General features: G+C 65.9%; 50 protein-coding genes and 1 riboswitch (1 of these 51 running past the window's edge). Of the genes, 22 read left to right on the top strand and 28 right to left on the bottom strand.

The window, feature by feature from the left end; all coding sequences use genetic code 11:
- The 8 genes from PO605_RS28975 to PO605_RS28940 all read left to right on the top strand — a co-directional run.
- Nucleotides 1-711, top strand: partial view of a 2OG-Fe(II) oxygenase gene (locus PO605_RS28975; protein WP_016453410.1) — the 3' portion only. 21 nt of this gene lie to the left of the window's left edge; only the last 711 of its 732 coding nucleotides appear in the window; its start codon lies beyond the left edge, outside the window; it ends in the stop codon at nucleotides 709-711.
- 27 nt (nucleotides 712-738) lie between these two features.
- A complete protein-coding gene (alkB, locus tag PO605_RS28970) occupies nucleotides 739-1,389 on the top strand; it encodes a DNA oxidative demethylase AlkB (RefSeq protein ID WP_047474791.1) in 651 nt (216 codons plus the stop codon).
- 14 nt (nucleotides 1,390-1,403) lie between these two features.
- Nucleotides 1,404-2,078 (top strand): 2OG-Fe(II) oxygenase, encoded by a 675-nt coding sequence (locus PO605_RS28965; protein WP_047474792.1) that lies wholly within the window; start codon nucleotides 1,404-1,406, stop codon nucleotides 2,076-2,078.
- A gap of 12 nt (nucleotides 2,079-2,090) precedes the next feature.
- A riboswitch (cobalamin riboswitch) is annotated at nucleotides 2,091-2,409 on the top strand.
- Nucleotides 2,410-2,530: 121 nt separating this feature from the next.
- Entirely contained in the window at nucleotides 2,531-4,657 is a 2,127-nt protein-coding gene (locus PO605_RS28960; RefSeq protein WP_047474794.1) for a TonB-dependent receptor, read from the top strand.
- Nucleotides 4,657-5,700 carry an ABC transporter substrate-binding protein gene (locus tag PO605_RS28955; protein ID WP_047474796.1) on the top strand — a complete coding sequence of 348 codons (1,044 nt, stop codon included), beginning with the start codon at nucleotides 4,657-4,659 and terminating at the stop codon, nucleotides 5,698-5,700. The genes PO605_RS28960 and PO605_RS28955 overlap by 1 nt, the downstream gene beginning before the upstream one ends.
- A complete protein-coding gene (locus PO605_RS28950) occupies nucleotides 5,687-6,772 on the top strand; it encodes a FecCD family ABC transporter permease (RefSeq protein ID WP_047474798.1) in 1,086 nt (361 codons plus the stop codon). Before PO605_RS28955 ends, PO605_RS28950 begins: the two co-directional genes overlap by 14 nt.
- Nucleotides 6,769-7,557: an ABC transporter ATP-binding protein gene (locus PO605_RS28945; RefSeq protein WP_047474801.1), complete on the top strand. Its 789-nt coding sequence runs from the start codon at nucleotides 6,769-6,771 to the stop codon at nucleotides 7,555-7,557. The genes PO605_RS28950 and PO605_RS28945 overlap by 4 nt, the downstream gene beginning before the upstream one ends.
- Nucleotides 7,544-8,326, top strand: a complete 783-nt coding sequence (locus PO605_RS28940; RefSeq protein ID WP_231574559.1) for a (2Fe-2S) ferredoxin domain-containing protein — start codon at nucleotides 7,544-7,546, stop codon at nucleotides 8,324-8,326. The genes PO605_RS28945 and PO605_RS28940 overlap by 14 nt, the downstream gene beginning before the upstream one ends.
- 4 nt (nucleotides 8,327-8,330) lie before the next feature.
- Here PO605_RS28940 and PO605_RS28935 read toward each other — a convergent pair whose 3' ends face one another.
- Nucleotides 8,331-9,257, bottom strand: coding sequence for a LysR family transcriptional regulator (locus PO605_RS28935; protein ID WP_013802414.1), 927 nt, complete (start codon nucleotides 9,255-9,257; stop codon nucleotides 8,331-8,333).
- A 166-nt stretch (nucleotides 9,258-9,423) separates the two neighbouring features.
- Here PO605_RS28935 and PO605_RS28930 point away from each other — a divergent pair, with 166 nt between their 5' ends.
- Both PO605_RS28930 and PO605_RS28925 read left to right on the top strand, forming a co-directional pair.
- Nucleotides 9,424-10,749, top strand: a complete 1,326-nt coding sequence (locus PO605_RS28930; RefSeq protein ID WP_197065200.1) for a serine hydrolase domain-containing protein — start codon at nucleotides 9,424-9,426, stop codon at nucleotides 10,747-10,749.
- A 126-nt stretch (nucleotides 10,750-10,875) separates the two neighbouring features.
- A complete protein-coding gene (locus tag PO605_RS28925) occupies nucleotides 10,876-12,708 on the top strand; it encodes a methyl-accepting chemotaxis protein (RefSeq protein ID WP_047474808.1) in 1,833 nt (610 codons plus the stop codon).
- A 68-nt stretch (nucleotides 12,709-12,776) separates the two neighbouring features.
- On the opposite strand, the gene PO605_RS28920 is transcribed toward PO605_RS28925, so the two are convergent.
- On the bottom strand, nucleotides 12,777-13,769 hold the full coding sequence (locus PO605_RS28920) for a Bug family tripartite tricarboxylate transporter substrate binding protein (RefSeq protein ID WP_043783529.1): 993 nt from the start codon (nucleotides 13,767-13,769) through the stop codon (nucleotides 12,777-12,779).
- Nucleotides 13,770-14,036: 267 nt separating this feature from the next.
- Here PO605_RS28920 and PO605_RS28915 point away from each other — a divergent pair, with 267 nt between their 5' ends.
- Complete coding sequence (locus PO605_RS28915; protein WP_012205610.1) at nucleotides 14,037-14,705, top strand: GntR family transcriptional regulator; 669 nt, start codon at nucleotides 14,037-14,039, stop codon at nucleotides 14,703-14,705.
- A gap of 73 nt (nucleotides 14,706-14,778) precedes the next feature.
- Here PO605_RS28915 and PO605_RS28910 read toward each other — a convergent pair whose 3' ends face one another.
- Nucleotides 14,779-16,380 carry a gamma-glutamyltransferase family protein gene (locus PO605_RS28910; protein ID WP_047474810.1) on the bottom strand — a complete coding sequence of 534 codons (1,602 nt, stop codon included), beginning with the start codon at nucleotides 16,378-16,380 and terminating at the stop codon, nucleotides 14,779-14,781.
- Between the two features lie 283 nt (nucleotides 16,381-16,663).
- On the opposite strand from PO605_RS28910, the gene PO605_RS28905 reads away from it, so the two are divergent.
- Nucleotides 16,664-17,365, top strand: a complete 702-nt coding sequence (locus PO605_RS28905; RefSeq protein WP_272207242.1) for a GntR family transcriptional regulator — start codon at nucleotides 16,664-16,666, stop codon at nucleotides 17,363-17,365.
- A gap of 21 nt (nucleotides 17,366-17,386) precedes the next feature.
- Here PO605_RS28905 and PO605_RS28900 read toward each other — a convergent pair whose 3' ends face one another.
- Nucleotides 17,387-18,370 carry a DNA-binding protein gene (locus PO605_RS28900; protein ID WP_047474815.1) on the bottom strand — a complete coding sequence of 328 codons (984 nt, stop codon included), beginning with the start codon at nucleotides 18,368-18,370 and terminating at the stop codon, nucleotides 17,387-17,389.
- Between the two features lie 253 nt (nucleotides 18,371-18,623).
- Between PO605_RS28900 and PO605_RS28895 the strand changes: the two genes are divergently transcribed.
- On the top strand, nucleotides 18,624-19,775 hold the full coding sequence (locus PO605_RS28895; RefSeq protein ID WP_052195883.1) for a site-specific integrase: 1,152 nt from the start codon (nucleotides 18,624-18,626) through the stop codon (nucleotides 19,773-19,775).
- A 45-nt stretch (nucleotides 19,776-19,820) separates the two neighbouring features.
- On the opposite strand, the gene bioB is transcribed toward PO605_RS28895, so the two are convergent.
- The gene (gene bioB, locus PO605_RS28890) at nucleotides 19,821-20,882 is read right to left on the bottom strand and encodes a biotin synthase BioB (protein WP_047474819.1); all 1,062 of its coding nucleotides are present in this window, start codon (nucleotides 20,880-20,882) and stop codon (nucleotides 19,821-19,823) included.
- A gap of 414 nt (nucleotides 20,883-21,296) precedes the next feature.
- Here bioB and PO605_RS28885 point away from each other — a divergent pair, with 414 nt between their 5' ends.
- Nucleotides 21,297-23,276, top strand: coding sequence for a UvrD-helicase domain-containing protein (locus PO605_RS28885; protein ID WP_272207241.1), 1,980 nt, complete (start codon nucleotides 21,297-21,299; stop codon nucleotides 23,274-23,276).
- Nucleotides 23,277-23,282: 6 nt separating this feature from the next.
- Here the strand turns inward: PO605_RS28885 and PO605_RS28880 are convergent, their stop codons facing one another.
- The 3 genes from PO605_RS28880 to PO605_RS28870 form a co-directional block, all read right to left on the bottom strand.
- Complete coding sequence (locus PO605_RS28880; protein WP_047474823.1) at nucleotides 23,283-23,753, bottom strand: VOC family protein; 471 nt, start codon at nucleotides 23,751-23,753, stop codon at nucleotides 23,283-23,285.
- A 76-nt stretch (nucleotides 23,754-23,829) separates the two neighbouring features.
- A complete protein-coding gene (locus tag PO605_RS28875) occupies nucleotides 23,830-24,672 on the bottom strand; it encodes a YdcF family protein (protein ID WP_047474825.1) in 843 nt (280 codons plus the stop codon).
- A 9-nt stretch (nucleotides 24,673-24,681) separates the two neighbouring features.
- The gene (locus PO605_RS28870; RefSeq protein WP_047474826.1) at nucleotides 24,682-25,518 is read right to left on the bottom strand and encodes a lectin; all 837 of its coding nucleotides are present in this window, start codon (nucleotides 25,516-25,518) and stop codon (nucleotides 24,682-24,684) included.
- A 286-nt stretch (nucleotides 25,519-25,804) separates the two neighbouring features.
- Here PO605_RS28870 and PO605_RS28865 point away from each other — a divergent pair, with 286 nt between their 5' ends.
- Nucleotides 25,805-27,523, top strand: coding sequence for an Hsp70 family protein (locus tag PO605_RS28865; protein WP_047474827.1), 1,719 nt, complete (start codon nucleotides 25,805-25,807; stop codon nucleotides 27,521-27,523).
- Entirely contained in the window at nucleotides 27,510-28,970 is a 1,461-nt protein-coding gene (locus PO605_RS28860) for an energy transducer TonB (protein ID WP_272207240.1), read from the top strand. The genes PO605_RS28865 and PO605_RS28860 overlap by 14 nt, the downstream gene beginning before the upstream one ends.
- A gap of 42 nt (nucleotides 28,971-29,012) precedes the next feature.
- Here the strand turns inward: PO605_RS28860 and PO605_RS28855 are convergent, their stop codons facing one another.
- The 10 genes from PO605_RS28855 to PO605_RS28810 form a co-directional block, all read right to left on the bottom strand.
- Nucleotides 29,013-29,777, bottom strand: coding sequence for an enoyl-CoA hydratase (locus tag PO605_RS28855; protein WP_047474830.1), 765 nt, complete (start codon nucleotides 29,775-29,777; stop codon nucleotides 29,013-29,015).
- Nucleotides 29,774-30,961: a CaiB/BaiF CoA transferase family protein gene (locus tag PO605_RS28850; protein WP_047474833.1), complete on the bottom strand. Its 1,188-nt coding sequence runs from the start codon at nucleotides 30,959-30,961 to the stop codon at nucleotides 29,774-29,776. The genes PO605_RS28855 and PO605_RS28850 overlap by 4 nt, the downstream gene beginning before the upstream one ends.
- A gap of 9 nt (nucleotides 30,962-30,970) precedes the next feature.
- Entirely contained in the window at nucleotides 30,971-31,954 is a 984-nt protein-coding gene (locus PO605_RS28845) for a Bug family tripartite tricarboxylate transporter substrate binding protein (RefSeq protein WP_272207239.1), read from the bottom strand.
- A 110-nt stretch (nucleotides 31,955-32,064) separates the two neighbouring features.
- On the bottom strand, nucleotides 32,065-32,967 hold the full coding sequence (locus PO605_RS28840; protein ID WP_272207238.1) for a LysR family transcriptional regulator: 903 nt from the start codon (nucleotides 32,965-32,967) through the stop codon (nucleotides 32,065-32,067).
- 87 nt (nucleotides 32,968-33,054) lie between these two features.
- Nucleotides 33,055-33,693: a bifunctional 4-hydroxy-2-oxoglutarate aldolase/2-dehydro-3-deoxy-phosphogluconate aldolase gene (locus PO605_RS28835; protein WP_016446061.1), complete on the bottom strand. Its 639-nt coding sequence runs from the start codon at nucleotides 33,691-33,693 to the stop codon at nucleotides 33,055-33,057.
- Complete coding sequence (edd, locus tag PO605_RS28830) at nucleotides 33,678-35,504, bottom strand: phosphogluconate dehydratase (protein WP_016453429.1); 1,827 nt, start codon at nucleotides 35,502-35,504, stop codon at nucleotides 33,678-33,680. The genes PO605_RS28835 and edd overlap by 16 nt, the downstream gene beginning before the upstream one ends.
- 109 nt (nucleotides 35,505-35,613) lie before the next feature.
- Complete coding sequence (locus PO605_RS28825; protein ID WP_016453430.1) at nucleotides 35,614-36,633, bottom strand: TRAP transporter substrate-binding protein; 1,020 nt, start codon at nucleotides 36,631-36,633, stop codon at nucleotides 35,614-35,616.
- Nucleotides 36,634-36,661: 28 nt separating this feature from the next.
- Nucleotides 36,662-37,942: a TRAP transporter large permease gene (locus PO605_RS28820; protein ID WP_016446058.1), complete on the bottom strand. Its 1,281-nt coding sequence runs from the start codon at nucleotides 37,940-37,942 to the stop codon at nucleotides 36,662-36,664.
- Between the two features lie 12 nt (nucleotides 37,943-37,954).
- Entirely contained in the window at nucleotides 37,955-38,461 is a 507-nt protein-coding gene (locus PO605_RS28815; RefSeq protein WP_016446057.1) for a TRAP transporter small permease, read from the bottom strand.
- 18 nt (nucleotides 38,462-38,479) lie between these two features.
- The gene (locus PO605_RS28810) at nucleotides 38,480-39,067 is read right to left on the bottom strand and encodes a gluconokinase (RefSeq protein ID WP_370690597.1); all 588 of its coding nucleotides are present in this window, start codon (nucleotides 39,065-39,067) and stop codon (nucleotides 38,480-38,482) included.
- Between the two features lie 156 nt (nucleotides 39,068-39,223).
- On the opposite strand from PO605_RS28810, the gene PO605_RS28805 reads away from it, so the two are divergent.
- Entirely contained in the window at nucleotides 39,224-40,318 is a 1,095-nt protein-coding gene (locus PO605_RS28805) for a LacI family DNA-binding transcriptional regulator (protein ID WP_052151712.1), read from the top strand.
- A gap of 83 nt (nucleotides 40,319-40,401) precedes the next feature.
- Here the strand turns inward: PO605_RS28805 and PO605_RS28800 are convergent, their stop codons facing one another.
- The 4 genes from PO605_RS28800 to scpA are packed head-to-tail and all read right to left on the bottom strand — an operon-like array spanning nucleotide 40,402 to nucleotide 47,302.
- The gene (locus PO605_RS28800; protein WP_016446054.1) at nucleotides 40,402-42,450 is read right to left on the bottom strand and encodes an acetyl-CoA carboxylase biotin carboxylase subunit; all 2,049 of its coding nucleotides are present in this window, start codon (nucleotides 42,448-42,450) and stop codon (nucleotides 40,402-40,404) included.
- Between the two features lie 48 nt (nucleotides 42,451-42,498).
- Entirely contained in the window at nucleotides 42,499-44,031 is a 1,533-nt protein-coding gene (locus PO605_RS28795) for an acyl-CoA carboxylase subunit beta (protein WP_016446053.1), read from the bottom strand.
- A gap of 57 nt (nucleotides 44,032-44,088) precedes the next feature.
- On the bottom strand, nucleotides 44,089-45,099 hold the full coding sequence (meaB, locus tag PO605_RS28790; protein ID WP_016446052.1) for a methylmalonyl Co-A mutase-associated GTPase MeaB: 1,011 nt from the start codon (nucleotides 45,097-45,099) through the stop codon (nucleotides 44,089-44,091).
- A gap of 25 nt (nucleotides 45,100-45,124) precedes the next feature.
- Nucleotides 45,125-47,302 carry a methylmalonyl-CoA mutase gene (gene scpA / locus PO605_RS28785; protein WP_047475081.1) on the bottom strand — a complete coding sequence of 726 codons (2,178 nt, stop codon included), beginning with the start codon at nucleotides 47,300-47,302 and terminating at the stop codon, nucleotides 45,125-45,127.
- A 114-nt stretch (nucleotides 47,303-47,416) separates the two neighbouring features.
- Here scpA and PO605_RS28780 point away from each other — a divergent pair, with 114 nt between their 5' ends.
- Entirely contained in the window at nucleotides 47,417-48,052 is a 636-nt protein-coding gene (locus PO605_RS28780; protein ID WP_272207237.1) for a GntR family transcriptional regulator, read from the top strand.
- A gap of 215 nt (nucleotides 48,053-48,267) precedes the next feature.
- On the top strand, nucleotides 48,268-50,211 hold the full coding sequence (locus PO605_RS28775) for an AMP-dependent synthetase/ligase (protein WP_272207236.1): 1,944 nt from the start codon (nucleotides 48,268-48,270) through the stop codon (nucleotides 50,209-50,211).
- A 138-nt stretch (nucleotides 50,212-50,349) separates the two neighbouring features.
- On the opposite strand, the gene PO605_RS28770 is transcribed toward PO605_RS28775, so the two are convergent.
- From PO605_RS28770 to PO605_RS28755, 4 genes are all read right to left on the bottom strand, one after another.
- Nucleotides 50,350-51,951, bottom strand: coding sequence for a methyl-accepting chemotaxis protein (locus PO605_RS28770; RefSeq protein ID WP_272207235.1), 1,602 nt, complete (start codon nucleotides 51,949-51,951; stop codon nucleotides 50,350-50,352).
- A 284-nt stretch (nucleotides 51,952-52,235) separates the two neighbouring features.
- Nucleotides 52,236-52,580: a FlxA-like family protein gene (locus tag PO605_RS28765; RefSeq protein WP_272207234.1), complete on the bottom strand. Its 345-nt coding sequence runs from the start codon at nucleotides 52,578-52,580 to the stop codon at nucleotides 52,236-52,238.
- A gap of 62 nt (nucleotides 52,581-52,642) precedes the next feature.
- Entirely contained in the window at nucleotides 52,643-52,939 is a 297-nt protein-coding gene (locus PO605_RS28760; RefSeq protein WP_272207233.1) for an AzlD family protein, read from the bottom strand.
- Between the two features lie 3 nt (nucleotides 52,940-52,942).
- Nucleotides 52,943-53,680, bottom strand: a complete 738-nt coding sequence (locus PO605_RS28755) for an AzlC family ABC transporter permease (protein WP_016446045.1) — start codon at nucleotides 53,678-53,680, stop codon at nucleotides 52,943-52,945.
- Here PO605_RS28755 and PO605_RS28750 point away from each other — a divergent pair.
- From PO605_RS28750 to PO605_RS28740, 3 genes are all read left to right on the top strand, one after another.
- Nucleotides 53,671-53,979, top strand: coding sequence for a hypothetical protein (locus tag PO605_RS28750; RefSeq protein ID WP_272207232.1), 309 nt, complete (start codon nucleotides 53,671-53,673; stop codon nucleotides 53,977-53,979). The two genes, PO605_RS28755 and PO605_RS28750, sit on opposite strands and share 10 nt — an antisense overlap.
- A gap of 10 nt (nucleotides 53,980-53,989) precedes the next feature.
- Nucleotides 53,990-54,304, top strand: coding sequence for a DUF4148 domain-containing protein (locus PO605_RS28745; RefSeq protein WP_272207231.1), 315 nt, complete (start codon nucleotides 53,990-53,992; stop codon nucleotides 54,302-54,304).
- A gap of 68 nt (nucleotides 54,305-54,372) precedes the next feature.
- Nucleotides 54,373-54,843, top strand: coding sequence for a macro domain-containing protein (locus tag PO605_RS28740; protein ID WP_047469978.1), 471 nt, complete (start codon nucleotides 54,373-54,375; stop codon nucleotides 54,841-54,843).
- A gap of 201 nt (nucleotides 54,844-55,044) precedes the next feature.
- On the opposite strand, the gene PO605_RS28735 is transcribed toward PO605_RS28740, so the two are convergent.
- A complete protein-coding gene (locus PO605_RS28735; protein WP_074932063.1) occupies nucleotides 55,045-55,449 on the bottom strand; it encodes a hypothetical protein in 405 nt (134 codons plus the stop codon).
- Between the two features lie 2 nt (nucleotides 55,450-55,451).
- On the bottom strand, nucleotides 55,452-56,141 hold a 690-nt coding region (locus PO605_RS28730), incomplete at its 5' end, for an RHS repeat-associated core and ParB domain-containing protein (RefSeq protein ID WP_272207230.1).

Below are 56,141 nucleotides of genomic sequence, written 5' to 3'. Positions count from 1 at the left end.
GACAACGAAGCTTGCGAATCCGCCCCGCCCTGCCAATGGACGCAGATGGAGCACCAGCTCGACGAGCACGGCTGTGCCCGGCTGCCCGGCCTGCTGGACGCGCAGCAATGCCGTGACCTGGCGGCCCTCTACACCAGGGAAGACGGTTTTCGCTCCCGCATCGTCATGGCCCGTCACGGTTTCGGGCGTGGCGAATACCGGTATTTCGACTACCCCTTGCCACCTCTGCTGCAGCGGCTGCGCGAACAGCTGTATTCCCGCCTGGTGCCGGTGGCCAACCGCTGGAACCAGCGCATGGGGCTGGATGTGCGCTATCCGGACCGGCTGCAGGACTTCCTGGCGCGCTGCCACGCGCACGGCCAGTTGCGGCCCACGCCGCTGATCCTCCAATACGGCGAGGGCGACTACAACTGCCTGCACCAGGATGTCTATGGAGAGCATGTGTTTCCGCTGCAGGTGGTGTTGCTGCTGTCGCGGCCGGGGCAGGACTTTGCGGGCGGCGAATTCGTCATTACCCAGGCCGATGGCGACCGGCAACGGGCCGATGTGATGGCGCTGGACCAGGGCGATGCGCTGGTCCTGGCCGTGCGCCACCGGCCCGTGCCGGGGCGGCGCTCAGGCTACCGCCGCGCGGCCATGCGCCATGGCGTCAGCCGCGTCCGAAGCGGCCATCGCCATACCGTGGGGCTGATCTTTCATGACGCACTCTGATATGACGCACTTTGATGGACGGCCGGTATGAGCACGCTGGATCTTTTTGCCGATGAATCTCCCATGGGCATCGAACCCATTGGTCCCCGGTCCGTGGTGCTGCGCGGCCACGCCCTGCCTCATGCGGCGCCACTGCTGGCTGCGGTGGACGGCGTCATGGCCCAGGCGCCGCTGCGCCATCTGGTCACGCCGGGCGGCTTCACCATGTCGGTGGCCATGACCAACTGCGGCGCGCTGGGCTGGACCAGCGACCGGCGCGGCTACCGCTACAGCGCCATCGACCCGGTCAGCGGCCAGCTCTGGCCCGCCATGCCGGCCGTGTTTGCGCAGCTGGCGGGCGAAGCGGCCGCCGCTGCGGGCTTCGAGGGCTTCGCGCCCGACGCCTGCCTGATCAACCAGTACCTGCCCGGCAGCCGCCTGTCTCTGCACCAGGACCGCGACGAGCGTGACCTGGACGCGCCCATCGTCTCGGTGTCACTGGGCATGCCGGCCACATTTCTGTTTGGAGGGCTTGCGCGCGCGGACAAGACGGCCAGGGTGTTGTTGCAGCATGGCGACGTGGTGGTCTGGGGCGGCGTGGATCGGCTGCGCCACCACGGCGTGTTGCCGCTCAAGGACCAGCCCCACCCGCTGCTGGGCGGGCGGCGCATCAATCTCACGTTTCGCAAGGCGGGTTGAATGGCGGGGTCGACATGGATGGGCTGAACAGCAGTGATCGCTTCGCCGGCCTGGACTGGGGCCGCATTGCCACCCAGCTCGATGCAGAGGGCCATTGCCTGCTGCCACGGCTGCTGAATGCGGATGAAAGCCGCGCCCTGGCTAGCGAGGCGGCCATGCGCAATGGCCTGCCGCCCTCCCTCGACACATGGCGCCCGGTGCTGTACCGGCATCTGCTTGCCATTGCCAATCGCTGGCGTGCCCAAATGGACATGCAGCCTGCCCTGCCCGCCTCGTTCGAGGCCTTCGGGCAGCTGGGCCACCAGCGCGGCCAAATGCATCCGCAGTCGCACCTGCTGCATGTGGCGCAGGCGGGCCATGCGCCGCTGCGCTCATACAGCGAAGGTGCGGCGGTGTTCCCGCTGCAGCTGGTGCTGCTGCTGTCCCGGCCGGGCCAGGATTTCGAGGGCGGCGAATTCGTGATGACCGAGCAGCGCCCGCGCATGCAATCGCGCCCCATGGTGCTGCCGCTGGGCCTGGGGGATGCGGCCATCATCGCCACGGGGCCGCGCCCGGTGCGCGGTGCGGCAGGCTTTTACCGCGTGCATCTGCGGCATGCCATCAGCCGCGTTCACCGTGGCGAGTGGCTGGGTGTGGAGCTGCTGCTGCACGACGCGCCGCAGGCTACCGACGCGGGCCGCTGGCTATAATGCCGCGCCTGCAAAGGCATCCGTGCATCAGGTGTCCACATGCCAGCCATGGGGATGAAACGGGAACAAGGTGACTGCCAGCAAATGCTTTTTGCGCTGCCGGCACAGGCCTTGGCTGCCCCCGCAACGGTAAACAAGTCAAGGCGCTCCACGCCTGTCCCGCCAGTCTCCGCAACCCTGCGGAGGGGCGATGACAGGCTGTCACTGGTCCATGGCGTGGTCTGCAACATGCAGCTTTTCGCGGGTGGATTGGGAAGACGGGGCGCTGGGCGCAAGGCATGTCCTTGCGCCGCTTGTGAGCCCGGAGACCGGCCTGCTGCGTTTCGCGCCCGCTGAGCGGGCGCTTTCTTGACTGTCTGCGGGGTGCGGATGGCAATGTCCTGCACCCTATCCTTGCACGCTGGCTGGAGAGGCGGCAGTGCCTTGCTTTCGCATCAGGCGGTCGAAGACCGATGTTCGAAATGCATTCCTCCCTTTCCTGCGTTCCCAGCACCCGTGCTGCCGATTCCCTTTGCCTTCGGCTGAGCCCGCTGGCCCTGGCCTGCGCCTTCCTGTCCGCTCCTGTGCAGGCACAGACTGTCCTGCCCGAAGTGCAGGTCACCGGCCAGGCCGAACGCATCGGCCAGCAACTGGCCCAGCCTGCGCGCTCGGCCAGCCATACCGGCGTCTCCAACCAGGAAGTGCCTGCCAGCGTGGATGGTGTTTCTGCCGAGCAGATGCAGGAGCGCGGCGACTACGCCCTGGTGGACGCCGTCACGCGCACCGTGGGCCTGACGTCCAGCAGCACGCCGGGCAATGGCGGCCTGTCCTTCAGCAGCCGCGGCTTTGCGGGCGTGAACTCCGTGGGCGTGGCCGAAGACGGCATGGTGCTGGGCGTGGCCGCCGGCACCACGGCCTATCCCGGGGACAGCTGGGGCTACGAGCGCATCGACGTGCTGCGCGGCCCGGCCTCGCTGATGTATGGCAGCGGCACCATGGGCGCCACCGTCAACGCCATCCGCAAGCAGCCCAGCCGCACCAGCTCGGCCGAGGTGCTGCTGGGCGCTGGCACGGACGACACGCTGCGCGTGGGCCTGGGCGTGACCGGCGCCCTGGGCGCCTATGCCAGCTACCGCATCGACAGCTACACCGCGCGCAGCGCGGGCGAGCGCGACCTGGACCAGTCGCGCAACGGCAAGTTCATGAGCACGCTGCGCTTGGAGCCCACGAGCGACCTGCAGATCGACCTGATTGCCGACCGCAGCGTGCAAAAGCCCAGCCGCTACTGGGGCACGCCGGGCCTGGACGGCAAGGTGGTGGAGTCCCTGCGCGACCGCAACTACAACGCCGAAGACAGCGTGCTGCGCTATGCCGACGAGCGCCTGCGCGCCAAGGTGCAATGGAAGGCCAATGACTGGTTGACGGTGCGCAACGAGCTGTACCACGTGCAGTCGGACCGCCACTGGCGCAACATCGAGGCCTACGCGCTCAACCCCGCCACTTGGACCGTGGGCCGCTCCGACTACCTCGAAATCCTGCACGACCTGGAGCAGACCGGCAATCGCCTGGGCCTGAACGTGGACCGGGGATCGCACAAGATCGCCATGGGATGGGAGGCCGCACGCATCAACCTGCGGCTGTCCAACAACTCGCCCTATGGCGGCTCGTCCACGGTCTCGGCCTGGGACCCCGTGCATGGCAGCTGGGCCAGCCCCGATGTCACCAAGGCCAAGACCGAAACCGGCGTGACCCAGCATGCGCTGTACCTGGAGGATGCCTGGCGCATCAGCAACCGCTGGCTGGCCATGGCCGGCCTGCGCCGCGATGTCTACGACTTTGCCAGCCACTCGCTGGTGGGCGGCACGGATTTCAACAAGACGCTGGCCGCCACCTCCTGGCGCCTGGGCCTGACCTATGAGCTGGCCCGCGACACCCATGTCTATGGGCAGATCAGCTCGGGCCATGATCCCGTCAACAGCCTGGTCTCGCTGAACCTGGCCAACACGGCTTACAAGCTGAGCAAGGGCCGCCAGGCCGAGATCGGCATCAAGCAGCAGGTGGCAGGCGGGCGCGGCGAATGGACGCTGGCCGTGTTCGACATCAAGAAGGACAACATCATCACGCGCGACCCCGACCGCCCGGCCATCTCCATCCAGGGCGGCAGCCAGTCCTCGCGCGGCGCCGAGGTCACTGCCAACTTCCAGGCCACGCCCACCCTGCGCCTGGAGGGCAACCTGTCCTATGTGGATGCCCAGTTCGACACGCTCATCGAGGCCGGCGGCAACCGCGCCGGCAACCGCCCGCAGAACGTGGCCAAGACCACGGCCAACCTCTGGGGCCACTACCGTGTGGGCGCCTGGCAAGCCTCGCTGGGCCTGCGCTACGTGGGTGACCGCTTTGGCAACAACGCCAATACCGTGAACCTGCCCGCCTACACCGTGGCCGACGCCGCGCTGAGCTGGCAGGTGGACCCGCGCACCACCCTGAGCCTGATCGGCCGCAACCTGGCCGACAGGGTCTATGTGGGATCGAGCTACGGCAGCCAGTTCCTGGTCGGGCAAGGCCGCCGCTTCGAGATCGCGGCGCATATCCGGTTCTGATGGCCATGGCGCGCTCCCACCGCCTTCGCGGCCTTTGCACAGCCGCCCTGGCCGCCGCCCTGCTGCTGGCCGGCTGCTCGCGCAGCGATTCCAGCACCACCAGTGAACTGCCGGCACCGGCTGCCGTACCGCAGGCGCCCGTGACCGTCAATGTCTGCGGCAGCCCCGTGACCTACGCCAACGCACCGCTGCGCGCCGTGACCCATGACGTGAACATCACCGAGATGTTTCTCTTCCTGGGCCTGGGCGAGCGGCTGGTGGGCTACAGCGGTATCACGCAGGCCAAGCAGATCGACCCGGCCTTTCAGGCCCAGCTGGCCCGCGTGCCGCCGCTGGCCGAGCGCGAGATGAACCTGGAGGCCATCCTGGGCGCCTCGGCCGACTTCGTCTTCGGCGGCTGGAGCTACGGTTTTCGCCAGGGCCAGGTCACGCCCGAGGTGCTGCAGCGCCACGGCATTGCCTCATATGTATTGTCCGAATCGTGCATCCGCGTGGGGCCGCGCAGCCAGGTGGCGCTGGAAGACGGCCTGACCGACCTGCGCAACCTGGGCCGCATCTTCCGCATCGACGCCCATGCCGAGCAACTGGCGCAGGGGCTGGAGCGCGAACTCAAGGACCTGCGCGAGCGCATGCAGGGCGTGCGGCAGCGGCCTGCGGTCTTCGTCTACGACAGCGGCCAGGACATCCCCGTGACCGTGGGCCGCTACGGCATGCCGCAGGCCATGATCGAGGAAGCGGGCGGGCGCAACATCTTCGACGATATTCCCAGCAACTGGCCTGCAGGCAACTGGGAGGACGTGGTGCAGCGCAACCCGCAGTGGATCGTCATCATCGACTACGGCCAGCCCCATGCCCAGGGCAAGATCGACTTCCTGCTGGCCAAGCCCGAGCTGGCCGGCGTCGATGCCATCCGCGAAATGCGGTTTTTCGTCATGACCTATGCCGAGGCCACGCCCGGCCCGCGCAATATTGCGCGGACCCGCGCCCTGGCGCAGGCCCTGCACCCCGACCGCATGCCGGCGCCCAGCCATGCGGCCAACTGACTTCCGCTGGCCCAGGCGCCCGGGCGCCGCCCGCCTCTGGTGCCTGCTGCTGTTCGCGGCCCTGTTGCTGGTGATGACGCTGGCCATCACCTGGGGGCCCGTGGACATGCCGGCCGGCACGGTCTGGCGCATTGCCTGGAGCCGGTTGCTGCAGGCGCTGGGCATGCAGCCGCCGCCGCTGGAGGGCATCACGCCGCAGCACCAGCAGATCGTCTGGCTGATCCGCATGCCGCGCGTGCTGCTGGCGGCCCTGGTGGGCGCGGGGCTTGCCGTGGTGGGCACCATCATGCAGGCCATGGTGCGCAATCCGCTGGCCGATCCCTATCTGCTGGGCGTGTCCTCGGGTGCGTCGGTGGGCGCCGTGGCCGTGCTGGCCTTCGGTGCGCTGGCCTCGGCCGGCATGTACGCCCTCACGGCCGGGGCCTTTGCCGGGGCGCTGGCGGCCACCGTGGCGGTCTACCTGCTGGCGCGCTCCCAGGGCCGCATCCATGCCACGCGGCTGATCCTGGGTGGCGTGGCCATCGGCTATGTGCTGGCGGGCGTGACCAGCCTGATCACCCTGTCATCGGGCCAGCGTGACCTGGCCAATGCCCTGCTGACCTGGACGCTGGGCAGCCTGGCAGGCACGCAGTGGGAGGAACTGGGCATTCCCACCGCCGTGCTGGCTGCGGGAATGCTCTGGCTGGGGCTGCAGACGCGCCCGCTCAACGCCCTGCTGGCCGGTGACGAGGCCGCCGCCACGCTGGGCGTGGACACGGCACGGCTGCGGCGCGCACTGTTCCTGGCGGTGTCGCTGCTCACGGGCACCATGGTGGCGGTCAGCGGCGCCATCGGCTTTGTGGGGCTGATCGTGCCGCACGCCGCGCGCATGCTGGTGGGCACGGACCACCGGCGCGTGCTGCCCGTGGCCGCCCTGGCCGGCGCCCTGCTGCTGGTGCTGGTGGATCTTGTCGCGCGCACGGCCTTTGCGCCCATGGAACTGCCCGTGGGCGTGATCACCTCGCTGATCGGCGGGCCCTTCTTCGTCTGGATGCTGGTGCGCCAGCCGGTGCAGGGAGGGCGCGGCCCATGAAGCTGCAAGCCCAGGACCTGTGCTGGAGTGCCGACGCCCGGCGTGTCGACGCCCGGCGCATCGTGGACCAGGCCAGCCTTGCCCTGCACAGCGGCGAATGCGTGGGGCTCATCGGCCCCAACGGCAGCGGCAAATCCACCCTGCTGCGCATGCTCTACCGCGTGCTGCGGCCCGACGCAGGCTGCGTGCTGCTGGACCAGCGCGACATCCGGGACATGACGGCGCGCGAGTTCGCGGCCCAGGTCTCGGTGCTGGCGCAGGAGGCGCCGCAGAGCTTTGACTTCACCGTGCGCGAGGCGGTGATGATGGGCCGCATCCCCCACCAGTCCCCCTGGGCGGGCGACAGCGCCGAGGACCTCGCCTGCATGCGGCAGGCGCTGGCCCAGGTGAATGCCCTGTCGCTGGAGGAGCGGCGTTTTTCCAGCCTGTCCGGCGGCGAAAAGCAACGCGTGCTCGTGGCCCGCGCGCTGGCCCAGCAGCCACGGCTGATGCTGCTGGACGAGCCCACCAACCACCTGGACATACGCCATCAGCTGGAGTTGATGTCACTGGTCCGGCGCCTGCAGATCAGCAGCATCGTCGCCCTGCACGACCTCAACATCGCCGCCCACTACTGCGACCGTCTCTATCTCATGGAACAAGGCCGCATCGTTGCCCATGGCACACCGGCCCAGGTACTGACCCCGGCCACCATCGGCCAGGTCTACGGCGTGGCTGCCGAGGTGGACATCCATGCCGCCACCGGCCGGCTGCGCATCAGCTTCATTCCCGATGAACTCCTCTGAAACTTCCATCCCGCCCGGGCCCGACGCCGTGATCGTGCTGGGCCGCGGCGGCACGGGCGCAGCATCGCGCCAAAGCCTGATCGAACTGGCCGATGCCTTGCGCCAGACGCTGGAGCCGGCCTGCAAGGTCGTCACATCCTTCGTGGACAAGGCCGCACCCTCGCTGCCCGAGGCGCTGCAGCAATGCCTGCCGGCGCGCTCCATCGTCGTGCTGCCCCTTTTCTCGCCCGACGAGCCTGCCCTGCTGCGCTGGCTGCACAAGCTGGCCATGCGCTGGCGCTCGCAACTGCCGGACCAGACCGTGCAGGTGCGGTTTGCCGACCATCTGCTGGGCGCTGCGGCCATGCCCGCGCTGCTGCTGTCTCAGATGGCCCAGGCCCTTCAGGCCCCCGACATTGCCGAGACCGCTGGCGACCAATGGCAGCACGATCCCCAGGCCTGGTCCCAGGTGCCGGACCACCAGCACCACGCCCTGGTCTGCACGGGACCGCGCTGCACCGCCCTGGGCGCCGTGGCCGTCTGGCAAAGCCTGGGCGAGGCAGTGCAGGCCAGCAGCGAACTGCGTGCCAGGCTGCGCCTGCTGCAGACCAGCTGCCAGTACCCCTGCAACCATGGCCCGCTGGCCATCGTCTATCCGGACGGCGTCTGGTACGGGCGGCTCACGGCCGAGAATGCCGCCGAAGTGATCGAAACCCATGTGCTCTCGCGGCAGGTCTGCGCGGAGCACCATGTGCACGGGCCTGTGGAGCTGGGGACGCGGGCTTCGTGATGTCTCAGGGCTGTGCCGCCTCCAGCTCGGCCAGCCTCACCGCCACAAAATCCCGCAACGCACGCACCAGCGGCGTGAACTGCCTGCGGCTGGGGGCGACCAGGAACAGCGGCACGCACTCGGTCGTCCAGTCGGTGCACAGCGCAAGAAGGCGGCCCCGGGCCAGGTCCTCGGCCACGTCGAAATACGACTTGTAGGCAATCCCCCGCCCGGCCACGGCCCAGCGCCGCACGGCATCTCCGTCATTGGCCACATTGCGGCCGCGCACCCGCACATGGACGGGCTCAGGTACGGCAGCCCCCTGCCCTGCCGGCCAGAAGCTCCAGCGGTCGTGCACTTCCTCGCCCAGCATGAAGCACAGGCAGTCATGGCCGGCCAGGTCGTGGGGGGTGGCGGGGGCGCCGCGCTGCTGCAGATAGGAGGGCGCGGCGCAGAGCACGCGGCGGTGCGTGTCCGACAGCGGCAAGGCCACCAGGCTGGAATCCTGCGGCCTGCCATAGCGAAATGCCGCGTCCACAGGCTCGCTGTAGACATTGGCCGCGCGGTCGGACAGGTGCAGGCGCAGATCCACGCCTGCGTGCTGGCTCTGGAACTCGTCCAGCCAGGGCATGAGCACATTGCGGCCCAGGTCGGAGGGGGCGGCCAGTTGCAGCGTGCCGCGCAAAGCGGCCTGGCCGCCAGCCAACTGGTCGCGCACCTGGCGCAGGCCGGCCAGCGCGGGGCGGCAGTGCTCCAGAAACAGCTCGCCCTCCTGCGTGAGCCGCAGGCTGCGCGTGGAGCGCACGAACAGGGTCACGCCCAGCTCTGCCTCCAGCCGCTTGAGCGCTGCGCTGGCCGCAGCCGGCGTCAGGTCCAGGGCACGCGCCGTGGCCGAGAGGCTGCCGCTGTCTGCGGTGCGCACGAAGATATCCAGGTCTTGCAGGCTTTTCATGGGCGTTCGCCAGGCTTTGATTTTCAAAAACTATTTGAAGCTTAGTCCAACGAGAAAGCCATTTGTCGTGCTTGCGCCAACTGGGCGCAGGGCCTGGGATGGAAGCCGGCTTCCATCCTTTGGCAGCGGATCTTGGCGCCGGGGCAACCGTAGTATGGTTGCCGGCATGCAGCTCAAACATTTCGCCGGTGCCCTGGCTGGCAGCCTTGTGTTCGCCACAGCCACGGCAGGGGTCACCGCAGCCAAGACCCCCTCCTATCCCGATGCCGATGCCAGCGACCCCGCAAAGCTGGGCTGGATGGTGGGCTCGCCGCCGTCGCCGGACCGCATGCTGCGCTTCGACGACGGCTCCTATTTCCAGTTTCCCGCCATGCGCTGGAGCGTCTCGCACTTTCGCCAGCTCATGCCCACGGTGAATGTGTCGCGCGGCCTGGCGCCTGCAGCGCCGCTGGCCCAGGCGTTGCGCGACGACATCGACGATCTGCGCTTCACGCCATTGGGTGCCAGCCAGCCCATGACCTGGCGCGATTCGCTCAAGGCCAACTACACCGATGGCATCGTGGTGCTGCACAAGGGCCGCGTGGTCTATGAGCGCTACTTCGGCGTGCTCAAGCCCGAAGGCCAGCACGGCGCCATGTCGGTGACCAAGTCCTTCGTCGGAACGCTGGCGGCCATGCTGGCTGCCGAGGGGCAGCTCGACCCCTCGCGCCGCGTGTCGGAATACGTGCCCGAGCTGGGGGCCTCGGCCTTCGGCAATGCCACGGTGCGCCAACTCATGGACATGACCACGGGCATTCGCTTCAGCGAAGACTATGCGGACCCCCAGGCCGAGGTCTGGGCGCACGCGGCCGCGGGCAACCCGCTGCCCAAGGCCAAGGACTACACCGGGCCGCGCAGCTACTACGAATTCCTGCAGACCGTGAAGCCCGAAGGCGTGCACGGCAAGGCCTTCGGCTACCGCACGGCCAATACCGATGCGCTGGGCTGGGTGCTGGCGCGCGTGAGCGGCCAATCGGTGGCCGATCTGCTGTCCGAGCGCATCTGGAGCCGCCTGGGCGCCGAGCAGGATGCCTACATGTCGGTGGACTCCACGGGCACGCCCTTTGCAGGCGGCGGCCTGAACCTGGGCCTGCGGGACCTGGCGCGCTTTGGCGAGATGCTGCGCAACCGGGGCCAGTTCAACGGCCAGCAGATCGTTCCCGCAGCCGCCGTGGACGATATCCGCCGGGGCGGCGATGCGGCGGCCTTTGCCAAGGCCGGCTACAAGCTGCTGCCGGGCTGGACCTACCGCAACATGTGGTGGGTCACGCACAACGCCCATGGCGCCTTCGCAGCGCGCGGCGTGCATGGCCAGACCGTCTACATCGATCCCAAGGCACAGATGGTGATTGCGCGCTTTGCCTCCCATCCGGTGGCTGGCAATGCGGCCAATGACCCGACCTCGCTGCCCGCCTACGAGGCGCTGGGCCGGCTGCTGGCTGGGGAGCGCTGAAGCGCTGAAGGGGCGCGAATTTCCCGCATAGGCTTCGGCGGCCAGGGGGCACCGCCTGCAAGAATGCGTATTGTCAAGAAAATTTGCTAACGTATGTAGCATCTTCTTGCAATAAGTAATTCTTCTATGTTCCAGTCCCTGCGTGCGCGACTCATCGCGCTCAGCGTGGCCATCGTCACCGTGGCCATGCTGGCCCTGGCCATTGCCAACTTTCTCACGGTGCAGCGCCATGTGCTGTCCACCCTCGACGACCAGAGCCGCCAGCTCGTGAACGCCCAGGCCCAGGTGCTGGGCGAATGGGTGGCGACCAAGCGCCTGCTGACCCATACCCTGGCCCAGGCCGTCGATACGCCGGAGCCGCGTGCCGTGGTCCAGGCGCTGCGCGACGGCGGCGGCTTCTCGGATGCCTACTTCGGCTACACCGACAAGCGCATGTTCTTCCTCAACGAGATGGCTGCCGACTACGACGTGACGGCCCGCCCCTGGTTCAGGCAGGCGCTGAAGGAAGGCCGCCCCATCGTGACGGCGCCCTATCTGTTTGTCTCTCCACCCGAAGTGGGCGTGACCTTTGCCGAGCCCGTGGGCCCGGCCGGCAATCCTGTCGCCGTGGTCGGCACCGACGTGCTGCTGACCACGGTGGTGCGCACCGTGGGCGCCATCCGGCCCACGCCGGGCAGCTTTGCCTTCTTGGTGGATGAGGCCGGTGCCATCGTCACCCACCCCGATCCGGCACTCACGCTCAAGCCCGTCTCCGCGCTCTCGCCCCAGTTGCGTGCCGACGCCATCCAGGCCCTGCCCAAGGAGGACACCGGCATGCGCACGGCCGTCGGCGGCAAGGACTTCCTGCTCTACGGCCAGGGCGTGCCCGGCACGGACTGGCAACTGGTGGTGGCCGTGCAGCGCGACGAGGCGCTGTCCGCGCTGGGTTCGCTGCTCAAGGTGTCGGGCGCCATCGTTGCCATTTCGCTGATCCTGGCGATTGCGCTGCTGGGCGCCGTCATTGCCCGCGTCACGCGCCGGCTGGCCGTGGTGCGCGATGCGCTGGAAGACATCGCCTCGGGTGACGGCGATCTCACGCGCCGCCTGTCGGTGCAAGGCAATGACGAACTGACGCAGATCGCACGTGCGTTCAATCACTTCACCGACAAGATCGCCTCGGTGCTGGTGCGCATCCGGGAATCGTCCGAGACCGTGCGCCATGCCTCCACCGAAATCGCCAGCGGCAACCAGGACCTGTCGGCACGCACCGAGCAGCAGGCCAGCTCGCTGGAGGAAACGGCTGCCGCCATGGAGCAGCTCACGGCCACCGTGCAGCACAACGCCGAGAATGCGCGCCAGGCGCGGCAACTGGCCAGCAGCGCCTCCGACATCGCCACGCATGGCGGCACGGTCGTGGACCAGGTGGTCCGCACCATGGGCGGCATCGAACAATCCTCGCACCGCATTGCCGACATCATTGGCGTGATCGACTCCATCGCGTTCCAGACCAATATCCTCGCGCTCAACGCCGCTGTGGAAGCAGCCCGTGCCGGTGAGCAGGGCCGCGGCTTTGCCGTGGTGGCCTCTGAAGTGCGCACGCTGGCCCAGCGCAGCGCCACGGCCGCCAAGGAAATCAAGGCGCTGATCGATGACTCCGTGGGCCAGGTCGATGCCGGCAGCCGGCTGGTGCAGGACGCAGGCGCCACCATGGGCAAGGTGGTGGAAAGCGTGCAGCGCGTGACCGCCATCGTCACCGAGATCAGCAATGCCAGCCAGGAACAGAGCACGGGCATTGCCGAGATCGGCACGGCCGTCAGCCAGATGGACCAGTCCACCCAGCAGAACGCGGCCCTGGTCGAAGAGGCCACGGCCGCGGCGCAGTCGCTGCAGCAGCAGGCCGCGCAACTGGCGGACGTGGTGGCAGGCTTTCGGCTGGACAGCGAATCATCCCGGTCCAGAAGCATCGCCCTGCATAGGTGAAATCGGCGCCGCACGGCAGGCAACCCACCGCCGTGCCCCACCGCCCTGCCCCGGCGGCGCCGGTCCGGTTACTGCAGCGCGATTGCGGCCTGCCGTACCAGCTTCTCCGTGCGGGGGACCTCGGTTTTGACGAAGGCCTCGAAGTCGGCAACGCTGCCGCCACGGGCTTCGGCGCCGGTGGCCACCAGGCGCTCGCGGAACTCAGGGGTGTTCAGCAGCTTGTTGATCTCGGTGTTGAGCCGGGAGACCACGGCCGGCGGCGTGCCGTGGCTGGCCACGATGCCGTACCACGGGGCGATGTCAAAGCCTGGATAGCCTTGTTCGGCAATCGTCGGGATGTCCGGGGCCATGGCGGCGCGGCTTGCAGTCGATACGCCCAGGGCGCGCAGCTTGCCGGCCTTCACCTGGGGCAAGGCGGTCATGATGGTGTCGAAGTACAGGGAGACCTGGCCCGATATCAAGGCCGGAATGGCCTCGGCCGCACCCTTGTAGGGCACGTGCACTATGTCGATGCCGGCGGCCTGGCGCAGGAACTCGCCAGCCATGTGCGAGGTCGTGCCGGCCCCGAACGAGGCATAGGTCAGCTTGCCGGGGTTTGCCTTGGCATAGGCCACCATCTCGGCCAGCGTACTGAACGGCAGGGACGGGTTCGCCAGCAGCACATTGGGCGTGACCGCCACGATGGCCACCTTCTCGAAGGCGTCCGGGTTGTAGCTCAGCTTCTTGTACAGAAAACGGTTGGTGACCATGGAGGCCGGCCCGCTCATCAGCAGGGTGTAGCCGTCGCCCGGGGCCCGGGCCGCGGTGTCGCTGCCGATCATGGCGGCGGCACCCGGCTTGTTTTCCACCAGCACGGGCTGCCCCAATGAAGTGCTCAGTCCGGCGCCAACCTGCCGGCTCAAAAGATCCGTGGCGGACCCGGCCTGAAAGGGAACGACGATGCGAATGGGCTTGCTGGGCCAGGCGCCGGCCCCCTGGGCAGAGGCTTGAGCGGATGCGACAAGGGCCAGGGCGGACAGCAGGGCCGTGGCCAGGGGAGTGCGGAGCGTTTGTAGAGGCATGGTCTTCATCAGGTTGGAGAGCAGGCATGGCGAAGGAACAGGTTCCGGCTGCCATGGGGAAATGCATAGATATTTAGATATTTGTATCCAATCATGCAGAAGACTAGCAAGCAATAATCGAACCAGCTCTAGGGAAAACCGCCTCTTGCCATCACCTGCACCGGCATGGCTGCGTGGAAACCGGCACAAACGGGGTCCCGGGAGGCGCAGGCAGGTCCCCGTAGAATCGGCGGGCCCCTGCCCTGGGCGAAAGACACCGGATAAACCATGCTGACCGACCGACGCGCCTCGTTTGACACTGTCCATGCCACGGCACAGGAAGAGGCCTACCAACACATCAAGCGCGGCATACGCACGGGCGAACTGCGCCCGGGCATGCGGCTGGCACCGGATGACATCGCGGCCGAAATTGGCACCAGCCGCATGCCCGTGCGCGAGGCGCTGAACCGCCTTGCCACGGAAGGGCTGATCGTCAACCGCCCCAACCGTGGCTCGGTGGTCCGGGTGCTGACCGAAAAAGAGGTGCGCGAGGTGTTCGCCATGCGTTCGGTGCTGGAGGGCCTGGCGGCCACCCTGGCGGCCGAGAACGTGACCACCAATGACATCCACGATCTGGAGCAGTTGCTGCAGCGCATGCACCGCAGCGGCCTGAATGCATCGGAATGGATCACGGCGCATCGCCAGTTCCACGAGCGCCTGTGCACCATTGCCGACGCTCCCCAGCTGATGCGGCAGATCGCGTCCCTGCACTCGGTCTCCGAGCCCCTGATGCGGGTGTGGCTGGAGGGCAAGCCATCGACGGACTACGTGCACGACAGGCACGAAGAACTCATAGGTGCATTGAAGGCCAGGGATGGCGCAAAGGTGGAAGCCCTGATGCGCGCCCACATCCTGCGCACGCTTCCAGGCATCCTCCAGGCGAACCAGGCCGACTGAAATCCGCACTGAAAGCCGCGCCGGCCCCTTCGCTGTCACGACAGCCTGGAGCCAGCGCGCAGGCTGCCGTCCGTCAGGAGCGGTTGGCGCCCATGGCGCAGCCGTCCTTGCGGTGGTCGGATGCGCCGTGCAGCACACCGTTGTCCCAATCCACCCGAATGGCCTGGGCGCCGCCGATGGCAGGATAGCCGGGCGCCACCAATCGGTAGCCCTGCTGCTCCAGCGCCTGCGCGACATGCTGCGGCAAGGTGCTTTCAACCTCGACCTTGTCGGTGCCGGGAATGGGGAACAGCCGTGGCAGATCGCTGGCGGCCTGGATATCGCAGCCGTAGTCGATCACCTTGGACAGAAAGTGCGCATGGCCCATGGCTTGGTAGTGGCCGCCCATCACGCCGAACACCAGCTCCACGCGGCCATCCTTCGTGGTCATGCCCGGGATGATGGTGTGCAGGGGCCGTTTGCCGGGTCCGATGCAATTGGGGTGGCCCTCAGCCAGTTCAAAGCTCTGGCCCCGGTTGTGCAGCAGCACGCCTGATTTGGGCGCCATCAGGCCGGAGCCGAAGGGATGGAAGATCGAGTTGATGAAGCTGGCGCAGTTGCGATCCTTGTCCACCACCGAGATGTAGACCGTGTCCTTGTGCTCCGCTGCCGCATTGTTCGCCGGGGTCTTGAAATGCTCCGGGAACTCGCCGTTGCGCAGCTGGGCGGCCAGCTCCTGCGACAGCAGATGGTCGACGTCCACATCGGCAAAGCGCGGATCGGCCAGCAGCGCATCCCGCACCCGGTAGGCCATGCGCGTGGCATCGATCTCGGCCTTCAGCCGCTCGGGCGAGAGCGGGTCCGTGCCCGGCTCCAGGCCCTGCAGAATGTTCAGGAGCAGCAGGGCAATGATGCCTTGGCCCGGAGGCGGGCACTCGTGCACCACATGGTCTCGGAACCTGCTCTTGACCGGCTGCACGAACTCGCCACGATAGGTGGCGAAGTCCTCAAGCGTGTGCACGCCACCGAGGCTGCGCAGATAGGAGACGATGTCCTGCGCGGTCTCCCCCTCGTAGAAGCCGGCGCGGCCCTGCTCGGCGATTTTTCGCAAGGTGGCGCCCAACTGCGGCTGGCGGTGAACCGATCCGATGGCCGGGGCCTGGCCATCGACCAGCATGATGTCGCGCGCAGTGGTGGCGGCCAGCAGTTGCGTGTGCATGGCCCAGTCGGTGCCGGCGCGCGGCGCCACGGCATAGCCCTGCTCGGCGAAGCGGATGGCATCTTCCAGAAGGCGGCCCATGGGCAGCCGGCCGAACCGGTCCGTCAGGGCGACCCAGGCGTCCACGGCGCCAGGCACCGTGACCACGTAGGGCGACTGGCGGCGCAATTGCTTTTCCTCGCCCGAGGCAAGAACGGCATTCAGGGAGGTGGCCTGGGGCGCCCAGCCGGCGCCGTTGTAGGCCGTGATCCGGTCGGAGCCCTTCTCGCTGTACAGCGCAAAGCAGTCTCCTCCAATGCCGGTGGAGCCAGGCTCCACCACGCACTGGACCGCACAGGCCGCGACGGCGGCATCCATGGCGGTGCCGCCGGCCTCCAGGATGCGAACAGCAGCCTGGGTGGCGGCCGGGTGTGAGGTTGCCGCCATGCCGTGCGTGGACATGACGACGGAACGGCCAGGATTCTGGAAATTGCGCATAACGGTTCTTCTTCCTTGTGTTGCTGGGACTTGGATATCGGGCAATGAATGGGGGCCGAGGCTGCCAACGCTGCTTGCAGCGGACCGCGCCATCGACGCAGGGTGCGATGGCAGCCTCGAGATTACCGTATCCTGATATCTTTGTATCCAATTTTTCCAAAGATACCCAAGCAATCACCATGCCTGGATTGGCCGTACACAATGCACCATCAGAGTGCGCCCCGGACCCTGACAGCCAAACCTAGAATGACGACCGGGCTCCGCCCACCCCAGAACCATCACCATGCCGCCACTTGCCACCCCCTCGCCCGATGCGGCACAGACCAGTGCCCACGAAGAGGCCTACCAACACCTCTCTCATGGCATCCGCATGGGGCTGCTGAAGCCGGGCGACAGGCTGGTGGCCGATGACATCGCCAACTCCATCGGCATGAGCCGCATGCCGGTCCGCGAGGCCTTGCGCCGGCTGACTGCGGAAGGCCTGTTGGTCATGCCGCCGAACCGGGGCGCGATCGTGCGGGAGCTTTCCGAGAGCGAGGTCATCGAGGTTTTCGAGATGCGTGCCGTGCTCGAAGGCCTGGCCGCAGCCATGGCCGCCAGGCGCTGCACCCAGGCGGATGTGGACGACCTGCAGGACCTGCTTTTGAAAATGAAGCGTTGCGAGAGTGACCAGTCGGAATGGATCACGGTGCACCGGCGCTTTCACGAGCGCTTTTGCCGCATCAGCGCAGCCCCGCGCCTGTGCGAGCAGATCTCGGCCCTGCATTCGGTGGTCGAGCCGCTGATGCGGATCTGGCTGGAAAACAACGAGCCCTCGCCTAGGTTGCAGGAGCACCACCAGCAACTGGTGGCCAGCCTGCAGGCCGGTGACCCGGATCGCATGGAGCGCGAAGTGCGCGCGCATGTGCGTGGAACGGTAGACAGCATCACGCAGGCCATGCGCAGACATCGGCCGCCCCAAGGCAAATCGCGCGCCAAGGCCTGACCTTGGCCTGGGCGATACGCCCTAGCCTCTCCTGTCCTTGAGGCGCGTCATGGAGCGGCGCGCCGCGGACAGGCTGCCGCGCCGGCCCAGCGAAAGCCCCGCGCCGGCATCCGGCAAGGCACCGCCAGCGGCCAATCGCTGCTGCGCCTCCAGCAGGCTGCGCAGGTCCGCCGCACGCTCCTGCGCCAGGGCGGCCGCATTCTGGGCGGTCTGCAGCTGGGAGTGCAGGCTCAGCTGCTCCTCCTCACTCTTTTCATAGCGGTTTTGCAGCTCTGCAAGGCGGGTCGCTGCCTTGCGCTCCTGCTCGGTGGCTGTCTTGCGCGCAGCCGCCAGTTCCTGGCGTGCGCGGTCCACCTCATTGAGCATGTGGCGCTCATTGCCCGCGTACTGCTCGGCCATGCGCTGGCGCTCGAGCGCGGCGGACTGCATTTCCTCGCCATGCTTTTGCTGCAACGCCTCGCGCTGGCGGGCGGCTTCGGCCAGCGCATCGCGCATTTCCTCCAGGCGCTCGTCGCGGTCCTGCAGCTGCTGCTGCATTTCATCCAGCCGGCGAGACAAGTCCTGCGACTGGGCCTGGGCCACTTGCAGGGCCTGGTCCATGGCCTCTTTCTGCGCTTGCATGGACGCCTCGCGCCGCGCCATTTGCTCCTGCTGCTCCTGCAGCTCGGCCTGCGTGGCCTGTGCCGCTTCCTCCCGGGATTGCAGGGCGGCGCGGGCGGCCTCCATGGCCTCTTCCTGGGCGGCGTCCCACAGCTGCTGCGCCAGGCGCTGAACGGGATCGGGCACCGACGACGGCAGCAGTTCGCCCTGCCCTGCCGCCACGCCCAGGCGCTGGCCCAGCGTGGCAAACCAGGTCTCCAGCATGGGGCTGACGGTATTCGGCGAGCCCCGGCCAATGTGCTGGCGCACGCGCTCGATGGTCGGCCGCAGGCCCTGGGCGATCAAGGCGTCTGCCGCGGCCCAGACATCGGCTTCCTGCACGCCACGGGTGGATGTTTTCTGCATATCGTGAACTATTTCCAATATTACCAACGATAAGGAGTTGTTATCGTGAGTTATTTTAATTTTATGTGATACATCATATGTTAGATGTATTAAATATTACATATGAAATTTTCATACAGCATGGATGCGCACATTACACGGATTTGTGGCGCAAAAAGGCCGCTCCTGGTCGCTGGAAAGTGAACTTTGCGTCGTGCCGATCGCTGCAGGCCCGCAAGGTATTGCCCGGGCGGCGTCGGGCGACAATCCATGGATGCGCACCGGCCCTTTTTCGCTGACCTCCCGACCTCAGCCCCTGGACGACATCCAGGAAGGCAACGCCCTGCCGTCCGCCGGCCTGGAGCCTGCCGCCCGGCAGGCCGTGCGCGAGCTGATGCACGAGGGCGAATCCGCCAACACCAGAAACAGCTACCAAAGCGCCATGCGCTACTGGTCCGCCTGGCATGCGCTGCGGTTTGACCGGCAGATGCAGCTGCCGCTGGATGTGCCCTGCGTGCTGCAATTCATCATTGACCACGCCCAGCGGCAGACCGGCGCGGGCCTGGCCAGTGAAATGCCGATGCACATCGACCGCGCCCTGGTCGAGGCCGGATACAAGGCCAGGGAAGGCGCGCTGTCGCACAACACGCTGGTGCACCGCATGGCGGTGCTGTCCAAGGCGCATCAGGTGCATGGACTGGCCAACCCCTGCCAGGACGGCGCGGTGCGCGAGCTGATGTCGCGCACGCGCAAGGCCTATGCGCGGCGCGGTGAAGGCCCCGCCAAGAAGGATGCGCTGACGCGCGACTTGCTGGAGCAATTGCTGGACACCTGTGACGACAGCCTGCGCGGCCGCCGTGACCGCGCCCTGCTGCTGTTCGCCTGGTCCAGCGGCGGGCGCCGCCGCTCGGAGGTGGCCGGGGCCGACATGCGCCACCTGCGGGCCGTGGGGCCGCAGGAATTCATCTACACGCTGACCCACTCCAAGACCAACCAGTCCGGACGGGACGCGCCCGAGAACCACAAGCCCGTCACCGGGCGCGCGGCCCAGGCGCTGGCCGATTGGCTGCGTGCCGCCGCCATACAGGAAGGGCCGATCTTCCGGCGCATCCGCAAGGGCGGCCATGTGGGCGAGCCCCTGTCACCGGCCGCCGTGCGCGACATCGTGAAGCAGCGCTGTGCGCTGGCAGGCGTGGAGGGAGATTTCTCGGCGCATTCCCTGCGCTCGGGCTTTGTGACCGAGGCCGGGCGCCAGAACGTGCCCCTGCCCGACACCATGGCGCTGACGGGGCACAGCAGCGTCAATACGGTGCTGGGCTATTTCCGTGCGGATTCCGCGTTGAGCAACCGTGCGGCCCGGCTGCTCGATGCCGGCGACGACGATGCGGCCGCCGCCGCACAAGGCAGCGGCGGACCGCAGCGCTGAGCTGCCGGCTCAAAAGAGCTCAAAAGCCCCAAAAAGCCCCAAGGCTCACTCCTGTACCGAGGTCCGCGTGCCGCTCAGGCCCAGCTTGCGCAGCAGCGTGGTGTCGGCCTCCACATCGGGGTTGCCGGTCACCAGCAGCTTGTCCCCGTAGAAGATGGAATTGGCGCCGGCCATGAAGCACAGGGCCTGCACGGCATCGCCCAGTTGCTGCCGGCCTGCCGACAGGCGCACGCGCGCCGTGGGCATGGTGATGCGCGCCACCGCGATCACGCGCACGAAGTCCAGCGGATCGACCGGCTCGCTGTCCGCCAGCGGCGTGCCAGGCACGCGCACCAGGCTGTTGATGGGCACCGACTCGGGATGCGGATTGAGATTGGCCAGCTGGGCGATCAGGCCCGCGCGGTGCACGGGCGCCTCGCCCATGCCGATGATGCCGCCGCAGCACACGCTGATGCCTGCGCCGCGCACGGCCTTGAGCGTGTCCAGGCGGTCCTGGTACTGGCGCGTGCTGACCACGTCCTGGTAGTACTCGGGCGCGGTGTCCAGGTTGTGGTTGTAGTAGTCCAGGCCCGCTTCGCGCAGCGACTGCGCCTGGTGGGGCTGGAGCATGCCCAGCGTGGCGCAGGTCTGCATGCCCAGGCCCTTCACGGCGCCGATCAGCTCGTTCATCTTCTCGATGTCGCGGTCCTTGGGCGCGCGCCAGGCTGCGCCCATGCAAAAGCGCGTGGCGCCCGCGTCCTTGGCCGCCTGGGCGGCGCGCGTGACTTCGTCCACGCTCATGAGCTTTTCTGCCTTGACGCCGGTGTCGAACTCGGCCGCCTGCGGGCAGTAGCCGCAGTTCTCGGGGCAGCCTCCGGTCTTGACCGACAGCAGCGTGGCCAGTTCGATATCGCCCGCAGGCCAGTGCTCGCGGTGCACGCTCTGGGCCTGGAACATCAGGTCCATGAAGGGCTTGTCCAGCAGTTCCTGGATGGCCTGCACGCTCCAGGCGCCTTCAAACGGCAGCATGTCGCTTTTGGAGGGGCGTGCATGCCATTGCAGGGGGCTGCCGGCCGCAGGCTGTGCGGAGGTGGCGGAAGTCGTCGGGGTGGTGCTGCAGGCGGTCATCAAAAACTCCTCTGTGGGTCTGCTCTTTTCATTCTGATGAGCAAAAAAAGCCTTGGGAATGAAAAAGCCGGCTCCTTGGCAAAAATAGTTGCCCCGTTTTCATGGCCTGCAAAAAAAGCGAACTTCGCTTATTTTTGAGCGATGTTGGGCATGTTTTGGCAGAAGTTTTTCTCGGTGACTTCTTCTTGCCGCAAGCACGCGGCCATTGGCGGTCAACATCGCTCAATTGTCCGATGAGCGCTTCAAAAGATGCGTGGACAGGCGCGGCAACGGATTCCCAATACCTGCCAGATGCCTCTCCAAAACGACCACAATGGGTGCCCGCCGTCGTCGCCACGGCGGCTTTCAGCCCTGCCGGACTGCGGCTGAACCGCTTCCCTCTGCTTTCGCCGCTTTTGCTCAGATTTCCCTCACATGTCCCTGCGCTCCCTGGAATTTCCTACCGATCACGGCAAGCCGCTGCTGCTCTCGCGCGAGCAGCAGGCCATCCTGGCGCATGAGGGGCGTTCGGCCATCGTGGCTGCGCTGGCGGGAGTGGGCAAGACCACGACGCTGGCCTGCAAGGTGGTCCAGGCCTGCCGCAGCGGCCAGGCGCAGCGCATTCTGGTACTGGCGTATTCGCGCTCCGGCGTGGCGGCCTTCCATCACCGGCTGCAGCAACTGGTGCGCGAGGTGCCGCCCCAGGTGCAGATCACCACGGTGGAGCGCTGGGCGGCCCAGCAGATCCGCGGCCGCGACCCGGCGGCTCACTTTCTGGCCGACCGCGTGGCGCTGCAGGCCCGTGTGCGCGAGGCCCATGATGCGCTGCGCGAGCGACTGGCCTGGCAGCCCGACCCTTTGTTCGAGCAGCCCGGCGATCTGGATCTGGACGCCTTCTGGGACTTCAACCTCAGCGCCAAGAAGTCGTTGCTGCCCCAGCGCCTGGCCGAGGAAGGCATGGGACTGGCGAGTTTCTGCGAGGAGTATTTGCTCGACTACCGCCTGGCCTGCCTGTTCTTCGAGTACGAGCGCCGCCGCATCGACCACTGCGGCGACCCTCTGTACTACGCCGAAGGCGACTGCAGCCATGCACTGGCCAGCGACACCCTGCAGGGCCAGGCGCTGGACCTGCCGCGCTACGACCTGGTGGTGTTCGACGAGATGCATGACCTGGACCCTGCCTCGCTGCAGGTGCTGCGAGCCCTGGTCGGAACCAGCGGCTGCGCCTTTCTGGGAGCAGGCGACTTCAACCAGCACATCGAGGCACAGGCCTGGTCCGTGTTCCGCGACAAGCTCCACCAGCTCGATGATTTCCTGCCCCAGGCCACGGCCACGCTGGCGCTGACGCAGTCGCGCCGCTTCGGCCCGCAAGTGGCCAAGGCCGTCAATGCGCTGTTCAATGTGTGCCTGACAGCGGCGCCCACGCGCTTCAGCACCGTGCACCAGCTGCAGCACTCCGACGACAGCGCGTGCATTGACCAGCTGCTGCAGATCCAGGCCAGCCTGGCACGTGCCACCGAACCCGCTGCGCCGGGCGAGCCGCCTTCTGGCAGCGCGCGCAATCCCTCGCTGACCGTGATCCTGCGCCACGAGCAGGACGCCTGCGCGCTGGAATGGGCCATCCACCGCGCCGGCAAGTCCGCCAGCTTCTACGGCTTCAAGCGCTTTTACCTGCAGCGCGAAATGGCCCTGCTGCTGGGACTTTGCTATGCGCACGGCATGCAGGCGCTGTCGTGGAAGGCCCAGGTCAGCGTTCTGGGCAGCGAGATCCTGGCGGCCTTCGTGGAAGGTGCGCTGTTCTACGGCAAGGGCAGCGTGGCAGGCGGTGACATGGCCGATCCATTCAGCCGCCACACGCTGGCCCAACGCATGGCAGGCGAGATGCTGCACAACCCGCAGATCATCTGGCGCTTCCTGAGCGACCAATCGAGCCTGCAGGGCGGACAACGCAACTTCAAGGCCTTCGGCAGCTTTCTGCAGCTGCCGCTGGCCCTGCAGTCCGATGCGCTGGGCCTGCTGGAGCAGGCCGATGTCTGGGGGCTGTTTGCCGGCGTGGCCCTGTCTCAGGCCCAGACGGCGGCATTGCGTCAGCGCGTGAAGGCTTTCATGGATTCGGTGGCGGGCATGGCCGTGCCCGACATGCTGGCCCAGGTGGCGGACATGGCCACGCGCTTCGAGCGTGCCGTGCGGGCCGAGCGCGGATTCGACTTCCATCTGAGCACCATCGAGGAAGCCAAGGGCAAGGAGTACGACCACGTCGCCCTGCCCTTCATGGAGCCTGGCCGCTTTCCGGCGACGGCCCCGCACGCGCTGGCCTTTCTGGAGCGCAACCGCCTGTACGTGGCCATGACGCGCGCCAGAAAAAAGCTGTGGCTGCTGGAACATGTCCAGCGGCGCGTACAGCCTTTTGCCTGAGGCGCCTCAGCCCAGCGCGGCGATCACCTCGGCCGGCGCCTGCACCAGCTCGATCAGCACGCCCTCGCCGGCAATCGGGAACTCGTCATTGCTCTTGGGGTGCAGAAAACAGATGTCGTAGCCGGCCGCGCCCTTGCGAATGCCGCCGGGCGCAAAGCGCACGCCCTTCTCCGTCAGCCACTGCACGGCCAGCGGCAGGTCGTCGATCCACAGGCCGATATGGTTCAGCGGCGTGGTGTGGACGGCAGGCTTCTTGTCGATGTCCAGCGGCTGCATGATGTCCACCTCCACCTTGTGCGCGCCTTGGCCCATGGCCAGGATGTCTTCGTCCACGTTCTCGCGCTCGCTCTGGAAGGTGCCGGTCTGGGTCAGCCCCAGCATGTCCACCCACAGGCGCTTCATGCGCTGCTTGTCGGTGCCGCCGATGGCCACCTGCTGTATGCCCAGAACCCGGAAAGGACGCTGTTCGCTTGCCACTGTCTCGCTCCTGTTGATGTATGAAGAATCACATTGTGGAGCCAATCCGCAAGGCCGCAGCCCATCGCACAGCGGCTCAGAACTCCCCCAGCACCCATCCGCTGATCACCGCAAAGTACTCGCGCAGCCAGGCGTTGGCGCGGATCGTCGCCGGCGTGGGCGCGCCCACGGTGAAGGCCTGGCCGTAGCCGCTGCGCTTGGCGATCCAGCCCGCGCGCAGCGTGTGGAAATCGCTGGTGACGATGGCAATCGCCGCGTCCGGGGCCACGCCGCGCTCCTGCAGCAGGGGCAGGCTCCACGCCAGGTTCAGCGCCGTGCTGGTACTGCGCTGCTCCATCAGCAGGCGTTCTGGCGCAATGCCGTGGCGTTGCTGCAGATAGCGCGCCATGACGGCGCCCTCGCTCTCGCTTTCCCCAAAGTCCACGCCGCCGCTGGTGACCACCAGCGCCTTGGGCTGGCTTGCAGCCAGTTCGGCGGCGCGGTCCAGCCGCTGGGCCAGCGTCAGCGACGGTTGTCCCTCACGCGTGGCGCTGCCCAGCACCACGATGGCCTGCACCGGCTGGTCAGGGGCCAGCCGGGAAGAAGCAGACAGCAGATGTGCCCAGAACAGCAGCAGGCTGGCCAGCCATATCGCCAGCGCCGCCCAGCCCAGCCACCAGGCGCGCCGCAGCCAGGCACTGGCGCGCAGCCTGCGCGCAATGGCCGCGCGCCAGAAGCTGCAGGCCATGAACAGCAGGCCCAGCACCGCTGGCAGCGTCACGCCCAGATTGAACATGCCGCGTGCCATCAGCACCACGGCATCGCCCAGCAGCACGGCGCCAGTGATCAGGCCCAGCCACTGCAAGGGACCCAGCCGCCGAATGCCCGCGACGGCGTTGCGTCCGGGCACTGGCCCGGGCGCGGCAGAGAGCTTGTGCAACAAGCGTCCTCAGTTCCAGCGCTGGTTGGGGCCGCCGGCGCAGGACCACACGATGACGGGCTGGCCCGGCCGGGCATTGCCGCCTTCGATGTCCAGGCACTTGTTGGCAAAGCGGCTGCGGATCTGTCCACGGCTCCAGTCCCATTTCTGGTTGGGCTGGTTGCGGCATTGCCAGGCGATCACGCGCGCGCCATTGCGCGTGCTTCCGTCGGCGACGTCCAGGCACAGGTCGCCCACGCGCATCTCGCCATCACGCGTCAGCGTGAAGCGCTGGTTTTCACCGCCGCTGCAGTGGTACACGATAAGGCCGTTGCCCGGGCGCAGGCCACCCGACACATCCAGGCACAGGCCGTTCTGGCCCCGTACCTCCCGTCCTCCCCACGACGGGTAGCCGGGCTGCTGGCCCGGGTAGCCCGGATAGTGGTCATCGTTCCATTGCTCGTCGCGTTCACGTTCGCGGTCCTTGTCGCGCTTGTTCGCCAAAATGGCGGCGCCGGCAATGGCTGCCACGGCGGCACCGGCGATCCATGCGCCCGTGTTGTCGCTTCCGCCTTCCTGGCCCTGCGCGCCCTGGGGCAGGCCGGTCAGGATGCGGAAACGCCCGCCGCAGCCACCCTTGACCCACATCTCCCGGCGGCCCAGGTCATAGCCCCAGTTCTGGTTGTAGCTGCAGTTGCCCGCCAAGGTCTCGACCAGTTGGACCTGCTGCGCGTCGTCGGGCAGGCTGTAGGTCTGATAACGACCGTTGGACATGAGCTGCACCGTCTCTTCGCCTGCATGCGCAGGCAGAACCGGCAGGATGAAGCTGCTGGCCAGCAGGACGGAAATGCATTTATTGATTTGCATGGGATTTCTCGGGCTGCGTTGATCTGAGGGGCGGCCGCATTGCGCACGGCACTCAACTGCGAGCCCAGCATGAACCCGGCTTCCCTCGACAAGCCATGGAGTTTAGCCAAGCATTTTGTAGGAACAGGGCGAAACCACACCGCACGGCCGCCTTCAATGATCCGGAGGCAAAAAAGGAGACGGAGGGCAGGCCGCACATGGCTTGTGCATGCATCCTGTCTCGGATTCGCTGCGGGTAACAAAACCATACATATGATGACGGGTTCGACATACAAGGAGCCAATTCATGATCATCGGGATTGACCTGGGCAGTACCAATAGCCTGGCTGCAGCATGGCAGGATGGGAAAGCAGTTCTGATTCCCAATGCCCTGGGCGATTTCATGACGCCCTCCTGCGTCAGTCTGGATGATGATGGAAGCGTGTTGGTAGGCCGTGCGGCGCGGGAACGTCTGCAGACCCATCCGGAACGCACTGCCGCAAATTTCAAGCGTTTCATGGGCAGCAACAAGGGGGTGCATTTGGGGAATCGACAGTTTCGCCCGGAGGAGCTGTCATCACTGGTGCTGCGGGCGCTCAAGGCCGACGCCGAGGCATTCCTGGGCCAGCCCATCGAGGAGGCCGTGATCACCGTACCGGCCTATTTTTCGGATGCGCAGCGCAAGGCCACGCGAGCGGCTGGACAGCTTGCAGGCCTGCGCGTCGAGCGGTTGCTCAATGAACCCACTGCCGCCGCCATGGCTTATGGCCTGCACCAACAGGACGCTGAAACCCGCTTCCTGGTCTTTGACCTTGGCGGCGGGACATTCGATGTCTCCATCCTGGAGATGTTCGATGGAGTAATGGAGGTGCGCGCATCAGCCGGAGACAACTTTCTGGGAGGAGAGGACTTCCTGCAAGCTCTGGTCGATCTCTTCATTGAACGTCAGGCGCTGTCCGGAGACCTACTGAAGGATCGACGCTTCATGCAGCGGCTCCAGGCTGAGGCCGAGCGTGCCAAGAGGGCGCTGAGCGACCAGCCGAGCACCTCCATCCGTCTGGAGCACGAGGGCCGAGTCCTGGAGATGCCGCTGGATGAAGCACTTTTGGAGCAAGCCTGCAGAAGTTTGCTTCAGCGGCTGCGCATGCCGGTCGAGAGAACGCTGCGCGATGCGAACCTTCGAAGCGCCATGCTCGACAACATCGTGCTCGCCGGAGGGGCCACCCGCATGCCGGTGGTGAGGCGCCTTGCAACAACGATGTTTGGCCGGTTTCCTGCGATCGATTTCAATCCTGATGAAGTCGTGGCACTGGGTGCCGCGGTGCAGGCAGGGCTCAAAGCCAAGGATGCTGCGCTCAGGGAGGTTGTGATGACGGATGTCTGTCCCTACTCGCTGGGGGTGGCCGTCAGCAAACGCATGCCTGATGGCTCCACGATCCAGGGGCACTTCGACCCTGTCATCGAGCGCAACACTACCGTGCCTGTCAGCCGGGTCAACAGCTATATCCCGACTTCCCCGTACCAATCGTTCATCGACCTTGAGGTTTACCAAGGGGAGTCCCGCATGGTCCGCGACAACATTCATCTTGGCGATTTGCGTATTGAATTGCCTGGATTGGCTCTCGAAGATTCTTGCGTGGATGTGCGCTTCACCTACGACGTCAATGGATTGCTGCAGGTTGAAGCCAAAGTACTCAAGACGAACAGGACATTCAGCCTGCTCATCCAAGGAAATCCCGGCGTGCTGTCGGAAGAGGACATCGTTGAACGCCTGGCTGCGATGGATGCGTTGAAGATCCATCCTCGCGACACCATCGAAAACCGCACCACGCTGGCGCGGGCCGAGCGCGTCTATGCACAGATGCGCGGCAATGCCAGGCAGTGGCTGAGTGAGCAGATTCTTCAGTTCGAAGCCAGCCTGGCAACTCAGGATGCCCGTGTGGCGAACAAGGCACGTGCGCTCTTGGACGAACAGCTCTCCCATCTGGAGCGCAGTGCAGCGGTGCTGGCTGATGATGCAACCTGACCCGCCGACAGCGACGTACATGCCTCTTCCCTTTCTTGCTCGGCTGGGTCTGGATCTCAACGCTGACGAGCGCGCGATTCGTCGTGCCTATGCCCGCGCACTCAAGGAAATTGACCAGGAAACAGACCTTGAAGGTTTTCAGGCTCTGCGGGAGTCCTATCAGGCCGCGCTTGCCTGGCATGCCCAGCGCCGTCCTGAAACGGCAATGCCACCCTCAAGTTCAGACAGCAAGGAAGACGCACCGCACTCGCGGAGCTCGTTCGACGCGCATATCGATACGGGGAATACGCCTTCCCGCAAGGCAGAGCCTGCATATTCCGCCCGCACCATCGACCATGCCCGGCAGATAGCGCACGCACTGCTGGCAGACCTGCGCAAAAAGCTGGCAGCCGGGTGGCCCCAAGACCGTACTGCTGCCAGCATCTGGCTGAACGAGGTTCTGAAGGACCAGCGCCTGATCGACATGGATGCGCGCCACTTCTTTGAATGGGGCATGGCAGCCTTCCTGGCTGAGGGCTGGCAACCCCGCAAGGAGTTCCTGTTCGGCCCTGCGATAGATTGCTTTGGCTGGAAGCAAGACCGTGGCCGCCTTGCAGCATTTGGCCATGCCGGGGCCGTCGTGGCATCCGCCATTGGCGAACTGGAGTTCTTCGACAGCAGGCCAAAGCACGTACGGGTAGCGCAAAAGGAATTGATCCAGGGTCTGCGCGAAAGCAGCAAGCCGCCGACATCGACGCTCTTGAAGCACAGGGCCACGTTGCGGGATGTCGTCCAACACTACCCTCACTGGCTGCACATCATCACCGACACACGCAATGCGAAGCGCTGGCTTGAGTGGGCAGATCAGATACCCCGATGGCGTCAACGATTGGCTCTCAGCGCCTCGCCCAGTACGAGCGAGAGAAAAGGTGGAAATTTCTGGTTTGGCTGGATTTTTCTTCTGGTGCTTGTCCTGTCAACACTGGGGAAGATCTCCGCGCTCGTTAACTCATCTGGACCATCCGTGCCGAGGCACAGCCCGCCCTTGACCACCCAGTCGTTCGCACCGCCTGCGGCTGCAACTGACGGCACTGCCTCCAGCTTTACCAGAATCGTCAAGGACTTGCCTGCCTCCAGCGCGGCGCCTGTCCCCCTTCCCCTGGACGATGACTCCCTCAAACTGCCGCCTGCGGCCGAGCTTCCTCGGCATCTGCAGGCTCCGCGCCTGGCTTATCCGGAGCAGGCCAAGCGCCTGCGACAAGAGGGCAGAGTCGTGATCAAGGCGCGAATTGATCCTGACGGCAAGATTCGTCGTGCAGAAATAGACCAAAGCTCAAGCCACGCCATCCTGGACGAAGCAGCGATGGCAGCCGTGTTGAAGGCTTCCTTCATTTCGGCGAAAGATAGCTCAGGCGCGTCGGTCCCCAGCGTCATCAAGATTCCTATCAAATTTGAGCTCGGCAACTAGAACGTGTTACGGGCCTGCGGAGGGAATGCGTGCCTGCTTCGATCAAGCTCCTGTAAACCGCGCCACCCCCGCCCGAAACTCCCCACTCCCATACACCGCCGACACCAGATCCTCATCATCCAGCCGCTGCTCCACGACGATGCGCCTCAGGCTTTCCTTGACCGCTGACTGGGTGGTTGCCGACAAGGCCATGAGCTGCTCGGCCAGCGCCTGTGCCTGGGCTTGCAATTGATCTGCCGGCACCACCGCATGCACGAACCCGCAGGCTTCGGCCTGCCCGGCTGACAGGTAGTCCGCCAGCAGCAGCATGCGCTTGACGCGTGGCACGCCCAGGCTGGCCACCAGGCGGGCGATGTTGCGTGACGACAGCGTGTTGGACAGCGTCTTGGCAATCGGCGCACCGAAGCGCGAGCCGGTGCTGCAGATGCGAAAGTCGCATGCCGTGGCCAGGGCCAGGCCGCCGCCCACGGCCCAGCCGTCGATGACGGCGATGGTGGGCACGGCGATGCGCTCCACGGCGTCGATCACGCGCTCCACGAAGGCTTCGTAGGCAATGCCTTGCTGGCCGTCATGGAAGTCCTGGAAGTAGGCGATGTCCGTGCCCGAGATGAAGGATTTGCCGCCCGCGCCGCGCAGCATCACGCAGCGGATGGCCGGGTCGGCCTGGCAGCGCTCCAGGGCCGTGAGCAATGCCTCGTACATGGGCATGCTCATGGCGTTGTGGCGTTCGGGGCGGTCGATGAGGATCTCGGCCGCGCCCCCGGCGTGAACGGTCAGTGCCACGGCTTCATGCAGGGCGGTGCTCATGCGGCGGCCTTCAGGGCGCGGAGTTCGGCCATGATTTCCGCGTTGTGCTCGCCCAGCAGCGGCGGATGGCGGCGTACCTGCTGGGGGGTGCCGAGCATCTTGACGGGAAAGCCGATGTTCTTGACCTTGCCCTCGATGGGGTGGTCGATCTCCATGCACATGCCGCGGTGCCGGCCATGCTCGCCCTCGAAGGCTTGCGGATAGGTGAGCAGCGGGCCGGCGGGAATTCCGGCCTCCAGCATGCGGTCCACCCAGTCGGCGCTGTCGTGGTGGGCCAATTCCGCTTCCAGCTCGCCTATCAGTGCCTCGCGGTGCTTCAGGCGCAGCGCCACGGTGGCGTAGTCGGGGTGCTCAAGCAGATCGGGGCGCTCGATCAGCGCGCACAGCCTGGCCCAGAGTTTCTGGTTGGTGGCGCCCATGACGAAGTAGCCGTCGCGCGCCTTCACGGCCTGGTAGGGGGCGCTCATCTTGTTGCTGGTGCCCAGCGGCGCGGGCGGCACGCCGGTGCCCCAGTATTCGGACATGTCCCAGATCGAGAAAGCCATGGCCGAGTCGAACAGCGAGGCGTCTATGTGCTGGCCCTGCCCTGTCTTCTGCGCGCCGATGTAGGCGGCCAGCAGTCCGTAGGTGGCGAACAGTGCGCAACCGATGTCGGCCACGGGCACGCCGGCCTTGACGGGTTTCTCTCCCTTGTAGCCGGTGACGCTCATCACGCCCGACATGGCCTGGGCCATGAGGTCGAACCCCGGCCGCTGGGCCCAGGGCCCACTCTGGCCGAAGCCCGAGATGCTGACATAGACGATGCGCGGATTGATGCGGCGGATGCTTTCGTAGTCGATCTTCAGGCGCTGGACCACGCCGGGCCGATAGTTCTCGACGATGACATCGGCTGTCGTGGCCAACTGGTAGAAGGCCTCACGCCCCTCCTCGCTCTTGAGGTCCAGCGTCAGCGACCGCTTGTTGCGGTTCATGTTCAGAAAGCCCATGCTGTCCGGGCCCTTCATCTTGAAGCCCATGGCGCCCCGCGTCTGGTCGCCGGTGCCCGGAGGCTCGACCTTGATGACATCGGCGCCCAGGTCAGCCAGCAGCATGCAGGCAAATGGGCCGGCCATGACCTGGCTGACGTCGAGCACGCGGATGCCTTGCAGAGGCAGTTGCAGCGGGTTGGATTGGGGATTGCTCATGCCGTGTCCTCAGCTTTCTTCGGTGATTTTTGCAGCGCGCACCACGTCGCCCCACTTCTTGTATTCGGCAGCCATGAAGGCCGCGAACTTGTCCACGGAGCCGCCGCCGTCCTCCACGCCGTATCCGTCGAAGCGGCTGACCACGTCGGGCATGGCCAGCACGCGGTTGATGTCGGCATTGATGCGCTGGGCCAGTTCCCTGGACATGTCGCGCGGGCCGACGACGCCGTACCAGCTCGATGCGTCAAAGCCCTTGAAGCCTTGCTCGTCCATGGTGGGCATGGCCGGGAATCCCTTGGCACGGTTCACGCGGGTCTGGGCGATGCCCAGCATTTTTCCTGCGCGGACCTGGGCAGTGGCGGCCGTCATGGTGTCGAAGCTGAAGTCGATCTGTCCGCCGATCAGGTCGGTCTGCATGGGACCGGATCCTTTGTAGGGAACGTGGATGCTCTTGACACCTGCCGCCATGTTGAACATCTCGGCCGCAAGGTGCTGCACCGAACCTGTGCCCGAAGAGCCGAAGCTGACCTTGCCGGGGCTTTTGCGGCACAGCTCCACCACCTCCTGCACCGAGCCATGGCTGTTCCTGCTGCTGGTCACCAGGATGTGGGGCGTGGCGCCGATGAGGGCGATGGGCGCGTAGTCCTTGAGCGGGTCATAGGTGATGGATTTGAAGATCTGCGGCGAGATGGCATGGGTGTTCACATGGGCCATCAGCAGGTTGATGCCTTCGGTGAAGCGCGTCCTGGCGAAGTACTCGGCCGCCAGCGAGCCGGTGGCGCCGGGCTTGTTCTCCACGACCACGGGCCGGCCCCAGACCTCGGACAATTTCTGGCCCACGATGCGCGCGAACACATCGGTGCCGCCACCGGGCGCCCAGCCCACCAGGATCTTGACGGGGCCCTTGGGCAGGTCGGAGCCCGGGGGCGAGGCCCCTGCCCAGGGAGCGGCCAGCGCGGCGGCGCTGGCCGCGATGAAGTCGCGGCGTCTCATGTCTGTCTCCTGCACATCGTTGTTGTGCAGCCACTGTCGCCGCGCGTCGGATTCGCCGCAAGCCTGTGGAACGCATGCCTGGTTTCGCCATATGCGAAACCGTGACGCTCTCAGTTCGCCTCGGAGGCGGGATGCAGCAGCGCCGCCACCACGTTGTGCAACGCCTGTTGCTGTGCCTGCCCTTCGATGAAGGACAGCACATAGCTGCGCTCGTGCCAGTCGCCTTCCAGCGCGGCACAGCCCAGCTCCGGCCCGGGGTGGAAGCTGCGCAGCACGCCTGGCGGCATCAGGCCCACGCCCAGGCCTTCGCGCACCAGGGCCAGCATGGTGTCGAAGCCACTGACCGTGAAATCATTGCGGAACACCCTGCCCCGGCTGTGATGGGCACGGCGCAGGGCATTCAGGATGGCCGAGCCCCGGCCCAGGCTGACGATGCGGCACTCCAGCAGCCGGTCCAGCTCCACGGGCTGGTCGCCGAAGCTGAAATGCCTGCGGCTGTAGACCAGCACCAGGCTGTCGCGCCGGTAGTCGGCGCGCGGCAGGTCCACGAATCCGCTGGTTTTCTCGAAGATGCCGATGTCGATGACCTTGTCGCGCAGCAGTTGCTGGACGATGCGGCTGTTTTCTTCCATCACCTGCAGCGTGATGTGGGGATAGCGGCGCTGGGTGGCCGCGATGTCGGCGGCCAGGAACTGCAGGATGGCCGACTTGGGCGCGCCGATGATGATGCGGCCGTCACGGCCGCGGCCCAGGGCCTGGGCATCGCCCTCCAGGCGATCGACCAGGTTGCCGATCTGCCGGATATGGGCCAGCAGCTTGAGGCCGGGATCGGTGGCCTGCACGCCATGGGGCTGTCGCTTGAACAGGCGCGTGCCGAGCTGGGCCTCCAGATCACTGAGCCGCCGCGAGGCCGCCGCCACCGCCAGCTGTAGCCGGTCGGCAGCGCGCGAGATGCTGCCCTCCTCGGCAATGGCCAGCACGAGCTGCACGGTGGTGGAGTCGATCTTCATCATGGCGGCGGCCCTCTCGTCTGGCTTCTCGTCTGGCTGGAGGGCGACGATTGTGCCGCAGCGCCCCGCTGCGTCCCACCGGCCCTTTCGTCAGGCTTTGCGCAGAGCCTTGGCCTGGCGGGCCAGCGCCGTGATGCGGCTCCAGTCGCCCTGCTCCAGCGCATCCGTGGGCACCAGCCAGGAGCCACCCACGCAGACCACATTCTTCAGGGCCAGGAACTCCTGGGCATTGGCTGGCGACACGCCGCCCGTGGGGCAAAAGCGCACATCGCCGAACGGACCCTGCCAGGCCTTGAGCATGGCCGTGCCGCCCGCCTGCACGGCGGGGAAGAATTTGAGCTCGTTGAAGCCGTCGGCCTGGGCGGCCATGATCTCGCCGCTGGTGGCCACGCCGGGCAGCAGCGGCAGCTGCAGGTCCTGGCAGGCCTGGCCCAGTGCGCTGGTGTAGCCGGGACTCACGGCAAAGCGCGCGCCGGCATGGGCACAGGCGCGCGCATCGGCTGCGCTGCGCACGGTGCCGGCGCCGACGATGGCCTCGGGCACGGCGCGCGCAATGGCCTCGATGCTGGCCAGGCCCTGGGGCGTGCGCAGCGTGACCTCCAGCACGCGGATGCCGCCCGCGACCAGGGCCTGGGCCATGGGAACGGCATGCGCGAGGTCGTTGAGAACGATGACCGGGATGACCGGCGCGTCCTGCATGAGCTCCAAGGCCGTCAGTCGTTGATCCATGTGCAAGCTCCCTCTTCTGCGCTGAGCGCGTGGCGCCGGAATCCGGCAAACAGTTCGCGGCCGAAACCCCGGCCATTGGCTTGGCGCAGCGCCCGGGGCATGGTGGCCACCAGGCGTTGCTGCCATTCGGATTCATCGACCAGCACGGCCAGGGTGCCGGCCACGGCGTCCAGGCGCACCAGGTCGCCATCGCGCAGGCGCGCCAGCGGCCCGCCCACGCAGGCCTCGGGCGAGACGTGGATGGCGGCAGGCACCTTGCCCGAGGCGCCGCTCATGCGGCCGTCCGTGACCAGGGCCACCTTGTAGCCCTTGCCCTGCAGCACGGCCAGGGGCGGAGTGAGCTTGTGCAGCTCGGGCATGCCATTGGCGCGCGGCCCCTGCCAGCGCACTACGCAGATGACATCGCGGTCCAGTTCGCCGGCCTTGAAGGCCTGCTGCAGCGCTTCCTGAGAGTCGAAGACGCGTGCGGGCGCCTCGACCACATGGCGGTCCTCGGGCACGGCGCTGACCTTGATCACGCTGCGCCCCAGGTTGCCGGACAGCAGCTTGAGCCCGCCCGTGGCGCTGAAGGGCGCATCGGCCGGGCGCAGCACGGACAGGTCGCCGGAGACTTCGGCCGCGTGCCAGGCCAACTGGCCGTTGTCCACGGCCGGAATGCGCGCGAACTCCTGCAGGCCATCGGGCCGCACGGTGAGCACATCGCCATGCATGAGGCCGGCCTTGAGCAACTGGCCGATCACATAGCCCGGACCGCCTGCGGCCTGGAACTGGTTCACGTCGGCGCTGCCGTTGGGATAGACGCGGGCCAGCAGCGGCACCACGCCCGAGAGCTCGGAAAAATCGTTCCAGTCGATGGTGATGCCCGCAGCGCGTGCCACCGCCACCCAGTGGATCAGGTGGTTGGTGGAGCCGCCCGTGGCCAGCAGGGCCACCATGGCGTTGACGATGCAGCGCTCGTCCACCACGCGGCCGATGGGGGCGAAGCGCTTGTTCCTGGTGATGGCCAGCACGCTGCGCATGGCCTCGCGCGTGAGCAGTTCGCGCTCGCCGTCGGCCGGGTTGATGAAGGCCGTGCCCGGCACGTGCAGGCCCATGGCCTCCAGCAGCATCTGGTTGCTGTTGGCCGTGCCGTAGAAGGTGCAGGTGCCTTCGCCATGGTAGGCAGCCGATTCGGCGGCCAGCAGCTCCTTGCGGCCCACCAGGCCCTGCGCGGCCTGTTCGCGCACCTTGGCCTTGTCGCCGTTGGACAGGCCCGAGGTCATGGGTCCCGCCGGCACGAAGACCGTGGGCAGGTGCCCGAAATGCAGGGCGCCGATCAAGAGGCCCGGCACGATCTTGTCGCAGATGCCCAGCATCAGCGCAGCGTCGAATACGTCGTGCGAGAGCGCGATGGCCGTGCCCATGGCAATGGCATCCCGGCTGAACAGGCTCAGCTCCATGCCGGGCGCGCCCTGGGTCACGCCGTCGCACATGGCGGGTACGCCGCCGGCGACCTGCGCCGTGGCGCCCAGCCTGCGTGCCTCGTCCTTGAGGATGTCGGGATAGCGGGCCAGCGGTGCGTGGGCCGACAGCACGTCGTTGTATGCGGTGACGATGGCGACGTTGGGCGCCTTCTCCTCCACGATGCGTATCCTGTCGCCGCCTGGAATGCCCGCAAAGGCATGCGCCACGTTGGCACAGCCCATGGACTGCGCGCCGGGCGGGCGCGCGGCCATGGCGTCCACCTGTTCCAGGTAGGCGGCACGTGATTCGGCACTGCGCTCGCGGATGCGGCGCGTGACCTGGTCGACGATGGGGTGGATGGTGCTCATGGGGTGTCCTGCGGATGCGCTGATGCGCGTTTTCTCTGTGTCGCGTTGTCTTTTTGGTGGATGTCGGCCGGGGCATCCCTCCCAGGTGCGTCCGGCCCTGAATCGAAGCTTACTTCACTGCGCGCGCCTGCTTGACGGCGGCCTGTACCTCATCCCAGGTACCCTGGCCCACGGTCTTGGCAATGCCGGCATTGACCGTGGCGAGCTTGTCGCGCATGCGTCCCACCTCGGCGGCGGGCAGCTCGTTGACCTGCATGCCCTTGGTCTTGATATCGGCCAGGGCCTTGGCCGCTTCCTCGCGCGTGTCCTTGCGCTCGAACTCGCGGCTCTTGACGGCGGCGTCCTGCAGCACCTTTTTCTCGGCCGGTGTCAGCGTGTCCCACCACTTCTTGCTGACGGTGACGATCCAGGGGCTGTAGACGTGGTTGGAGATGGTCAGGTACTTCTGCACCTCGTAGAACTTGCTGGACAGCACGGTGTTGAACGGGTTTTCCTGGCCATCGACGGCGCGGGTTTCCAGCGCGGTGAACAGTTCGGAGAAAGGCAGCGGCACGGCGTTGGCGCCCAGGGCCTTGAAGCTGTCGAGGAAGACGTTGTTCTGCATCACGCGCAGCTTCACGTCGGCCAGGTCTTCCAGCTTGGCGATGGGGCGCTTGTTGTTGGTGAGGTTGCGGAAACCGTTCTCCCAGTAGACCAGGCCCACCATGCCCTTGGGCTCCAGCGTGGCCTTGACCTTCTCGCCCACGGGGCCGTCGAGCACGGCGTCGGCCTCCTTGGTGCTGCTGAACAGGAACGGCGTGTCCCAGACCGCCATCTCGGGCGACAGGCCGACCAGGGTGGCGGTGGAGCCGACCATCATCTCCTGGGCACCGCCGATCAGCGCCTGCTGCATCTGCGTGTCCGATCCCAGCGAGGCATTGCCGATGGCGCGCACCTTCATCTTGCCGCCCGTGGCCTTTTCGACCTCCTTGGCAAAGAAGCGCGCCGCGCGGCCCTGGTTGGAGTCATCGACCAGGCCGTAGCCGAAGCGCACGATGCGCGGCTTGAAGTCCTGGGCCATGGCCTGGCCCGTGGCGGCCAGCGTGGTGATGGCGGCCATCAGGCCGGCGAGTGCAAAGGGAATACGCATGTTCATCTCCTTGGGTTGTAGTGGGGGGTCAGTGCATCCAGCGCAGAGGGGCCAGGATGATTTGCGGAAAAATCACGAAAAGCACGGCAAGCAGCACATAGACCATCAGGAACGGGTTCGTGCCCTTGATCACGGTCTCCATGCGCAGCCGGCCCACGCCGGCAATCACGTTCTGTACCGTTCCCACGGGCGGCGTGATCAGGCCGATGCAGCCCACGTAGATGAACATGAAGCCGAAGTAGATGGGGTCGATGCCCGCCTTGACGGCCAGCGGCGCGCACACGGGGCCGAAGATCAGGATGGTCGGCGTCAGGTCCATGGCCGTGCCCACCACCAGCAGGAACAGCATCATCGTGGCCATGAACAGCATGGGGTTGCCCAGCAGGCCGGAGAAGCTGTCGGCCAGCATGTTGGGCAGGTCGGCCAGGGTGATCATGTAGGCCGTCACCGTGGCGGCGCCACACAGCAGCATGACCACGGCCGTGGTCTTGGCGGCGGCCAGGAACACGGCGTACAGACGGCTCCAAGTCATCTCGCGGTAGATCACCATGGACACGAACAGCGCGTAGACGGCTGCGACCACGGCCGCCTCGGTGGGCGTGAACACGCCGCCCTTGAGGCCACCCAGGATGATGACCGGCATCATCATCGCCCAGAAGCTCTTGGCCAGTGCCTTCAGACGCGGGCCCCAGGCCATGCGTTCGCCGCGCGACAGGTCGAACTTGCGGGCGATGGACCACCAGGCAAAGATCAGGAAGACGCCCATGATCAGGCCCGGCACCACGCCCGACAGGAACAGCTTGCTGATCGAGGTGTTGGTCGTCACGCCGTAGATCACGAAGGGCATGGACGGCGGAATGATGGGCGCAATGATGCCGCCCGAGGCCAGCAGGCCCGCGCTGTAGCTGTCGGGGTACTTTTGCTCGCGCATCATGGGCAGCAAGATGGTGGCCAGGGCGGCGGTATCTGCAATGGCCGAGCCGCTCATCGAGGCCAGCAGCACGGCGGCGCCAATGGCCACGTAGCCCAGGCCGCCACGGATATGGCCCACATAGGCGCGCGCCAGGTCGATGATGCGGCGCGACAGGCCACCCGCGTTCATCAGCTCACCCGCCAGGATGAAGAAGGGCACGGCCAGCAGCGGGAAGTTGTCGAAGCCGGCCTGCAGGTTCTGCGCAAGCAGCTGCGAGTCGAAGAAGTCCAGATGCCACATCAGCGCCACGCCGGTCAACACCAGCGCCTGGGCAATGGGCATGCCGATCACCATGCCGCCGATCAGCACGGCCAGAAAGATCAGGGTCACAACCATGGTGCCTGCTCCTTACTCGACCGAAGTCTCGCCATGGTTTTCTGCCGGCGCGCCGCGGCGCAGGTCGCGCAGCGACACCAACAGCAGGCCCACGGCCAGCACCAGGGTGGCCGCAGCGCCCAGGGCCAGCGGGTAGCCCAGCACCGTGCTGTAGCTGTTCAGCCCGGCCTGCACCTGGGCCCATGAGCCCCACAGCAGCAGGCCCATGCAGACCAGGACCAGCGCCTGCGACACCCAGAACAACACCTTGCGCGCGCCAGGGCCCACGCGGGATGTCACAAGGTCGAAGCCCAGGTGGCTGCCCTCGAAAGCGGCCACGATGGCCCCAATGGCCACCAGCCAGACGAAGAGCAGGCGCGAGATTTCCTCATAGGACACGATGCTGGTATGAAACACATAGCGCAGCACCACGTTGACGAACACGGCAATGACCATGCCGGCCAGGGCCAGCACCATCAGCACCTCGGCAAAGTGCTGCAGGCGCGGCTTGGGCCGGACTGCGGGGGAATCGGATTGCATGGTTTTTGTCTCCTGGCGTTATGGGTTCTGGGAGAGAGGGGCGGCCTGCGGCGCCGGATGGACCAGCCAGTCCTGTGCGCGGTGCACGATGTCGGCCAGCGGCAGCGTGGCGTCCACGGACAGCACGGCGCGCTCGCCTGCCGGGCTTTCCAGCGTGGCGAACTGGTTGGCCACCAGCTCGGGCGAGAAGAAGTGGCCGGCGCGCTCCTGCACGCGCTGCAGCGCCGTGCCGTAGTCCAGGTCCAGAAAAACGAAGCCCACGGCGCCGGCCGGGCCGGCGGCACGCAGGCGGTCGCGGTACTTGCGCTTGAGGGCCGAGCAGGTCAGCACCACGCCCTGCCCCGGCATGGCCTGGGCCAGCAGCCGTGCCAGCCGGTCCAGCCAGCCGCTGCGGTCGTCGTCGGTCAGGGGGATGCCCGCCTGCATCTTGCGGATGCTTTCCTCGGCATGGTGGGCATCGCCCTCGTGCAGGGTCCAGCCCAGGGCATCGGCCAGGGCCTGCCCCACGCTCGACTTGCCGCAGCCGGAAACGCCCATGACGACCAGCGCCCGTGGGCGGCTGCCTGCGGCGGTGGCGTCGGTTGTTGTTGGGATAGCGCTATCCATGTTCTTGCAAAAATTGGCAGACCAGGGTCTGCCTTGGATTTCGGTGTGCTTCAGAGGCCTTCGTCCGGGTTTACACGCAGGACTGCGGGCCTTCGAATGATTGGGATAGCGCTATCATAATCTCCAACCCTCCCGCCACCGACCTAGGACATTCCCTTGGCCCGCCAGATTCCGCCTGCATCTCCAGAATCGTCCTGCGCCGATCCTTGCGACCCGGCCCTGCCCGCCACGGGCCGCGCCCGCTCCTCGCGGGCCAGCGGACGCATCACGCTCAGCGATGTGGCACAGGCGGCCGGCGTCAGCCCCATGACGGTCTCACGCGCCCTGCGCGGCGAGCGGCGCGTGGACCCGGCCCTGGTCGAGAAAATCCGCGCCGCCGCCGCGCGCATGGGCTACGTGCCCGACCCCGCCGCGCGCGCTTTGGCCTCCCAGAAAAGTGCCCAGGTGCTGGTGCTGGTGCCCATGCTGTCCAACACCTTGTTCGTGGACCTGATCGAGTCTGTGCACAAGGTGCTGTTCGCCGCCGGCTACCACGCGCTGATCGGCGTGACCCACTATGACCGGGCCGAAGAGGAGCAACTGCTGCGCACTTACCTGCCCATGCGCCCTGCCGGCCTGCTGCTCACCGGCTTTGACCGCAGTCCCGCTGCGCGCGAACTCGTGCAGGCCAGCAAGGTGCCCTGCGTGCACCTGATGGAGCTGGGCGGCGAGCCGGGCACGCCCAGCGTGGGGTTTTCGCAGGCCGAAGCCGGAGCCGCCATCACGCGGCATCTGATGGAGCGCGGGCACAAGCGCATTGCCTTTTGCGCAGGCCAGCTCGATGCCCGCGTGATGCAGCGCGCCTCTGGCTACCGCCAGGCCCTGCAGGACGCGGGCCTGCACGACCCGGCCCTGGAACTGCTGTGGCCCCGCCCCACTTCGATGGCGCTGGGCGCCGAGCTGCTGGACGCCGCCCTGCGGCTGGCTCCATCCGTCGATGCCCTCTTCTTCTGCAACGATGACATCGCCCAGGGCGCCCTGCTCGAAGCCCTGCGCCGCGGCATCCGCGTGCCGCAGCAGATCGCCATCGCCGGCTTCAACGACCTGCCCGGCAGCGACCAGATGGTGCCGCCACTGACCACCATCCGCACGCCGCGCGGCCATATCGGAACCGAAGGCGCGCGCATGCTGCTGCAATTGATGCGCGGCGAGGCCTTGCCATTGCACAGCCTGGATCTGGGATATGAGCTGGTGGTGCGGCAAAGCAGTTGAAGCGACAGTGGAGATGAAAAGGCCGGGTCTGCTGCCCGGCCTTTTCTCTGGTCGACGCCTGCGGCGCAGGAATCACGCGGACATCACTCAAATTCCAGGATCACATCGTCCACGGCCAGCGAGTCGCCCTTGCCGGCGCTGATCTTGCTGACCACACCGTCCTGCGACGCGAACAGGATGTTTTCCATCTTCATGGCCTCGATCACGGCCAGCTTTTCGCCGGCCTGCACCTTCTGGCCCGGCTGCACGGCCACGTCCACCAGCAGGCCCGGCATGGGCGACAGCAGGAACCTGGACAGGTCCGGCGGTGCCTTGTAGGGCATGAGCCGGTGCAGTTCGCCGCCGCGCGGCGACAGCACCAGGGCGTCGATCTGCGTGCCGTTGTGGATGACGCGCAGGGCCAGCGGGTTCCTGGCCGTGCCGCGCTCGACCTGCGCCGTGAAGGGCTTGCCGTTGCAGCTGCCCTGCACGCACATGGCGCGCATCGGCGTCTCGCTGCGGAAGGTGTAGGGCTTGCCGTCCACGGTGACGGTGCTGGCGCGGCTTTCCGCGTCGAAGTCGGAAACCTGCACCTCGCGGTACTGGTGCTTGCCATCGGCCCCCAGCACGACCACGCAGTAGTCGGCCGAGACCTTGAGCTCATGACCGCGCATCTGGCCGCTGATGGTGGCGGCGCGCGCGCGGTAGCGGCGGTTCATGTGGCCTGCCAGGGCGACCAGGAAGTCGGGGTCGCCGTGCGGCACATCCTCGGCGTGGAAGCCGTGGGCGTAGTGCTCGGCGATGAAGCCGGTGTTGAACTCGCCGCTCTTGAACTTGGGATGGGCCAGCAGCGCGGCCTGGAACGGGATGTTGGAGCTGATGCCCCGGATCACGAAGGCGTTGAGCGCCTCGCGCATCTTGGCGATGGCGTCGTTGCGGTCGCTGCCGTGCACGATGAGCTTGGCGATCATCGAGTCGTAGAACATCGGGATTTCGCCGCCTTCATACACGCCCGTATCCACGCGCACGCCATGAAGGTGGCCGGTGTCGGCCTGCCACATGGTCTGCTCGGGCGGCGAAAAGCGCACCAGGCGGCCGGTGGACGGCAGGAAGTTGCGGAACGGGTCCTCGGCGTTGATGCGGCACTCGATGGCCCAGCCATCGCGCTTGACGTCTTCCTGCGCGATGGCCAGCTTCTCGCCAGCGGCCACGCGGATCATCTGCTCGACCAGATCCAGGCCGGTGATGCACTCGGTCACCGGATGCTCCACCTGCAGGCGGGTGTTCATTTCCAGGAAGTAGAAATCCTGGTCCTTGCCCACCACGAACTCCACCGTGCCCGCGCTCTGGTAGCCCACGGCCTTGGCCAGGGCCACGGCCTGCTCTCCCATGGCGCGGCGCGTGGCGTCGCTGATGAAGGGGGATGGCGCCTCTTCGATCACCTTCTGGTGCCGGCGCTGGATGGAGCATTCGCGCTCGTTCAGGTAGATCACGTTGCCGTGGCCGTCGCCCAGCACCTGGATCTCGATGTGGCGCGGCTCCTGCACGAACTTCTCGATGAAGATGCGGTCGTCGCCGAAGCTGTTGCGTGCCTCGTTCTGGCAGCTGGCAAAGCCCTCGAAGGCTTCCTTGTCGTTGTAGGCCACGCGCAGGCCCTTGCCGCCGCCGCCGGCGCTGGCCTTGATCATCACGGGGTAGCCGATGCCCTTGGCGATTTCCACGGCGGCCTCGGGGCCGGCGATGGGATCGTTGTAGCCGGGGATGGTGCTCACGCCCGCCTTGTCGGCCAGCTTCTTGGAGGCGATCTTGTCGCCCATGGCCGCGATGGCCGCGTGCTTGGGGCCGATGAAGGCGATGCCCTCTTCCTCCACGCGCCGGGCGAAGGCCTCGTTCTCGGACAGGAAGCCATAGCCCGGGTGCACGGCCTGCGCGCCGGTCTGCTTGCAGGCGGCAATGATGCGGTCGGCCTGCAGGTAGGACTCGCGGCTGGGAGCGGCACCGATGTGCACGGCCTCGTCGGCCAGCTTGACGTGGCGTGCCTCGCGGTCCGCATCGGAGTACACCGCCACGGTCTGTATGCCCATCTTGCGGGCGGTGGCGATGACGCGGCAGGCAATCTCGCCGCGGTTGGCAATCAGGATCTTCTTGAACATCTTCGCAGCCTGTTTTTTCTGGATTCGATCTTTGATATCAGGGCTTGGTCACAGAGGGATGTTTCCATGCTTGCGCCACGGATTTTCCAGCTGCTTGTTCTTGAGCATCTGCAGCGAGCGGCAGATGCGCTTGCGCGTCTCATGCGGCTGGATCACATCGTCGATGAAGCCGCGCGCGCCCGCCACGAAGGGGTTGGCGAAGCGGGCCTTGTACTCGGCCTCGCGCGCGGCCAGCTTGGCCGGGTCGTTCTTGTCCTCGCGGAAGATGATCTCCACGGCGCCCTTGGCGCCCATCACGGCGATCTCGGCATGGGGCCAGGCCAGGTTGACGTCGCCGCGCAGGTGCTTGGAGGCCATCACGTCATAGGCGCCGCCGTAGGCCTTGCGCGTGATGACGGTGATCTTGGGCACCGTGGCCTCGGCATAGGCGTACAGCAGCTTGGCGCCGTGCTTGATGATGCCGCCGTACTCCTGGCTGGTGCCGGGCATGAAGCCGGGCACGTCCACGAAGGTGACCACGGGGATGTTGAAGGCATCGCAGAAACGCACGAAGCGCGCGGCCTTGATGGAGCTCTTGATGTCCAGGCAGCCGGCCAGCACCAGGGGCTGGTTGGCGACGATGCCCACGGTCTGCCCGTCCATGCGCGCAAAGCCCGTGAGGATGTTCTTGGCGTAGTCGGGCTGCAACTCGAAGAAGTCGCCGTCGTCCACGGTCTTCAGGATCAGCTCCTTCATGTCGTAGGGCTTGTTGGCGTTGTCGGGCACCAGGGTGTCCAGCGACTTGTCGGCGCGGTCCACGGGGTCCGAGGTGTAGCGCACGGGCGCCTTCTCGCGGTTGTTCAGCGGCAGGTAGTTGTAGAGGCGGCGCAGCATCATCAGCGCCTCCACGTCGTTGTCGAAGGCCATGTCGGCCACGCCACTGCGCGTGGTGTGGGTGATGGCGCCGCCCAGCTCCTCGGCCGTGACCTCCTCGTGCGTCACGGTCTTCACCACTTCGGGGCCGGTGACGAACATGTAGCTGCTGTCCTTGACCATGAAGATGAAGTCGGTCATGGCCGGCGAGTACACGGCGCCGCCCGCGCAGGGGCCCATGATCATGGAGATCTGCGGCACCACGCCGCTGGCCAGCACGTTCTTCTGGAACACGTCGGCATAGCCGCCCAGCGAGGCCACGCCTTCCTGGATGCGGGCGCCACCCGAGTCGTTGAGGCCGATCACGGGGGCGCCGACCTTCATGGCCTGGTCCATGACCTTGCAGATCTTCTCGGCATGGGTCTCGGACAGCGCACCGCCGAAGACGGTGAAGTCCTGGCTGAAGACGAAGACCAGGCGGCCGTTGATCATGCCGTAGCCGGTGACCACGCCGTCGCCGGGGATCTTGCTGTCTTCCATGCCGAAGTCGGTGCAGCGGTGCTCGACGAACATGTCCCATTCCTCGAAGGTGCCGTCGTCCAGCAGCAGCTCGATGCGCTCTCGCGCCGTGAGCTTGCCCTTCTTGTGCTGTGCGTCTATGCGCTTTTGGCCGCCACCCAGGCGGGCCTGTTCGCGCTTTGTCTCCAGTTGATCCAGGATGTCTTGCATGCTGCGATTCCTCTAACGTCTAACGGTAAGGTTTGTCTGGTCTTGTCTTGTCGGCCGTCACTGCGGCGCCGCCACGGGGCCTGCCTGCGCCTGCAGCAGATTTCTGGCGGCCGTGCTGGCCGCGATGCGCCCTGCTGCCACGTCGGCCTGCAGCTGGGGCAGCAGCGCCCGCACCTGCGGATGCTGCCGGAAGGCCTGCTTGAGGCCGGAGTCGATACGCTCCCACATCCAGGACAGCGCCTGGCGTTCGCGGCGCAGCGCCAGGCGCCCGTTGGCCTGCTGCAGGCGGCGGAATTCCTCCACCGCACCCCAGAAACCTTCAACGCCCTCCTTCTTGAGCGCGCTGATGGTGATGACCTGGGGCTGCCAAAGGCGCTCGTCGTGGTGGGCATGCTCGGGGTTGCCGTGCATGCCCAGCAGGCGCAGGCTGGAGGTGATCTGGGCCTGGGCGCGCGTGGCGGCATGCGGGTCGATGTCGGCCTTGTTGATGACCACCAGGTCGGCCAGCTCCATCACGCCCTTCTTGATGGCCTGCAGGTCGTCGCCCGCATTGGGCAGTTGCAGCAGGCAGAACATGTCGCACATGCCCTGCACGGCGATCTCGCTCTGGCCCACGCCCACGGTCTCGACGATGACCACATCGTAGCCAGCCGCCTCGCAGACCAGCATGGCCTCGCGGGTTTTCTCGGCCACGCCGCCCAGGGTGCCGCTGCTGGGGCTGGGGCGGATGTAGGCATCCGGATGAACGGACAACTGCTCCATGCGCGTCTTGTCGCCCAGGATGGAGCCGCCCGACACGGTGGATGAGGGGTCGATGGCCAGCACCGCCACGCGAAGGCCGCGCCCAATCAGGAACAGGCCCAGCGTCTCGATGAAGGTGCTTTTGCCCACGCCCGGCACGCCGCTGATGCCCAGGCGGAAAGACCCGCCCGTATGCGGCAGAAGGGCCGTGAGCAGCCCATCGGCCGCAGCGCGGTGATCCGTGCGCGTGGATTCCAAAAGGGTGATGGCCTTGGCCATCGCCCGGCGCTGAACGGCAGGGTTGCCGTTCAGGATGCCGTCTTGCATTTGCTCGGGAGTCACTGCGGCGGGCTCAGAGGCTGTTGGCCTGGCGGATCTGCTCGAGCACGTCCTTGGCGCTGGCCGGGATGGGTGTGCCCGGGCCATAGACGCCCTTGACGCCGGCGTTGTAGAGGAAGTCGTAGTCCTGCGCGGGAATCACGCCGCCCACGAAGACGATGATGTCGTCCGCGCCCTGGCGGCGCAGCTCCTCGATGATGGCCGGCACCAGGGTCTTGTGGCCTGCCGCCAGCGTGGACACGCCCACGGCGTGCACGTCGTTCTCGATGGCCTGGCGCGCGCATTCCTCGGGCGTCTGGAACAGCGGGCCCATGTCCACGTCGAAGCCCAGGTCGGCAAAGGCCGTGGCCACCACCTTGGCGCCGCGGTCATGGCCGTCCTGGCCCAGCTTGGCGATCATCACGCGCGGGCGTCGGCCCAGCTGCTCGGACGATGCATCGATCTCGCCCTTGAGCTTTTCCCAGCCCTCGGCCGAGTCGTAGGCTGCTGCATACACGCCGGTCACCTTCTGTGTATCGGCGCGGTGGCGCCCGAAAACCTTCTCCAGTGCGTCCGAGACCTCGCCCACCGTGGCACGCAGGCGCACGGCCTGGATGGACAGGTCCAGCAGGTTGCCCTCGCCGCTTTCGGCGGCCTGGGTCAGGGCCTGAAGGGCGGCCTCGACCTTGGCGGCATCGCGGCTGGCCTTGATCTGGTTCAGGCGCGCGATCTGGCTGTCGCGCACCTTGACGTTGTCCACCTCGAGGATGTCGATGGCGTCTTCCTTGGCCAGCTTGTACTTGTTGACGCCGACGATGACATCCTTGCCCGAGTCGATGCGCGCCTGCTTCTCGGCGGCGGCGGCCTCGATCTTGAGCTTGGCCCAGCCCGAATCCACGGCGGCGGTCATGCCGCCCATGGCCTCGACCTCCTCGATGATCTTCCAGGCGGCGTCGGCCATGTCCTGGGTCAGCTTTTCCATCATGTAGCTGCCGGCCCAGGGGTCGATCACATTGGTGATGTGGGTCTCTTCCTGGATGATCAGCTGCGTGTTGCGCGCAATGCGGGCCGAGAATTCGGTGGGCAGCGCAATGGCTTCGTCAAAGCTGTTGGTGTGCAGGCTCTGCGTGCCGCCGAAGACGGCGGCCATGGCCTCGATGGTGGTGCGCACCACGTTGTTGTAGGGGTCCTGCTCGGTCAGCGACCAGCCCGAAGTCTGGCAGTGCGTGCGCAGCATCAGGCTCTTGGCCTTCTTGGCGCCGAAACCCTTCATGATGCGGCACCACAGCAGGCGGGCCGCGCGCATCTTGGCGATTTCCAGATAGAAATTCATGCCGATGGCCCAGAAGAAGGACAGCCGGCCCGCGAAATCGTCCACATCCATGCCCTTGGCCGTGGCGGTCTTCACGTACTCCTTGCCGTCGGCCAGCGTGAAGGCCAGTTCCAGCGCCTGGTTGGCGCCCGCCTCCTGCATGTGATAGCCCGAGATCGAGATCGAGTTGAACTTGGGCATGTTCCGGCTCGTGTACTCGATGATGTCGCCGATGATGCGCATCGACGGCTGGGGCGGGTAGATATAGGTGTTGCGGACCATGAACTCCTTGAGGATGTCGTTCTGTATGGTCCCCGACAGCTGGTCCTGGGCCACGCCCTGCTCCTCGGCCGCCACCACGTAGCCGGCCAGCACGGGCAGCACGGCGCCGTTCATGGTCATGGACACGCTGATCTTGTCCAGCGGGATCTGGTCGAACAGCACCTTCATGTCCTCGACCGAATCGATGGCCACGCCGGCCTTGCCCACGTCGCCCGTCACACGCGGATGGTCGCTGTCGTAGCCCCGGTGCGTGGCCAGGTCGAAAGCCACCGACACGCCCTGCCCGCCGGCGGCCAGCGCCTTGCGGTAGAAGGCGTTGGACTCCTCGGCCGTGGAAAAGCCCGCGTACTGGCGAATGGTCCAGGGCCGGCCCGCGTACATGGTGGCCTGCGGGCCGCGGATGTAGGGCTCGAAGCCTGGCAGGCTATCCGTATGGGGCAGATCCGCCGTGTCGGCCGCCGTGTACAGCGGCTTGACGTCGATGCCGTCGGGCGTGGTCCAGTGCAGTGCCTGGATGTCGCCCCCGGGAGCGGCCTTGGCGGCCGCCTGGGCCCATTTCTGCAGGTCGGCAGTTGCGAATTCCTGGCCGTTCTGCGCTGTCGGATGGTCTTGTCTCATGTTCTCAGGCTCGTGAATGACAGGTGCCCTTGAGGGCATGCCCCAGAGCTGCCGCAGTTTACATCATTCATAATTATTCATTCAAAATATCTTTGCCGATACAATCCGGGCCACATGTCGACAAACACCCTCACTCCCCGCGCGCTCTACGAACAGGTGGCAGAGAAGCTGCGCCTGCGCATCTTCGAGCACGAGCTGGCGCCCGGTGACTGGATCGACGAACTGAAGATTGCCGAGGAATACGGCATCAGCCGCACCCCGCTGCGCGAGGCCCTGAAGGTGCTGGCCGCCGAGGGCCTGGTCACCATGAAGGTGCGCCGTGGCGCCTATGTGACCGAGGTGTCGTCCAAGGACATTGCCGATGTCTATCACCTGCTGAGCCTGCTGGAATCCGATGCCGTTCAGGTGGTGGCCGAATCGGGCAGCGATGAGGAACTTGCCGCCCTGCAGCAGACCCACGAGGAACTCAAGGCGCAGACGCGTGATGCAGACCGCTTCTTCGAGCTCAATGAGAGCTTTCACATGCAGCTGCTGCAGATTGCCGACAACCGCTGGCGCAACCAGCTGGTGGCCGATCTGCGCAAGGTCATGAAGCTCAACCGCCACAAGTCGCTGTTCAAGCAGGGCCGCATCGAGGACTCGCTGGCCGAGCACGAGACCGTCATGCAGGCCCTGCTGCGCCGCGATGGCGCGGCCGCCGCGCAGGCCATGCGTCAGCACTTCAGGAACGGTCTGGCTGCAGCGTCCTGAACTCGGGTTCATCTGAACCCTGGCTGGCTGGGCAACAGTGGCGACGTAGGCGGGCATGCGGCTCCTGGTTCGCTTCAGGCGCATCGCCCGAGAACGCTGCAGTGCAGCATAAACCTCGCCGCCAACTCCGCACATGTCCGAAGCTGACGCCGGGGCCTGCGGTAACCGGCAGCTATCATCAGCGGCACCATCCACTTCGGTCCGCACCTCTTCGCATGAGCATCCAAGATCCAGCCCGCGCCCCTTCCCTGGCCATGAGCCTGCCTGCCGATGCCAGCATGGCCACGGCCGCCACCCTGGTGGAAATGCTGGCCCTGCGGGTGCAGCAGACGCCCGCAGGCGAGGCCTACCGGGCCTATGACGAGGATGCGCGCAGCTGGAAGTCCCTGAACTGGGCGCAGACCGGCGAGCGCGTGGCCCTGTGGGCGCAGGCCCTGGCTGCGCAGGAACTGGCGCCGGGCTCGCGCATTGCCATTCTTTTGCCCAACGGGCTGGATGCCATGTCCATCGACCTGGCCAGCCTGCGCTGCGGCCATGTGCCGGTGCCCCTGCATTCCATAGACAACGCAGGCAGCATTGCCTACATCCTGGCCAATGCCCAGGTGTCCATGCTGTTCGTGGCACAGCAATCCACCTGGGACAAGATCTGCGCCACGGGCCAGGCCCTGCCCGCGCTGCGCAAGGTGGTCGTGGCATCGGCCAAGCCGGCTTCCCGGGCCGCAGAGCCTGAAACCGAAGGCGATGCCGCCGTCCTGGAGGCCCTGCGGCAGATCCCCGTGCAACCGCTGGCCCAATGGCTGGCTGAGGGCGGCGCAGTCCCCCTGCCCCCGCCTCCCTCTGCCGAGGACCTGGCCGCCGTCGTCTACACCTCGGGCACCACGGGCAAGCCCAAGGGCGTGATGCTCACGCACCGCAACGTGGTCTCCAACGTACAGGCCGTGATGCAGCGGCTGCTGCCGCGCAGCGATGATGTTTTCCTGTCCTTCCTGCCGCTGTCGCACACCTTCGAGCGCACGGCAGGCTACTACCTGGCGATGGCCGTGGGCGCCTGCGTGGCCTATGCGCGCTCCGTGGCCCAGCTGGCCGAGGATCTCAAGACCCAGCGTCCCACGGTGCTGGTCTCCGTGCCGCGCATCTACGAGCGCGTGCACGCCAAGGTCATGGAGGCGCTGGCGCGCGAACCGCTCAAGGCCCAGCTGTTCGAACTGGCCCAGGCCAGGGGCTGGCAACGCTTTTGTGAAACACAAGGCATTGCCGATGCGCAGGCGCCCCAGCCCGACGTGCCGGGCTGGATGCAATGGCTGCCCTGGCCCGTGCTCAACCATCTGGTGGCCAAGCCGCTGCTGGCCCAGTTTGGCGGGCGTGTGCGCGTGGCCGTGAGCGGTGGCGCACCGCTGTCGCCCACGATTGCGCGCTGTTTTCTCGGCCTGGGCCTGCCGCTGATCCAGGGCTACGGAATGACCGAGACCTCGCCCGTGGTCTGTGCCAACACGCTGGAGGACAACCACCCGGCCACCGTGGGCCGCGCCCTGCCGGGCGTGGAAGTGCGCATTGGCGAGAATCGGGAACTGCAGGTGCGCGGGCCCTGCGTGATGCGGGGCTACTGGCAACGCCCCGAAGACACCGCCAAGACCTTCACAGACGACGGCTGGCTGCGCACCGGCGACCAGGCCGTGATCGAGGATGGGCGCGTGCGCATCCAGGGCCGCATCAAGGAAATCATCGTCACCTCCACCGGCGAGAAGATTCCACCGGCCGACCTGGAGCTGGCCATCACCGGCGACCCGTTCTTCACCCAGGTCTTTGTCGTGGGCGAAGACCGCCCCTTCATCGCCGCCGTGGCCGTCATCGAGCGTGGTGAATGGCAGGCCATGGCCCAGCGCCTGGGCCTGGATCCCGAAGATCCCAAGAGCCTGAACCACGCCGCCGCCGAGCGTGAAGCGCTGGCCCGCATCGAGAAACAGGTGGCCAGTTTTGCCCGCTATGCGGTCCCCCGTGCCGTGCACCTGGAACTGGAGCCCTGGACCATTGAGAACGGGCTGATGACGCCCACCCTCAAGCTCAAGCGCAACAACCTCATGGCGCGGTTTGAATCGCAGATTGCCGCCATGTACACCAAGCCCGCCGAGCGCTGGCAAGGCCGCAACAGCGCGGGGTGACCCCCAGCCCTTGACAAGCCGCCGCCCGAAAACGGCGGCTTTCCTTAACTCTGATTTGAAAATTGATTTATGTAAGTTACATTGAATTGATCAGAAAGAAGGCAAGAGCGCCCTGTCCGCGCTCTTGCCTTGCCCGCTTCAGGCAGCGGCCAATGCCCTGCCGGCGGGCGCCATGCCGATCTCCTTGAACTCGCTGATCCTGAACGTGGCCACCGCCTGGGCCAGCACGCGGGCCTGTCGCTCCAGGCTGGCAGCTGCGGCGGCAGACTCTTCCACCAGGGCAGCGTTTTGCTGCGTGACCTGGTCCATCTGGGAGACCGCCTCGCTGATCTGTCCCAGGCCGCCGCTTTGCTCCACGCTGGCGGCCGAGATGGCCTCGATCAACGACGCCACCTCGCGCACCTGGGATTCGATGGCGTCCATGGCCTTGCCGGCTTCCCGGACCTGGTTGCCGCCCATTCGCACCGTCTCGGTGGAGGCCGTGATCAGCGCCTTGATTTCACGCGCCGCTGCGGCGCTGCGCTGGGCCAGGGAGCGCACTTCTCCGGCCACCACGGCAAACCCCCTGCCCTGCTCGCCCGCCCGCGCGGCCTCGACCGCTGCGTTGAGCGCCAGGATGTTCGTCTGGAAGGCGATGGAATCGATGACGCCCGTGATCTCGGCAATCTTTCCGCTGCTGGCCGAGATTTCGTCCATGGTGCCCACGACCCTGGCGACAGCGCCACCGCCCACGCCCGCCACCTCCTTGGCGCGCACGGCCAGGGCGCTGGCCTGCCGCGCATTCTCCGAACTCTGGCCCACATTGCCTGCCAGCTGCTCCATGGAGGCCGCCGTCTCCTGCAGGCTGGAGGCCTGGTGTTCGGTGCGGCTGCTCAGGTCCTGGTTGCCTGCGGCGATCTGGCTGGATGCCGTGGTGACCGACTCCACCCCGCGCCGCACATCGCCAACGATGCTGGCCAGCGATTCGCGCATGGCGCTCATGGAGCGCAGCAGGTCGCCGACTTCGTCACGCCCCGTGGCCTGGATCTCGGAAGCCAGATCACCGTGCTCGATGTGCCGGGCCACCTCCACGGCGGACTTCAGGGGAACGGTGATGGAGCGCGTGACCACATAGCCCAGCGCCACGGCGAGGATGACAGCGGCCGCGACAAAGCCGTAGATCAGCATCTGCGACTGCGCCAGGACCTGGCGGGAGTCCGCATACACATCCTCGGATGCCTTGAGCTGCAGCTCCACCAGTTCGCCGATCTTGGCGCTGATGGGGTCTACGCTGGCATACAGCGCGCCATCGAACTCGTCCAGGCTGCCGGCCCTTTTTCCATCCAGCGTCTTGAGCCGCTGCAGCAGCCGGTCGATGCTCTGGTTGGCAGGTGCGAACAGCGCCTGCGCCTGGCTGGCCAGCACGGCCTCCTGCGAGGTCAGCTGTGTGGACGAATAGCTGCGCCAGGCCGCGTCGATCGCGGGCAGCGTGCCGGAAATGCTCGCCGCTGCCTCCTGCGCCGTGATCAGGCCGGCATTCGCCTTGTTGACCGTATCTATGACGTTGACGGCGTAGGCATCCGCAATCTGCTTGAGCTGCTTGAGCGGAACCACGCGGTCCTGGTACATGGTCTGCGTGCCCGAGAACACATGGCCCAGCGCCCTTGCGCCGACGGCGCCCACGGCCATCAGGCAGATCAGCAGAACAAGAAAAACACCGGTAAGCCGGGTACCGATACGCACATCGCCGAGTTTTTTCATCGCAGATCCCTCTGTCCCCGTGACGCCATCGGTATAGGCCATCGCTATCGCATCCCGGCAGTCACATTGCTTGCCTTATCGGTAGCAACCGCCGGTTTCTTGAGAGTCAAAAATCAATAAGTTCCATAGCAGTTGCGACGCTCGAGGCTACCGCCCCGCAGGCAAGCCCCCTTCCTCATCCGTGTTGCAGAGCCAACCCTCTCAAAGTTCGAACAGCATTTTCATGTAAGTTACATTGAATGTCTTGAAAAACGGCCCGTGAAAACACGGGCCATCTCACTGGATCAGACGTAGACGTCGACCACGCCGCCCAGCCCGGGCGCCTTGCCGCCCTTCGATGGGGATTGCGATGGCGCCTCGGCGGCCTGCTGCTGCTCGCGCTGCTTGTCGAGCTGGGCCTGCTGCCTGGCGCGCATCAGCGCCTCGATCTGGTTTTGCACCATCATGATCTGCGTCTGCAGCAGCTTGGACTTCTGTTGCTTGGCCTTGGCGTCGATGTTCTCGGAGGCCACTTCCTTGAGCGCCTGCTGCAGCTCCTTGAGCTTGCGCTGCAACGCAGCGATGTCATTGCCGCCGGAGGCTGAAGCGGCTCCCGAGGCGGAAGCCGAGGTGGAGGATGAGATTTGCATGCCCCATACATCGGCCACTGGCGGGCGAACTGAAGGCCCAAAACGCCCCACCCCACCCGCCATCACCCCAGCCAGTGCCGCAGCGCACCCGCCGACGCAATGCCGATCAGCACCGTCGGCAGAATGGGCATCCGGCTGGCCGCCACCAGCGTCACCACCAGGGCCAGCAGATCGGCCGGACGCTCGGACACAAACGCCGGGGCAATCACCGAGATCAGCACGCAGCCCGGCAGGCTTTCCATCACGTACTGCATGCGCGGGCTCAGCGTGCGCCCGCGCAGCAGCAGGTAGCCGATCACCCGCGTGAAATACGTGCTGCACGCCATGAGCACCAGCGTCAGCACGGTTGTGGCTTCCATCGCTCAGCTCCTGGGCGCCAGCAAGGCCGCGCAGATCAGGCCCGAGACGGCGCCGGCCGCCACATACCAGGCGCCAGGCACCAGCTTGTAGACCAGGGCCGCCGTCAGCAGGCTCACCAGCCAGGGCCGGCAAGGCCTGACGCCCTTCCACATGCCGCGCAGCAGCACCAGAAACACGGCGGTGAACGCCATGTCGAAGCCGTACTGCTCCAGGTCGCCAATGCGCGGCCCCAGAAACGCACCGGCCGCCGTGCACGATACCCAGGCCATGTACAGGCCCGCCGACACGCCCATGTAGTAAGGCAGGCTCACGCGCCGGGCGGCACTGCGCTGCGCGTCTGCCAGGGCCAGCGCCCAGCTTTCGTCGCACATGAAGAACAGGGCCGGCAGCGCACGGCGCCTGGGCAAATGGCGCAGATAGGGCGCCAGTGCCGCACCCATCAGGATGTGCCGGCAATTGACCAGGAAGGACATGGCGACGATCAGCAGCACATGCGGCGGCGACGTCCACAGCCGTATGGCCGTGAACTCCGAGCCGCCGCCGAAGTTCATCCCGGTCATGAGAGGAACCTCCAGCGGTGCCAGCCCCTTTTGCACGGCCTGGGCGCCCAGCACCAGGGCAAAGGGCACAAAGCCCAGCATCACGGGAATCGCATCCCTGAAGCCGCGAAAGGCCTCGGAACTGCGGGAGACGGAATCTGCCGAAACGGCAGCGGGGGAAAGTGGAATGGATGAAGACATGGAGAGCGGCGATTGTCGGCCTGTGCCGCTGGAATTTGCTGCCGATTCATGCTTCCACCAGCCATTTGACAGATGTTTATGCCGATTTATTGGAGCAACTGGAAATAATCTGCCGCAAACAGGCTGATCAAAGCATTTCCATGGCTGGCGGCGCTCCTCGGATGGCCGCGCCTGCCCTCCAGGCATTTCACGAAACCCAACGGCCATTGGCTCCCGCCATGCTGCAGTGCGTCGCAAACGGCTGTGCCGGCCAGGGCGGCGGCGGGACCATAAAGCCCTCATCACTTCGCTTCACCTGAAAGGTTCCCCATGCGCACTTCCGACGTCACCCGCTTCATCGCCCTCGCCGCCCTCAGCCTGGGCCTGGCCGGCACCACCCTCGCCCAGGACGCAGCGCCCTCCTCCACTGCTGCCCCCACCGACCTCAGCCGAGCCCAGGTGCTGGCCGACCTGGAAATGTGGCACCGCGCCGGACTCACCTATCTCTCCGACCGCGAGATCGATGTCCGCTCCACCGAATACCAGCGCGGCCTGGAGCGCTACCAGCAGCTGCGCGCCAGCCCCGCCTACCGGGAGGCCGTGACCAGACTGGAGAAAGGGCATGCGGTGGCTCAAGACAAGTGAGCGTTGGGGTGACGCGAGGCGCGAGATACTGTGCAGTTTCCGCACCTGCGAGCATCGCCCCTCACTCCATGAATATCCGCATAGTCAACGGCGACCTTCTGGACCAGGACGTTGAAGTCATCGTCAACTCATGGAATAGAAACATCATTCCCTGGTGGCTGTTGATCCCCCAAGGCGTGTCCGGCGCAATCAAGCGCAAGGGTGGACTGCAGCCATTCCTGGAGGTTGCGCGGGCCGGCCCCATTCCTCTGGGCGATGCCGTCCTGACATCTGCCGGCAGACTGCCTTTCAAAGGCATCATCCACGTGGCGGGCATCAATCTTCTTTGGAGGGCGTCACAACTCTCCATTGAGAAGTCCACACAGTCGGCCCTTCAACTCGTCAACGATCACGGCTTCAAATCCGTAGCCTTTCCCCTCATCGGTTGCGGATCTGGAGGCTTCAATGAAGACACTGCCATCCGCATCATGAAGAACACCATTGCCCAAGTCGAAACGAGGGCAGCGGTTGTGCTGGTCGTTTTTGGCAAGGCACGATAGTTGTTGTAACGGTCAAAGCTCGGATACCGCAGGTCGAACCTAGTCGTCTGCGCATAGCTGAAGCCGCTGACCGTCTGGCCTTAGCCCCAGGCGCCCGTGGTGGGCCGCACTTCACCAAAGCCTGAGATCAGCCATTGCCAAGCCACCTGCTCCTGCGGCTTGGCCAAGCATTAAAATCCAATCGATTTTCAGAGAAGAATTCTATCTATTCAATAAAGCACTGTTGAAATACTGATTGGAAATTTGTTGAAACACATAAAGAGAGATATCTCTGGAATTATGTATTTCTTCAAAATGCTCTAGAAAATTCGGCAGTTCCATAGAGATAAAATAGTCCAAATCCCAATTATTTAAACCCTCCAATGACAAAGGCAAGTTATGAATTAAATTCAACACACGCCCAGCACTAGTTAATTTAGATTGTTTAATCTGCTGCAAAGCCTCACCAATGCAGTATTTCAATATATTACGCGAACTATCCACCTCAATTTCTCGCCAGCAGCTCAACACCTCTTCCAATGAAGAAATAACTGTATCATTCACCCTATTATTAAATAAAATATTTCTACTAGAAATGATGATTTCATTGATTTTTCTTAGTTCCATTTTTAATAACCTCCCCATGTGAATTCAAGATCTGCGGATCCTCTGTAAGCACCGTATGGCAAATCCACCCTTTTTATCGGAACATCTAAAACTCCAGCCCTAGGAGCCGCCAACGCTCTATGATGACCATCCAGAATATACAACCGCCCATCATGCGCAGTCACCACCAACGGATTAGATATTCCATTAACCCGAATATCTTTAATCAATCTATCTAACTGCCTATTACTCATTGTCTGTCCATGAGTTGCGAATAAGTCTCCAATCTTGGCAGTTTCTTGTATTCCACCTTTTGCTGCACAAAACGCCCCCGACTCCACACCCTCAGAGATCCCCCGCGCAATCGGCAGCATCCTAGAAACACCCGTCGGAATCTGCGCCACCAGCGGGCTGATCGCCGCAGGCGATGCCAACGCCCCGTTGACTCCAGACGCCCCGGCAATGAACTCCGTGATCGCCGGACCGTACCGGTAGTACAGGCCTTGTATTCTTCCCAGCACGGGGTGCAGGCCTTGCGGGTCCACATCGTTGAGCGGGTTGTTGGCTACATACCCAAACCGATTCCATCCTCCAGCCAACCCGATCGGGTCCGCCTGGATATACCGACCCGTCGCCGCATCGTAGTACCTGTGCAGGTTGTACGACAGCCCCGTCTCTTCATCAAACACCTGCCCCGGATACCGCAGGTCGAA

Origin of the sequence: Delftia sp. DT-2, from assembly GCF_028401915.1 — a bacterium.
In the GTDB taxonomy this organism is placed as follows: domain Bacteria; phylum Pseudomonadota; class Gammaproteobacteria; order Burkholderiales; family Burkholderiaceae_C; genus Comamonas; species Comamonas tsuruhatensis.
Note: the sequence above shows the minus strand (reverse complement) of the source record. Positions and strands in the feature narration are given on the sequence as shown.

Bases quoted from the DNA above. Each gene is read 5' to 3' on its own strand.
- alkB (WP_047474791.1), top strand. From the start codon at position 739: ATGAGCACGCTGGATCTTTTTGCCGATGAATCTCCCATGGGCATCGAA.
- PO605_RS28965 (WP_047474792.1), top strand. From the start codon at position 1,404: ATGGATGGGCTGAACAGCAGTGATCGCTTCGCCGGCCTGGACTGGGGC.
- PO605_RS28960 (WP_047474794.1), top strand. From the start codon at position 2,531: ATGTTCGAAATGCATTCCTCCCTTTCCTGCGTTCCCAGCACCCGTGCT.
- PO605_RS28955 (WP_047474796.1), top strand. From the start codon at position 4,657: ATGGCCATGGCGCGCTCCCACCGCCTTCGCGGCCTTTGCACAGCCGCC.
- PO605_RS28950 (WP_047474798.1), top strand. From the start codon at position 5,687: ATGCGGCCAACTGACTTCCGCTGGCCCAGGCGCCCGGGCGCCGCCCGC.
- PO605_RS28945 (WP_047474801.1), top strand. From the start codon at position 6,769: ATGAAGCTGCAAGCCCAGGACCTGTGCTGGAGTGCCGACGCCCGGCGT.
- PO605_RS28940 (WP_231574559.1), top strand. From the start codon at position 7,544: ATGAACTCCTCTGAAACTTCCATCCCGCCCGGGCCCGACGCCGTGATC.
- PO605_RS28935 (WP_013802414.1), bottom strand. From the start codon at position 9,257: ATGAAAAGCCTGCAAGACCTGGATATCTTCGTGCGCACCGCAGACAGC.
- PO605_RS28930 (WP_197065200.1), top strand. From the start codon at position 9,424: ATGCAGCTCAAACATTTCGCCGGTGCCCTGGCTGGCAGCCTTGTGTTC.
- PO605_RS28925 (WP_047474808.1), top strand. From the start codon at position 10,876: ATGTTCCAGTCCCTGCGTGCGCGACTCATCGCGCTCAGCGTGGCCATC.
- PO605_RS28920 (WP_043783529.1), bottom strand. From the start codon at position 13,769: ATGCCTCTACAAACGCTCCGCACTCCCCTGGCCACGGCCCTGCTGTCC.
- PO605_RS28915 (WP_012205610.1), top strand. From the start codon at position 14,037: ATGCTGACCGACCGACGCGCCTCGTTTGACACTGTCCATGCCACGGCA.
- PO605_RS28910 (WP_047474810.1), bottom strand. From the start codon at position 16,380: ATGCGCAATTTCCAGAATCCTGGCCGTTCCGTCGTCATGTCCACGCAC.
- PO605_RS28905 (WP_272207242.1), top strand. From the start codon at position 16,664: ATGCCGCCACTTGCCACCCCCTCGCCCGATGCGGCACAGACCAGTGCC.
- PO605_RS28900 (WP_047474815.1), bottom strand. From the start codon at position 18,370: ATGCAGAAAACATCCACCCGTGGCGTGCAGGAAGCCGATGTCTGGGCC.
- PO605_RS28895 (WP_052195883.1), top strand. From the start codon at position 18,624: ATGCGCACCGGCCCTTTTTCGCTGACCTCCCGACCTCAGCCCCTGGAC.
- bioB (WP_047474819.1), bottom strand. From the start codon at position 20,882: ATGACCGCCTGCAGCACCACCCCGACGACTTCCGCCACCTCCGCACAG.
- PO605_RS28885 (WP_272207241.1), top strand. From the start codon at position 21,297: ATGTCCCTGCGCTCCCTGGAATTTCCTACCGATCACGGCAAGCCGCTG.
- PO605_RS28870 (WP_047474826.1), bottom strand. From the start codon at position 25,518: ATGCAAATCAATAAATGCATTTCCGTCCTGCTGGCCAGCAGCTTCATC.
- PO605_RS28865 (WP_047474827.1), top strand. From the start codon at position 25,805: ATGATCATCGGGATTGACCTGGGCAGTACCAATAGCCTGGCTGCAGCA.
- PO605_RS28860 (WP_272207240.1), top strand. From the start codon at position 27,510: ATGATGCAACCTGACCCGCCGACAGCGACGTACATGCCTCTTCCCTTT.
- PO605_RS28855 (WP_047474830.1), bottom strand. From the start codon at position 29,777: ATGAGCACCGCCCTGCATGAAGCCGTGGCACTGACCGTTCACGCCGGG.
- PO605_RS28850 (WP_047474833.1), bottom strand. From the start codon at position 30,961: ATGAGCAATCCCCAATCCAACCCGCTGCAACTGCCTCTGCAAGGCATC.
- PO605_RS28845 (WP_272207239.1), bottom strand. From the start codon at position 31,954: ATGAGACGCCGCGACTTCATCGCGGCCAGCGCCGCCGCGCTGGCCGCT.
- PO605_RS28840 (WP_272207238.1), bottom strand. From the start codon at position 32,967: ATGATGAAGATCGACTCCACCACCGTGCAGCTCGTGCTGGCCATTGCC.
- PO605_RS28835 (WP_016446061.1), bottom strand. From the start codon at position 33,693: ATGGATCAACGACTGACGGCCTTGGAGCTCATGCAGGACGCGCCGGTC.
- edd (WP_016453429.1), bottom strand. From the start codon at position 35,504: ATGAGCACCATCCACCCCATCGTCGACCAGGTCACGCGCCGCATCCGC.
- PO605_RS28825 (WP_016453430.1), bottom strand. From the start codon at position 36,633: ATGCGTATTCCCTTTGCACTCGCCGGCCTGATGGCCGCCATCACCACG.
- PO605_RS28820 (WP_016446058.1), bottom strand. From the start codon at position 37,942: ATGGTTGTGACCCTGATCTTTCTGGCCGTGCTGATCGGCGGCATGGTG.
- PO605_RS28815 (WP_016446057.1), bottom strand. From the start codon at position 38,461: ATGCAATCCGATTCCCCCGCAGTCCGGCCCAAGCCGCGCCTGCAGCAC.
- PO605_RS28810 (WP_370690597.1), bottom strand. From the start codon at position 39,067: ATGGATAGCGCTATCCCAACAACAACCGACGCCACCGCCGCAGGCAGC.
- PO605_RS28800 (WP_016446054.1), bottom strand. From the start codon at position 42,450: ATGTTCAAGAAGATCCTGATTGCCAACCGCGGCGAGATTGCCTGCCGC.
- PO605_RS28795 (WP_016446053.1), bottom strand. From the start codon at position 44,031: ATGCAAGACATCCTGGATCAACTGGAGACAAAGCGCGAACAGGCCCGC.
- meaB (WP_016446052.1), bottom strand. From the start codon at position 45,099: ATGCAAGACGGCATCCTGAACGGCAACCCTGCCGTTCAGCGCCGGGCG.
- scpA (WP_047475081.1), bottom strand. From the start codon at position 47,302: ATGAGACAAGACCATCCGACAGCGCAGAACGGCCAGGAATTCGCAACT.
- PO605_RS28780 (WP_272207237.1), top strand. From the start codon at position 47,417: ATGTCGACAAACACCCTCACTCCCCGCGCGCTCTACGAACAGGTGGCA.
- PO605_RS28775 (WP_272207236.1), top strand. From the start codon at position 48,268: ATGAGCATCCAAGATCCAGCCCGCGCCCCTTCCCTGGCCATGAGCCTG.
- PO605_RS28770 (WP_272207235.1), bottom strand. From the start codon at position 51,951: ATGAAAAAACTCGGCGATGTGCGTATCGGTACCCGGCTTACCGGTGTT.
- PO605_RS28765 (WP_272207234.1), bottom strand. From the start codon at position 52,580: ATGCAAATCTCATCCTCCACCTCGGCTTCCGCCTCGGGAGCCGCTTCA.
- PO605_RS28760 (WP_272207233.1), bottom strand. From the start codon at position 52,939: ATGGAAGCCACAACCGTGCTGACGCTGGTGCTCATGGCGTGCAGCACG.
- PO605_RS28750 (WP_272207232.1), top strand. From the start codon at position 53,671: ATGAAGACATGGAGAGCGGCGATTGTCGGCCTGTGCCGCTGGAATTTG.
- PO605_RS28755 (WP_016446045.1), bottom strand. From the start codon at position 53,680: ATGTCTTCATCCATTCCACTTTCCCCCGCTGCCGTTTCGGCAGATTCC.
- PO605_RS28745 (WP_272207231.1), top strand. From the start codon at position 53,990: ATGCGCACTTCCGACGTCACCCGCTTCATCGCCCTCGCCGCCCTCAGC.
- PO605_RS28740 (WP_047469978.1), top strand. From the start codon at position 54,373: ATGAATATCCGCATAGTCAACGGCGACCTTCTGGACCAGGACGTTGAA.
- PO605_RS28735 (WP_074932063.1), bottom strand. From the start codon at position 55,449: ATGGAACTAAGAAAAATCAATGAAATCATCATTTCTAGTAGAAATATT.